This window comes from Maritimibacter alkaliphilus HTCC2654 (assembly GCF_000152805.1).
Taxonomy (GTDB): domain Bacteria; phylum Pseudomonadota; class Alphaproteobacteria; order Rhodobacterales; family Rhodobacteraceae; genus Maritimibacter; species Maritimibacter alkaliphilus.
Genome location: NZ_CH902578.1, coordinates 3,784,206 through 3,838,315 on the forward strand (window position 1 = coordinate 3,784,206; position 54,110 = coordinate 3,838,315).

Annotated in this window: 59 protein-coding genes (2 of these 59 cut by a window edge); 25 read left to right on the top strand and 34 right to left on the bottom strand. The window is 64.6% G+C overall.

The genetic code is table 11. The annotated features are described in order from the left end of the window. The 3 genes in view from RB2654_RS19535 to RB2654_RS19545 are tightly spaced (at most 55 nt apart) and all read right to left on the bottom strand, a layout consistent with a single transcriptional unit that may run on beyond the window. Positions 1–30, bottom strand: partial view of a lipocalin/fatty-acid binding family protein gene (locus RB2654_RS19535; RefSeq protein ID WP_008335027.1) — the start only. 417 nt of this gene lie to the left of the window's left edge; only the first 30 of its 447 coding nucleotides appear in the window; the start codon lies at positions 28–30; the stop codon falls past the left edge of the window. Between the two features lie 21 nt (positions 31–51). Next, complete coding sequence (locus tag RB2654_RS19540) at positions 52–588, bottom strand: lipocalin family protein (RefSeq protein ID WP_040885313.1); 537 nt, start codon at positions 586–588, stop codon at positions 52–54. Between the two features lie 55 nt (positions 589–643). Then, positions 644–1,678, bottom strand: coding sequence for an aldo/keto reductase (locus RB2654_RS19545; protein WP_008335030.1), 1,035 nt, complete (start codon positions 1,676–1,678; stop codon positions 644–646). Between the two features lie 115 nt (positions 1,679–1,793). On the opposite strand from RB2654_RS19545, the gene RB2654_RS19550 reads away from it, so the two are divergent. Beyond that, positions 1,794–2,408: an ImuA family protein gene (locus RB2654_RS19550; RefSeq protein WP_008335032.1), complete on the top strand. Its 615-nt coding sequence runs from the start codon at positions 1,794–1,796 to the stop codon at positions 2,406–2,408. 57 nt (positions 2,409–2,465) lie between these two features. Continuing rightward, entirely contained in the window at positions 2,466–4,865 is a 2,400-nt protein-coding gene (locus tag RB2654_RS22625) for a methyl-accepting chemotaxis protein (protein WP_148912617.1), read from the top strand. Positions 4,866–4,926: 61 nt separating this feature from the next. Here RB2654_RS22625 and RB2654_RS19560 read toward each other — a convergent pair whose 3' ends face one another. The 8 genes from RB2654_RS19560 to RB2654_RS19595 form a co-directional block, all read right to left on the bottom strand. Continuing rightward, positions 4,927–7,113 carry a 3-hydroxyacyl-CoA dehydrogenase NAD-binding domain-containing protein gene (locus RB2654_RS19560; protein ID WP_008335034.1) on the bottom strand — a complete coding sequence of 729 codons (2,187 nt, stop codon included), beginning with the start codon at positions 7,111–7,113 and terminating at the stop codon, positions 4,927–4,929. A gap of 13 nt (positions 7,114–7,126) precedes the next feature. Further along, positions 7,127–8,338, bottom strand: coding sequence for an acetyl-CoA C-acetyltransferase (locus tag RB2654_RS19565; RefSeq protein WP_008335035.1), 1,212 nt, complete (start codon positions 8,336–8,338; stop codon positions 7,127–7,129). A 25-nt stretch (positions 8,339–8,363) separates the two neighbouring features. Beyond that, complete coding sequence (locus tag RB2654_RS19570) at positions 8,364–8,999, bottom strand: glutathione S-transferase family protein (protein WP_008335036.1); 636 nt, start codon at positions 8,997–8,999, stop codon at positions 8,364–8,366. Positions 9,000–9,114: 115 nt separating this feature from the next. Beyond that, positions 9,115–9,621, bottom strand: coding sequence for a hypothetical protein (locus tag RB2654_RS19575; protein ID WP_008335037.1), 507 nt, complete (start codon positions 9,619–9,621; stop codon positions 9,115–9,117). Positions 9,622–9,630: 9 nt separating this feature from the next. Continuing rightward, positions 9,631–9,843, bottom strand: a complete 213-nt coding sequence (locus tag RB2654_RS19580; protein ID WP_008335039.1) for a hypothetical protein — start codon at positions 9,841–9,843, stop codon at positions 9,631–9,633. A 25-nt stretch (positions 9,844–9,868) separates the two neighbouring features. Next, complete coding sequence (locus RB2654_RS19585) at positions 9,869–11,647, bottom strand: acyl-CoA dehydrogenase C-terminal domain-containing protein (protein ID WP_008335041.1); 1,779 nt, start codon at positions 11,645–11,647, stop codon at positions 9,869–9,871. A gap of 52 nt (positions 11,648–11,699) precedes the next feature. Further along, entirely contained in the window at positions 11,700–12,098 is a 399-nt protein-coding gene (locus tag RB2654_RS19590) for a MerR family transcriptional regulator (RefSeq protein WP_040885885.1), read from the bottom strand. A 121-nt stretch (positions 12,099–12,219) separates the two neighbouring features. After that, positions 12,220–12,612, bottom strand: a complete 393-nt coding sequence (locus RB2654_RS19595) for a MerR family transcriptional regulator (protein WP_008335045.1) — start codon at positions 12,610–12,612, stop codon at positions 12,220–12,222. A 186-nt stretch (positions 12,613–12,798) separates the two neighbouring features. On the opposite strand from RB2654_RS19595, the gene RB2654_RS19600 reads away from it, so the two are divergent. The 3 genes from RB2654_RS19600 to RB2654_RS19610 are packed head-to-tail and all read left to right on the top strand — an operon-like array spanning position 12,799 to position 15,066. Beyond that, positions 12,799–13,257: a PaaI family thioesterase gene (locus RB2654_RS19600; RefSeq protein WP_008335046.1), complete on the top strand. Its 459-nt coding sequence runs from the start codon at positions 12,799–12,801 to the stop codon at positions 13,255–13,257. Beyond that, a complete protein-coding gene (locus RB2654_RS19605) occupies positions 13,254–13,757 on the top strand; it encodes a PaaI family thioesterase (protein ID WP_008335048.1) in 504 nt (167 codons plus the stop codon). Before RB2654_RS19600 ends, RB2654_RS19605 begins: the two co-directional genes overlap by 4 nt. After that, the gene (locus RB2654_RS19610) at positions 13,750–15,066 is read left to right on the top strand and encodes an MATE family efflux transporter (protein WP_008335050.1); all 1,317 of its coding nucleotides are present in this window, start codon (positions 13,750–13,752) and stop codon (positions 15,064–15,066) included. Before RB2654_RS19605 ends, RB2654_RS19610 begins: the two co-directional genes overlap by 8 nt. A 92-nt stretch (positions 15,067–15,158) precedes the next feature. Here the strand turns inward: RB2654_RS19610 and arsC are convergent, their stop codons facing one another. From arsC to RB2654_RS19625, 3 genes are read right to left on the bottom strand one after another with little or no spacing between them, the layout of a single operon-like run. Continuing rightward, positions 15,159–15,506 (bottom strand): arsenate reductase (glutaredoxin), encoded by a 348-nt coding sequence (arsC, locus tag RB2654_RS19615; protein WP_008335055.1) that lies wholly within the window; start codon positions 15,504–15,506, stop codon positions 15,159–15,161. Beyond that, positions 15,503–16,567 (bottom strand): quinone-dependent dihydroorotate dehydrogenase, encoded by a 1,065-nt coding sequence (locus RB2654_RS19620; protein ID WP_008335057.1) that lies wholly within the window; start codon positions 16,565–16,567, stop codon positions 15,503–15,505. Before RB2654_RS19620 ends, arsC begins: the two co-directional genes overlap by 4 nt. Further along, entirely contained in the window at positions 16,564–16,902 is a 339-nt protein-coding gene (locus RB2654_RS19625; RefSeq protein ID WP_008335061.1) for a DUF952 domain-containing protein, read from the bottom strand. Before RB2654_RS19625 ends, RB2654_RS19620 begins: the two co-directional genes overlap by 4 nt. A gap of 206 nt (positions 16,903–17,108) precedes the next feature. Here RB2654_RS19625 and RB2654_RS19630 point away from each other — a divergent pair, with 206 nt between their 5' ends. The 3 genes from RB2654_RS19630 to RB2654_RS19640 all read left to right on the top strand — a co-directional run bounded on the left by RB2654_RS19630 (position 17,109) and on the right by RB2654_RS19640 (position 19,738). Beyond that, positions 17,109–18,677 (top strand): bifunctional metallophosphatase/5'-nucleotidase, encoded by a 1,569-nt coding sequence (locus tag RB2654_RS19630; protein ID WP_008335062.1) that lies wholly within the window; start codon positions 17,109–17,111, stop codon positions 18,675–18,677. A 95-nt stretch (positions 18,678–18,772) separates the two neighbouring features. Next, positions 18,773–19,081 carry a DnaJ family domain-containing protein gene (locus RB2654_RS19635; protein WP_008335063.1) on the top strand — a complete coding sequence of 103 codons (309 nt, stop codon included), beginning with the start codon at positions 18,773–18,775 and terminating at the stop codon, positions 19,079–19,081. Between the two features lie 15 nt (positions 19,082–19,096). After that, the gene (locus tag RB2654_RS19640) at positions 19,097–19,738 is read left to right on the top strand and encodes an SOS response-associated peptidase (protein WP_008335064.1); all 642 of its coding nucleotides are present in this window, start codon (positions 19,097–19,099) and stop codon (positions 19,736–19,738) included. Between the two features lie 152 nt (positions 19,739–19,890). Here the strand turns inward: RB2654_RS19640 and RB2654_RS19645 are convergent, their stop codons facing one another. The 6 genes from RB2654_RS19645 to RB2654_RS19670 all read right to left on the bottom strand — a co-directional run bounded on the left by RB2654_RS19645 (position 19,891) and on the right by RB2654_RS19670 (position 26,546). Further along, positions 19,891–21,201, bottom strand: coding sequence for an NAD(P)/FAD-dependent oxidoreductase (locus RB2654_RS19645; RefSeq protein ID WP_008335066.1), 1,311 nt, complete (start codon positions 21,199–21,201; stop codon positions 19,891–19,893). Next, the gene (locus RB2654_RS19650) at positions 21,198–22,553 is read right to left on the bottom strand and encodes a glutamine synthetase family protein (protein ID WP_008335068.1); all 1,356 of its coding nucleotides are present in this window, start codon (positions 22,551–22,553) and stop codon (positions 21,198–21,200) included. The genes RB2654_RS19645 and RB2654_RS19650 overlap by 4 nt, the downstream gene beginning before the upstream one ends. Then, entirely contained in the window at positions 22,553–23,362 is an 810-nt protein-coding gene (locus RB2654_RS19655; protein WP_008335070.1) for an ABC transporter permease, read from the bottom strand. The genes RB2654_RS19650 and RB2654_RS19655 overlap by 1 nt, the downstream gene beginning before the upstream one ends. Then, complete coding sequence (locus RB2654_RS19660; RefSeq protein WP_008335072.1) at positions 23,359–24,249, bottom strand: ABC transporter permease subunit; 891 nt, start codon at positions 24,247–24,249, stop codon at positions 23,359–23,361. Before RB2654_RS19660 ends, RB2654_RS19655 begins: the two co-directional genes overlap by 4 nt. Next, positions 24,246–25,397: an ABC transporter ATP-binding protein gene (locus tag RB2654_RS19665; protein WP_008335074.1), complete on the bottom strand. Its 1,152-nt coding sequence runs from the start codon at positions 25,395–25,397 to the stop codon at positions 24,246–24,248. Before RB2654_RS19665 ends, RB2654_RS19660 begins: the two co-directional genes overlap by 4 nt. A gap of 63 nt (positions 25,398–25,460) precedes the next feature. Continuing rightward, on the bottom strand, positions 25,461–26,546 hold the full coding sequence (locus tag RB2654_RS19670) for a polyamine ABC transporter substrate-binding protein (protein ID WP_008335076.1): 1,086 nt from the start codon (positions 26,544–26,546) through the stop codon (positions 25,461–25,463). Positions 26,547–26,687: 141 nt separating this feature from the next. Between RB2654_RS19670 and RB2654_RS19675 the strand changes: the two genes are divergently transcribed. From RB2654_RS19675 to RB2654_RS19685, 3 genes are all read left to right on the top strand, one after another. Beyond that, positions 26,688–27,368, top strand: coding sequence for a GntR family transcriptional regulator (locus RB2654_RS19675; RefSeq protein WP_050772000.1), 681 nt, complete (start codon positions 26,688–26,690; stop codon positions 27,366–27,368). Between the two features lie 87 nt (positions 27,369–27,455). Beyond that, complete coding sequence (locus tag RB2654_RS19680; RefSeq protein WP_008335078.1) at positions 27,456–28,853, top strand: aspartate aminotransferase family protein; 1,398 nt, start codon at positions 27,456–27,458, stop codon at positions 28,851–28,853. A gap of 109 nt (positions 28,854–28,962) precedes the next feature. Further along, on the top strand, positions 28,963–30,270 hold the full coding sequence (locus RB2654_RS19685; RefSeq protein ID WP_008335081.1) for an NAD(P)/FAD-dependent oxidoreductase: 1,308 nt from the start codon (positions 28,963–28,965) through the stop codon (positions 30,268–30,270). A gap of 15 nt (positions 30,271–30,285) precedes the next feature. Here RB2654_RS19685 and RB2654_RS19690 read toward each other — a convergent pair whose 3' ends face one another. Then, positions 30,286–31,134 carry a helix-turn-helix domain-containing protein gene (locus RB2654_RS19690; RefSeq protein WP_008335083.1) on the bottom strand — a complete coding sequence of 283 codons (849 nt, stop codon included), beginning with the start codon at positions 31,132–31,134 and terminating at the stop codon, positions 30,286–30,288. Positions 31,135–31,223: 89 nt separating this feature from the next. Here RB2654_RS19690 and pobA point away from each other — a divergent pair, with 89 nt between their 5' ends. The 4 genes from pobA (at position 31,224) to RB2654_RS19710 (ending at position 33,781) form a co-directional block, all read left to right on the top strand. Next, a complete protein-coding gene (gene pobA, locus RB2654_RS19695) occupies positions 31,224–32,405 on the top strand; it encodes a 4-hydroxybenzoate 3-monooxygenase (RefSeq protein WP_008335086.1) in 1,182 nt (393 codons plus the stop codon). A gap of 161 nt (positions 32,406–32,566) precedes the next feature. Then, the gene (locus RB2654_RS19700; RefSeq protein WP_008335089.1) at positions 32,567–32,974 is read left to right on the top strand and encodes a universal stress protein; all 408 of its coding nucleotides are present in this window, start codon (positions 32,567–32,569) and stop codon (positions 32,972–32,974) included. Positions 32,975–33,066: 92 nt separating this feature from the next. After that, positions 33,067–33,411 (top strand): TFIIB-type zinc ribbon-containing protein, encoded by a 345-nt coding sequence (locus RB2654_RS19705; RefSeq protein ID WP_008335090.1) that lies wholly within the window; start codon positions 33,067–33,069, stop codon positions 33,409–33,411. Positions 33,412–33,463: 52 nt separating this feature from the next. Beyond that, entirely contained in the window at positions 33,464–33,781 is a 318-nt protein-coding gene (locus RB2654_RS19710; protein WP_008335093.1) for an antibiotic biosynthesis monooxygenase family protein, read from the top strand. Positions 33,782–33,797: 16 nt separating this feature from the next. Here the strand turns inward: RB2654_RS19710 and RB2654_RS19715 are convergent, their stop codons facing one another. Beyond that, entirely contained in the window at positions 33,798–34,568 is a 771-nt protein-coding gene (locus RB2654_RS19715) for a hypothetical protein (RefSeq protein WP_148912616.1), read from the bottom strand. Here RB2654_RS19715 and RB2654_RS23490 point away from each other — a divergent pair. Continuing rightward, positions 34,539–34,778 (top strand): hypothetical protein, encoded by a 240-nt coding sequence (locus tag RB2654_RS23490; RefSeq protein ID WP_008335097.1) that lies wholly within the window; start codon positions 34,539–34,541, stop codon positions 34,776–34,778. The two genes, RB2654_RS19715 and RB2654_RS23490, sit on opposite strands and share 30 nt — an antisense overlap. A gap of 102 nt (positions 34,779–34,880) precedes the next feature. Here RB2654_RS23490 and RB2654_RS19720 read toward each other — a convergent pair whose 3' ends face one another. The 4 genes from RB2654_RS19720 to RB2654_RS19735 all read right to left on the bottom strand — a co-directional run bounded on the left by RB2654_RS19720 (position 34,881) and on the right by RB2654_RS19735 (position 36,686). Next, complete coding sequence (locus RB2654_RS19720; RefSeq protein ID WP_040885325.1) at positions 34,881–35,360, bottom strand: YdcF family protein; 480 nt, start codon at positions 35,358–35,360, stop codon at positions 34,881–34,883. Continuing rightward, positions 35,357–35,731, bottom strand: coding sequence for a hypothetical protein (locus RB2654_RS23240; protein ID WP_040885327.1), 375 nt, complete (start codon positions 35,729–35,731; stop codon positions 35,357–35,359). The genes RB2654_RS19720 and RB2654_RS23240 overlap by 4 nt, the downstream gene beginning before the upstream one ends. Before the next feature lie 8 nt (positions 35,732–35,739). Beyond that, the gene (locus tag RB2654_RS19730; protein WP_008335103.1) at positions 35,740–36,237 is read right to left on the bottom strand and encodes a HugZ family pyridoxamine 5'-phosphate oxidase; all 498 of its coding nucleotides are present in this window, start codon (positions 36,235–36,237) and stop codon (positions 35,740–35,742) included. Positions 36,238–36,353: 116 nt separating this feature from the next. Then, positions 36,354–36,686 carry a hypothetical protein gene (locus tag RB2654_RS19735; RefSeq protein ID WP_040885329.1) on the bottom strand — a complete coding sequence of 111 codons (333 nt, stop codon included), beginning with the start codon at positions 36,684–36,686 and terminating at the stop codon, positions 36,354–36,356. 180 nt (positions 36,687–36,866) lie between these two features. On the opposite strand from RB2654_RS19735, the gene RB2654_RS19740 reads away from it, so the two are divergent. Then, complete coding sequence (locus RB2654_RS19740; RefSeq protein ID WP_008335107.1) at positions 36,867–37,154, top strand: hypothetical protein; 288 nt, start codon at positions 36,867–36,869, stop codon at positions 37,152–37,154. 66 nt (positions 37,155–37,220) lie between these two features. On the opposite strand, the gene RB2654_RS19745 is transcribed toward RB2654_RS19740, so the two are convergent. After that, complete coding sequence (locus tag RB2654_RS19745; protein ID WP_008335109.1) at positions 37,221–37,562, bottom strand: hypothetical protein; 342 nt, start codon at positions 37,560–37,562, stop codon at positions 37,221–37,223. A 180-nt stretch (positions 37,563–37,742) separates the two neighbouring features. Further along, positions 37,743–38,090 (bottom strand): CopM family metallochaperone, encoded by a 348-nt coding sequence (copM, locus tag RB2654_RS19750; protein ID WP_008335111.1) that lies wholly within the window; start codon positions 38,088–38,090, stop codon positions 37,743–37,745. Positions 38,091–38,564: 474 nt separating this feature from the next. On the opposite strand from copM, the gene RB2654_RS19755 reads away from it, so the two are divergent. Then, positions 38,565–39,554, top strand: coding sequence for a COG3904 family protein (locus RB2654_RS19755; protein ID WP_008335112.1), 990 nt, complete (start codon positions 38,565–38,567; stop codon positions 39,552–39,554). 30 nt (positions 39,555–39,584) lie between these two features. On the opposite strand, the gene uvrB is transcribed toward RB2654_RS19755, so the two are convergent. Next, entirely contained in the window at positions 39,585–41,750 is a 2,166-nt protein-coding gene (gene uvrB, locus RB2654_RS19760) for an excinuclease ABC subunit UvrB (RefSeq protein WP_008335115.1), read from the bottom strand. A gap of 219 nt (positions 41,751–41,969) precedes the next feature. Here uvrB and RB2654_RS19765 point away from each other — a divergent pair, with 219 nt between their 5' ends. From RB2654_RS19765 to RB2654_RS19780, 4 genes are all read left to right on the top strand, one after another. Further along, positions 41,970–42,482, top strand: coding sequence for a toxin-activating lysine-acyltransferase (locus tag RB2654_RS19765; protein WP_083783440.1), 513 nt, complete (start codon positions 41,970–41,972; stop codon positions 42,480–42,482). Further along, positions 42,482–43,426, top strand: a complete 945-nt coding sequence (locus RB2654_RS22630) for a Hint domain-containing protein (RefSeq protein WP_008335117.1) — start codon at positions 42,482–42,484, stop codon at positions 43,424–43,426. The genes RB2654_RS19765 and RB2654_RS22630 overlap by 1 nt, the downstream gene beginning before the upstream one ends. A 419-nt stretch (positions 43,427–43,845) precedes the next feature. Continuing rightward, a complete protein-coding gene (locus RB2654_RS19775) occupies positions 43,846–44,157 on the top strand; it encodes an ETC complex I subunit (protein WP_008335118.1) in 312 nt (103 codons plus the stop codon). 67 nt (positions 44,158–44,224) lie between these two features. Beyond that, on the top strand, positions 44,225–45,148 hold the full coding sequence (locus RB2654_RS19780; RefSeq protein ID WP_008335120.1) for an MYG1 family protein: 924 nt from the start codon (positions 44,225–44,227) through the stop codon (positions 45,146–45,148). On the opposite strand, the gene RB2654_RS19785 is transcribed toward RB2654_RS19780, so the two are convergent. Then, positions 45,145–45,903 (bottom strand): alpha/beta fold hydrolase, encoded by a 759-nt coding sequence (locus tag RB2654_RS19785; protein ID WP_008335121.1) that lies wholly within the window; start codon positions 45,901–45,903, stop codon positions 45,145–45,147. The two genes, RB2654_RS19780 and RB2654_RS19785, sit on opposite strands and share 4 nt — an antisense overlap. Before the next feature lie 70 nt (positions 45,904–45,973). On the opposite strand from RB2654_RS19785, the gene RB2654_RS22635 reads away from it, so the two are divergent. Then, positions 45,974–46,336 (top strand): hypothetical protein, encoded by a 363-nt coding sequence (locus tag RB2654_RS22635; RefSeq protein ID WP_008335122.1) that lies wholly within the window; start codon positions 45,974–45,976, stop codon positions 46,334–46,336. Between the two features lie 130 nt (positions 46,337–46,466). On the opposite strand, the gene glyA is transcribed toward RB2654_RS22635, so the two are convergent. Beyond that, on the bottom strand, positions 46,467–47,759 hold the full coding sequence (gene glyA, locus RB2654_RS19795) for a serine hydroxymethyltransferase (protein ID WP_008335123.1): 1,293 nt from the start codon (positions 47,757–47,759) through the stop codon (positions 46,467–46,469). Between the two features lie 180 nt (positions 47,760–47,939). On the opposite strand from glyA, the gene RB2654_RS19800 reads away from it, so the two are divergent. After that, the gene (locus tag RB2654_RS19800) at positions 47,940–48,701 is read left to right on the top strand and encodes an NAD kinase (protein ID WP_008335129.1); all 762 of its coding nucleotides are present in this window, start codon (positions 47,940–47,942) and stop codon (positions 48,699–48,701) included. A gap of 3 nt (positions 48,702–48,704) precedes the next feature. Here RB2654_RS19800 and RB2654_RS19805 read toward each other — a convergent pair whose 3' ends face one another. Both RB2654_RS19805 and RB2654_RS19810 read right to left on the bottom strand, forming a co-directional pair. Continuing rightward, the gene (locus tag RB2654_RS19805; protein ID WP_217515962.1) at positions 48,705–50,102 is read right to left on the bottom strand and encodes a sigma-54-dependent transcriptional regulator; all 1,398 of its coding nucleotides are present in this window, start codon (positions 50,100–50,102) and stop codon (positions 48,705–48,707) included. Positions 50,103–50,290: 188 nt separating this feature from the next. Next, positions 50,291–52,183 carry a propionyl-CoA synthetase gene (locus RB2654_RS19810; protein ID WP_008335133.1) on the bottom strand — a complete coding sequence of 631 codons (1,893 nt, stop codon included), beginning with the start codon at positions 52,181–52,183 and terminating at the stop codon, positions 50,291–50,293. A gap of 295 nt (positions 52,184–52,478) precedes the next feature. On the opposite strand from RB2654_RS19810, the gene RB2654_RS22640 reads away from it, so the two are divergent. Then, positions 52,479–53,399 carry a hypothetical protein gene (locus RB2654_RS22640; RefSeq protein WP_008335134.1) on the top strand — a complete coding sequence of 307 codons (921 nt, stop codon included), beginning with the start codon at positions 52,479–52,481 and terminating at the stop codon, positions 53,397–53,399. On the opposite strand, the gene RB2654_RS19820 is transcribed toward RB2654_RS22640, so the two are convergent. Beyond that, positions 53,396–54,110, bottom strand: partial view of a hypothetical protein gene (locus tag RB2654_RS19820; RefSeq protein ID WP_008335135.1) — the 3' portion only. The gene runs 182 nt beyond the window's last position; the window shows 715 of its 897 coding nt (coding positions 183–897); its start codon lies off the right edge, out of view; its stop codon occupies positions 53,396–53,398. The two genes, RB2654_RS22640 and RB2654_RS19820, sit on opposite strands and share 4 nt — an antisense overlap.

The following is a 54,110-nucleotide window of genomic DNA, read 5'->3' on the forward strand; positions in this document are numbered from 1 at the left end:
AAGAAGGGCTGCAAGAAAGAACGCTCTCATGCAGCCCTTGTAGGGGGCGGGTTACTGGGCGACCAGTTGAATTTTCGACGTGTCGTAGCCGTTCTTGCGCAGCACGTCATAGGCGGTGTCGAGCTGGCTTTGCCGGATCTGCGGCGTGCGCGACAGAACCCAGCCCGTGCTCCCGCTCGGCTCACCCACGACGGCGAGCGAGTAGTCGGGCGCGACGTAGAGCACCCAGTAGTCGCCGACCCCGATGCCGGGGATCATCTGGACGAAATCGACCTTCACCTTGCCGGGGCCAACCGGAGTCGCCTCGGCCTTGCGCGAGCGGGCCGGGCCGTCGGGCGTGCCCTGACGACAGGTGTTGAGCACCTCGAACGTGTCGCCCTGAAGCGTGTATTCGGCGGTGACGCCCGCGCAATTGTTCTCGAACCAGTTGGGGAAGCGGGCGATTTCGTACCACTTGCCCATATAGCGGTCGATATTCACGTTGACCGTCTGCATGGGCACGCTGGTGTCACGGTATTTCGCGGCCGTCGCGGGGGTGGCGAAGGCGACCGTGGTCGCCAGCGCCATGAGTGCTGTTGTGAAACGCATCTGTCTGTCTCCATTTGCTGCACATCTTACGACGCACAGGCGGAAACGGATGACTTCAGTAGGGCATCGGATGCGCTTTGTGCGCGTTCTCGATCTCGGCCAGAACCTCGTCCGACAGGGTCATGTCGGCTGCCCCCAAGGCGCGTTCCAGATGGTCCGGCTTGGTCGCGCCGAAAATCGCCGTGCCCATGAAGGGGCGTGACGTGACGAAGGCCAGCGCCATCTGAACCGGGTCCAGCCCGTGTTTTTCGGCGATGCCCAGATAGGCGTCGATGGCTGGCCAGACCCGATCCGTCGTGCGCCCGCCAAGGTTCGCGACATGCGACATGCGCGACCCTTCCGGCACGGTGGTTCCGCCCTCGTACTTTCCGGTGAGCAGCCCGGCGGCCAGCGGCGAATAGGCGATGCAACGCACGCCTTCATGCATGCACAACTCGGCGAGGTCGGTGTCGAACAGCCGGCATAGGAGCGAATATTCGTTCTGGATCGTGACCACCTCCGGCCCGCCCATCTCACGCGCGATCTGGAGCCACTTGGCCGTGCCCCAGGCCGTGTCGTTCGAGACGCCGAAATGGCGGATCTTGCCCGCGTCACGCAGGTCGGTGAGCGTCTCCATCACGTCGCGCATCAAGTCGTCGGTTTCGACCGGGTCCTGTTCCCACGGGGCGTATTTCCAGTTCTGGCGGAAATGGTACGATCCGCGCTGCGGCCAATGCGTCTGGTAGATGTCTATGTAATCGGTCTGAAGGCGGCGCAGGCTGTCCTCGACCGTCTGGCGGATGATCTCGCCGTCATAGCCCTCTTCGCGGACGGTGGCCGAGGGGCCGGTGACCTTGGTGGCGAGCACCACGTCGTCGCGTCGCCCGGTGCGCGCGAACCAGTTGCCGATGATCCGCTCGGTGGTGCCGTAGTGATCCTTGGACAGCGGGTTGGTCGGATACATCTCGGCGGTGTCGATGAAGTTGATGCCGTGGTCCAGCGCCATGTCGATCTGCGCGTGGCCTTCGGCCTCGGTGTTCTGCGTGCCCCAGGTCATCGAGCCAAGGCAGAGTTCGCTGACGGTCAGCGCGCCGCCTGCGATGGTGTTCATTCTCACGGGATATGTCTCCTGTCCGGTTCGGCGCGAGTGTGCCGCGATGCAGCGGGAATGCAACCCGGAAGCGGAAAAGGCTTGAGAACATAAAGGGAACAATTATCATGGGGCCATGCATCACAACGTCCTGCTCGACCGTCGCCCGCACCGTGCCACCCCCGGCCAGCCCTTTCTCGGGCGGCTGGAACTGGCGCAGGCGCGGGTGCATGAAATCTGCGGCCCGGCCCGTCACACGCTCGCGCTTCTGATCGCTGCGGGGATGCAGGGGCCGGTGATCTGGGTGCGACCGGGGTGGGAGGGGGCGCGGCTGCACGGCCCCGGCATGGCGCAGCTGATGGACCCGGGGCGGGTCGTTTTCGTCGATGCCGCGCGCCCCGTCGATCTGCTCTGGACGCTGGAGGAGGCGCTGCGCTCCGGCGCCGTGCCGCTGGTGGTGGGCGAACTGCCCGATCCGCCGGGGCTGACGCCGATGCGCCGGATGCAACTGGCCTGCGAGGCGGGGGCGGGGCAGGGAACGCGGCCGCTCGGGCTGATCCTCACCCCCGAAGGGGTGGCGCCGGGGGCCGAAAGCCGCTGGCGCATGGCCCCGGCCCACGGGGCGGACGAGGGCTGGCGGCTGACCCGCGAACGCGACCGGCAGGAGCCGCCGCGAAGCTGGCAAGTCGGCGTAAAGGCAGGGGAATTCGTTCTGGGGGCCATGCCGGACCCCGAGCCGCGCCTGCATTAGGGGAATCGTAGGGCTCTGATTCTATGGTGCCGCGATCCGCAATGATTGGAGCGCGCCGTGATCGCCAGTATTCCGTCCCGATTCCGCGACATGAACCTCGTCGTCAAATTGCCGGCCTTCATGGTCGGCCTCGTCGCCGTGGCGATCATCGTCACTTCGGTCGCGGCCTATTTCATGGCCCGTAACGCCATGATGCGGGAGGTCGAAGGGCGTCTGACCGCCGTGTCACAGGCGCCGGCGGCCCGAATGTCGGACCTGCTCGCGACCATCGACGCCGATCTGAACGCGCTTACCCAGGACAGGACCGTGATCGAAGCGATGCGGGCTTTCAGCGGTGCGTTCGCCCACATGGACGCGCCCGAGGCCGAGCTTCAGCGCAACTACATCGAAGACAACCCCAACCCCACGGGCGAAAAACACCTGCTGGACAGCGCCGCCACGGGGTCGAGCTACGACGTGAAGCACGGCACGTATCATCCGGGCTTCCGCGCGCGCCTTGTCGCGATGGACTACTACGACATCTTCCTGATCGATCCGGAAGGCAACATCGTCTACACGGTGTTCAAAGAACTGGACTACGCCACCAACCTTGTCACGGGGCCGTGGAAGGACAGCGACCTGGGCCGGGCGTTCCGCGACGCGCGCGGGCTGGCGCCGGGCGCGGAACCCATCTTCTACGACTTCGCGCCCTATGCGCCGTCGCACGGGGCGGCAGCCGCCTTTATCGCCGCGCCGGTCTTTGACGATCTGGGCACTTCGTTGGGTGTGCTGGCGATCCAGATGCCCGTCAGCCGCATCAATGCGGCGATGAACGCGGCGGTCAGCGCAAAGGGCTCCGTCGCGACCTATCTCGTGGGGCGCGACGGGCTGTTGCGGTCGGACCGGGTCGATACGCCCGAAAACGATATTCTCGCAACGCAGGCGGACAACCCGGCGGTAGCGGCTGCCCTTGCCGGGCAGAAGGGGCTCGAGGTCTACCGCGATGCGTCGGGCCGCACCGTCGAAGCCGCGTTCACCCCGCTGACCTTTCACGGAACGACCTGGGGCGTGGTGACCGAGCAGCCGCGATCGGACCTTGTGGGGCCGATCAACCGCATGGGTCTTGCCTTCGTCGTCATCGGCATCGTCGCGCTCGGCGCAGCGACCCTGATCGCGCTCGGCCTGTCGCGATCCATCGCGGCCCCGATCCGTCTTGTCACGAACGCGCTGTCCAGCATTGCGCAGCGTGATTATCAGGCCGAGATTCCACGCCTGGACCGTGGCGACGAAATCGGACGAATGGCCGACGGGCTGATCGTCATGCGCGACGCGCTCGAAGCGGCCGAGATCGAAGCGCGAGAAGCCGAGGAAGCGCGGCTCGCCAGTGCCGAACGCGACCGCCAGCGCGATCTGGAGGAAGCCGAACGCAAGCGCGTCATGGCCGCCGAAGAGCACGCGCAACAGATGCAGTTCCAGAAAGAACGGGAAGAGGACGCGAAACGCCAGCAGGCCGAGCGCGAGCGCCAGGCCGAAGAGCTTGCCGAGGTCGTGAAGAACCTTGCCCGTTCGCTAAAAGATATGTCCGACGGCGATCTGAACGTGTCCATCGATCAGTTCTTCGCCGAGGAATACAAACCGCTGCGCCTCGACTTCAACGATGCGGTCCGGGGGTTGAAGGAAATCGTGTCGGCGATCTCACTCAGCACCGAGACCATCAATGCCCATGTCGCCGAAATTTCGAACGCGTCGCGCGACCTCGCAAGACGCACCGAAAGCTCCGCCGCGTCCATCGCCGAAACGTCGGAAACGATGCGGCAGATGCGCGGTCAGGTCGACGAGTCGACCCGTGAGATCGGCACCGTGCGCGATGAGGCGGTCGAGGCCGCGGAACAGACCCGCTCGTCGATGAAGGCCGTCGAACATGCCGAAGCGGCGATGCTGGAAATGGAAAGCTCGTCGGACGAGATCGTGAAGATCATCGCGGTCATCGACGACATCGCGTTCCAGACCAATCTGCTCGCCCTCAATGCGGGTGTCGAAGCCGCGCGGGCGGGCGAGGCGGGGCGCGGCTTCGCCGTCGTCGCCTCGGAAGTGCGGGCGCTGGCCCAACGTGCGACGGATTCCGCCGGCGAAATCAACCGCTTGATCTCGACCACCCGAGAACAGGTCAAGACCGGCGTCGGCCTTGTCCGGCAGAACGGCACCGAAATCGCGCAGATCGCGGACCGGGTCGACACCATCGCCCAAAAGATCGACGTTGTCGCGGAACGCGCCCGCGATCAGAAGAACGGGATCGATGAGGTCAATATCGCGATGGATCAACTCGACGGCGTGACGCAACAGAATGCCGCGATGTTCGAGGAAACGACCGCGGCGACCCAGGCGCTCGAGCGGTCGGTTGGCGAGCTTTGGCATCTCGTCGGACGCTTCCGGGGCTGGGACGGCGAAGGCAAGAGCGAAGCGCGCGACGTGGCGTGACGAAAGAAAAACGCCCGGCCAGAGGGCCGGGCGTTTGGTCTTCAAGTCGTGAGCGGAACGATCAGGCGGCCTTCGCGGCCTGCGGTCCGAAGCGACCGTAGAAGGTTTCGCCCTTTTCGGCCATCTCACGCAAGATCTTGGGCGTCGCGAACCGCTCGCCATAGGCCCCGGTCAGGTGATCGCAGATCTCGACCGCCTTCGCCGCGCCGAGCATGTCGAGCCACGAGAACGGGCCGCCCGACCACGGCGCGAAACCCCAGCCGAGGATGGCGCCCACATCGCCTTCGCGAATGTCTTCGAGCACGCCCTCTTCCAGCGCGCGCACGGCTTCGAGCACCTGGCTCATCATCAGGCGATGCTGCACCTCGGTGAGGTCCGGCTGGTCGTCCGAGGCGGGGAAGCGGTCCTTGACCACGTCCGAGAACCCGGCGCGCTTGCCCTTTTCGTCGTAATCGTAAAAGCCCGCGTTGGATATCCGGCCCAGACGCCCTTCGTCATACATCCAGAACATGATCTCGTCGGTCGCATCGTCATAGGCATCGCCCATCGCGGCCTTGGTCGCCTTGGCGATCTTGACGCCGAGGTCGATCGAGGTCTCGTCCACCAATTGCAGCGGACCCACGGGGAAGCCGAGCAGACGTGCGGCGTTGTCGATGAGCGGCATCTCGACGCCCTCCGCCACCATCCGCACACCTTCGTTGATGTAGGGGATGATGCAGCGGTTGGCGTAGAAGAACCGCGCGTCGTTCACCACGATCGGCGTCTTGCGGATCTGGCGCACATAGTCGAGCGCCTTGGCCACCGCCCGGTCACCCGTCTCGGCGCCCTTGATGATCTCGACCAGCAGCATCTTCTCGACCGGCGAGAAGAAGTGGATGCCGATGAACTGATCGGGGCGCGACGACGCCTTGGCCAGATCGGTGATCGGCAGGGTCGAGGTGTTGGTGGCGAAGATGCAGTCATCAGGAATGACGGCTTCCACGTTCTTGGTCACCTCGGCCTTGATGCCCGGATCTTCGAACACCGCTTCGATGATGAGATCGGCGTCCGACAGCGCGGCGTAGTCGGTCGTCGCGGTGATGCGACCCAGCACCTCGTCCTTCTTCTCGGGCGTGGTCTTTTTCTTTTTCACGCCCGCATCGAGGTAGGATTCGGTGTAAGCCTTACCTTTGTCGGCGGCCTCCTGCTTCTGGTCGATCAGCACGACGTCGATGCCGGCCTGCGCCGACACGAGCGCGATGCCCGCGCCCATCATGCCGGCGCCCAGCACGCCGACTTTGCGGACACGCTGGTCCGGCACCCCTTCGGGCCGAACGGCACCCTTTTCAAGGGCCTCTTTCGACAGGAAGAGCGAGCGGATCATGGCCCCCGACGAGGGGTTCATGATGACGTTGGTGAACCAGCGCGCCTCGATCTTCAGCGCGGTATCGAAGGGCACCATGAGCCCCTCGTAGACCGCCGACAGCATCGCCTTGGGCGCCGGGAAAGCGCCCCAGGTGTTGCCCATAATCATGGCGTTGGCGCCCACGAAGGTCTGGAAGCCTGCCGGGTGATAGGGCGCGCCGCCGGGCACTTTATAGCCCTTTGCGTCCCACGGTTTGACCAGATCGGCGTCCGTGGCGGAGAGCACCCATTCTTTCGCGGCGGCGACCGGATCGTCCGCCACCTCGTCGATGATGCCGGCCTTCACCGCGGCCTCGGGCGAGGACATCTTGGCCTGCAACAGGAACGGCGACGCCGCCATCACACCCAGCTTGCGCGCCAGACGCGTGGTGCCGCCCATGCCGGGGAAGATGCCGACCTGAATCTCGGGCAGGCCGATCTTTGCCTTGGGGTTGTTCGCGGCGAAAATGCGGTGTGTCGCCAAAGGCAGTTCCAGCCCGATGCCGAGCGCGGTGCCGGGAAGCGCCGCCGCCACCGGCTTGCCGCCCTTCTTGGTCTTGGGGTCCATGCCCGCAAGCTCCAGCGTGCGCAGCATCTTGTGCCCGCGCATGGTGCCCTCGAACACGCCTTCGGCGCCGTTTTCCTTGAACTGAGCGAGGATGTTCAAATCCATGCCGCCCGCGAAGGTGTCCTTGCCGGAGGTGATGACGATGCCTTTGACGGAGTCGTCCGCCAGCGCGTCCTTGGTCAGCCCCTCAAGCTCTTCAATGCCCTGAAGCGTGAGCACGTTCATCGACTTGCCCGGCAGATCCCAGGTAATCACTGCGACGCCATCGGCGCCTTTTTCCATCGTGAATTCAGCCATTTGTCAGATCTCCTTACACGCGCTCGATGATCGTCGCGGCACCCATGCCGGAGGCGACGCAGAGAGTGGCGAGGCCCGTGCCCTTGCCGGTGCGCTCAAGCTCGTCGAGCAAAGTGCCGATGATGATCGCGCCGGATGCGCCAAGCGGGTGGCCCATCGCGATCGCGCCGCCGTTCACGTTGACCTTGGAATGGTCGACGTCGAAGGCCTGCATGAAGCGCAGCACGACCGCCGAGAAGGCTTCGTTCACCTCGAACAGGTCGATGTCGGAAATCGACATGCCGCTGTCGGCAAGGATCTTTTCGGTCGCGGGCACGGGGCCAGTGAGCATGATGGTCGGATCGGTGCCGATCTTGGCGGTCGCCTTGATCCGGGCGCGGGGTTTCAGCCCGTGCCGCTCGCCGAAGGCCTTGTTGCCGATCAGGATCGCGGCGGAACCGTCGACGATGCCCGACGAGTTGCCCGCGTGGTGCACGTGGTTGATCTTTTCCAGATGCGGGTACTTGAGCCTTGCGACCTTGTCGAAGCCCGGCATCACCTCGCCCAGATCCTTGAACGCGGGCTTGAGGCCGCCAAGGGCCTGCATGTCGGTGCCGCGGCGGATGTATTCGTCGTGGTCGAGGATCGGCAGGCCGTTCACGTCGCGAATGGTGACGAGCGTCTTGGCGAACCGGCCATCGTCCACGGCTTCGGCCGCGCGTTTCTGGCTTTCGACGGCGAGCATGTCGACGTCGTCGCGCGAGAACCCGTATTCGGTCGCGATGATGTCGGCCGAGATGCCCTGCGGGACGAAGTAGCTGTCCATCGCCACCGTCGGATCGACCGCAACGGCGGCCCCGTCGGAGCCCATCGAAACGCGGCTCATCATCTCGACCCCGCCCGCGATATAGGCGTCGCCACCGCCGCCGCGCACCTGATTGGCGGCAAGGTTCACGGCTTCCATACCGCTCGCGCAGAAGCGGTTGATCGACAGGCCCGGAATGCGCTCGTCGAGGTCGGAGGCGAGCACGGTGGTCCGCGCAAGGCAGCCGCCCTGCTCGAACGCCTGCGTGGCGTTGCCCCAGATCACGTCTTCGACCGCATGGCCGTCGAGGTTCGAGCGTTCCTTGATCGCGTTCAGCATCTGCTTGCCGAGCGACACGGCGGTCACTTCGTGCAGGCTGCCGTCGGCACGCCCCTTGCCGCGCGGCGAACGCACGCTGTCGTAAATATAGGCTTCAGACATAGGTCTCCCTTTCGTCCTTTCGGTCTCAGGCCCGGTCGGCTGGCGAGCCGGGCATCAGGTCGTAGGGGTGTTTCCACCCCGGCGTTTCGGAAATGCGGTCGAGCCAGGCCGAGATCGCGGGGTAATCCGCGCGCTCGAACCCGAAGGGCTCGGGGTAGTAGAGGTAGGCGCAGCAGCTTATGTCGGCCATCGTCAGGCGGTCGCCCACCAGCCAGTCGCGGGTGGCGAGTTCCGCTTCGAGCACGCCGAGCGCGGCCTTGCAGCGGCCCTGCATGAAGGCGATGACATCCGCGTTGCGGTGTTTTTCCGGCAGGAAGTTCATCAGGAAGCGGGTGACGCCGAACTGGCTCGACCCCTTGTGGTTGTCCCAGAACTGCCAGCGCAGGATTTCACGCCGCTCGGCGGGGTCGTCCGACCAGAACTTGCCTGTCTGTTCCACGATCCAGTCCTGAATGGCGCCCGACTGCGACAGCTTCATGTCGCCGTCGACCAGCACCGGCGCTTCGCCCATCGGGTTGATGTCCTTGTAGGCATCCGAGCGGGCCTCGCCGTTGAAGAAATCGACGAAGACCGGCTCCCAGTCGATGCCCGCGAGTTCCATCGCCAGCGCGGCCTTGTAGGAATTGCCGCTTTCTCCGAAGCAGTAGAGCTTCACCGTCATGTCCGTTGTCCTCCCGTTCGTTCTTTTTCGCAGGGTCGGACCGGGGGGCCGGCCCCCCGGACCCCCCGAGGTTTTCTGAAACAGAGAAGGGGCGGGCCCTTCCGTAGCGCGCGGCCTAGTTCGGCAGGCGCACGTTCGAGAAGGCGGGGTAGACCGCCTTCACGATGTTGAGCTGCTGTTCCTGTTCGATGCGGATCAGATACCACTTGCCCTCTTCCTGAAGGGCGAGCGTGTAGCTGTTCATCGTCTGGCGGCCTTCCGGCCCCTTCACGGTGGTGCGCGTCGGGATGAAGGCATAGTCCATGCCGCCCGAGGTGGTGCCTGTGGTCATCCGGTTCGTGTTCATGTTGAACCGCTCGACCGTAACGTCTCCCATGAACACCGACATCTGGCGCGCCATGGTGGCGGGCAGTTCGGCGGCCGGAATGCCGATCTGCTGGGCCATGTAGTTCAGCATCTTCGGCGGCATGGCGTTCAGCACGCCTTCGAAGTTCTTGCCGCGGAAATCGGCGTCGAAGCTTGCGATCGCGCTTTCGACGGCGGCTTTGTCGGCAGTGTCAAAGGCGACGGCCGACAGGGGCAGGGCGGTCGCGATGGCGGCGGCGGCGAGTATGCGTTTCATGGGTCCTCCTCAGCGTTTTCGGTCGTCCAGCTCGGCATTGAACAGCCTGAGCCGGTGGGCCAGCGCGTCGCTATCGGTCACGCTGTCGAAATGTTCGAACAGGAAGGACAGCGCCTCGCCCTCGTCGAGCCCCGCGTCGCGCGCGAAGCTCTTGAGTTTCCGATACCCGTCCTCGGTCATGGCGACCGGGAAGCGGCGGGTCAGTCGGAAGCGTTTGGGCATGTGGCTCTGTCCTCCCCAGGTTCGATCAGAACGCCTCGGCTGCCAGTTCCATGACCGGCTCGGCGCCGCTTTCGATGCGCGCGAGGTGCATCTTGGTCGCCGGCAGCTGGCGCTTCATGTAGTAACGGCCCGTGGCGAGCTTCGTTTCATAGAACGCCGCGTCATCGGTGCCCGCGTCAAGCGCCTCGTGCGAGGCTTTGGCCATCGTGGCCCACATGAAGCCCAGAACGACGTGACCGAACATGGTCATGAAGTCGTAGGAGCCGGCGAGCGCGTGGTTCGGGTTTTTCATGCCGTTCTGCATGAAGAACATGGCCGCGCCCTGAAGGTCTTTCGAGGCGTCCTTGAGCGGGTCGAGGAAGTCGGCCTTGAGCGCCTCGTTGCCCTCGTTCTCCTTGATGAACGACTTGATCATCTCGAAGAAGCCCATGACATGCTTGCCGCCGTCCTGCGCGAGCTTGCGGCCCACGAGGTCGAGCGCCTGAATGCCGTTCGCGCCTTCGTAGATCATGGCGATGCGGCTGTCGCGGACGAACTGGGACATGCCCCATTCCTCGATATAGCCGTGGCCGCCGAAGACCTGCTGGGCCTGAACCGCGCTTTCCAGACCCTTGTCGGTGAGGAAGCCCTTGAGCACCGGGATGATGAGCGAGACGAGGCCCTCGGCCTCTTCGTCGCCGTTGCGCTGCGAGCGGTCGATCAGTTCGGCGGACCACAGGACGAACGCGCGGGCGCCTTCGATGAACGACTTCTGATCCAGAAGCGCGCGGCGGATGTCCGGGTGCACGATGATCGGGTCGGCGGGTTTGTCGGGCGCTTCGACGCCGGTCACCGCGCGGCCCTGAAGCCGGTCACGGGCGTATTCCAGCGCGTTCTGGTAGGCGGCGGTCGCCTGACCCAGACCCTGCACGCCGACGCCCAGACGGGCCTCGTTCATCATGGTGAACATGGCGCGCATCCCCTTGTGCTCGGTGCCGAGCAGGTAGCCGGTCGCCTCGTCGTAGTTCATGACGCAGGTGGCATTGCCGTGGATGCCCATCTTCTCCTCCAGAGCGCCGACCGACACGCCGTTGCGTTCGCCGAGCGAGCCGTCTTCCTTCACGAGGAACTTGGGCACGATGAAGAGCGACACGCCCTTGATGCCGTCGGGGCCGCCGGGAATTTTCGCCAGCACGAGGTGGATGACGTTCTCGGACATATCGTGATCGCCGGCGGAGATGAAAATCTTCTGCCCGCTGATCTTGTATGTCCCGTCTTCCTGCGGCTCGGCCTTGGTGCGCATGAGACCCAGATCGGTGCCGGAATGCGGCTCGGTCAGGTTCATGGTCCCGGTCCACTGGCAGGTCACCATGTTGGGGAGGTAGGTCTGCTTCTGCTCGTCCGTGCCGTGGGCATGGATCGCGGAATAGGCACCGTGGGTCAGGCCCTGATACATATTGAACGCCATGTTCGACGCGGTGAGGAATTCACCGACCGCCGAGCCGATCACGTGGGGCAGGCCCTGACCGCCGTATTCCGGGTCGCAGTCGAGACCGGTCCAGCCACCGTCACGCACCTGATCGAAGGCGTCCTTGAAGCCGGTGGGCGTGCGCACGACGCCGTTCTCGAGCTTGCAGCCTTCGAGATCGCCGACGCGGTTCAGCGGCGCCAGCACTTCGGACGAGATTTTGGCGGCCTCTTCCAGAATGGCCGAGGTGAAGCTCGGGTCCAGTTCGTCGTAGCCGGGAACGTCTTTGGTTTCGACCTTCATCACGTCGTGCAGAAGAAAGGCCATATCGCGGGTGTCGGGGGTGTAGCTGGGCATGTTCTCTCCCTTTATCGTCCTGTAAACGATGCCGTTTTTCGTGGAAGGGCGGTTATTCCGCCGCTTCGTCCTGTTCCATCGAGGCAAGCATGTTGCGGCCCCATTCCAGCTGGTCGGCCAGTTCGCGAATGGCCTCGTCCAGCTCCGCGCGCTGTGCCTTGAGCTCGTTCAGATGCGTCTCGGCCAGCGTGATGGTGCGGGTGTATTGCGTCAGTTGCTGATCGCCCACGTCGTAGAGGTCGAGAAGCTGACGGATTTCTTCGAGCGGAAAGCCGAAACGCTTGCCACGAAGGATCAGCTTCAGCCGTGCACGGTCGCGGCGGGTGAACAGGCGTTTCTGACCTTCGCGGATCGGCGACAGCAGTTCCTTCTGCTCGTAAAACCGGAGCGTCCGGGCCGTCACGCCGAAATGGTCACACATCTCGCGAATGGTCATGAGATCGTCGGTCATGCCAAACTCCAAAAGTTGTTCGTGGACGTCACATAGGACGCCGCACATCGGAATTCAGCAAAAGATTACGTTTACGTCAACGTAACGTGGCGTAACAACGTGGTGAGGTCCGCCGGACCGCTTATTTCATGGCTCGCGCGACCTGATCGCGCATGTCCTGAAGCTCTTCGCGCGCGGTCCGAAGCTCGCGAATCTGCTCGTCCAGCACGCCGAGCTGGCGGTCGGCCATCTCGACCCAGACCTTGTTCTGCGCCTCGGTGCCCTCTTCATCGTAGATCAAAAGGAACTGGCGGCATTCTTCCAGCGAGAAACCCCAACGGCGGCCGCGGATGATAAGCGTCATGCGCGCGACCTCACGCGGGCTGTACCAGCGCGTGCGCCCTTCTTTCTCGGGTTCGAGCAGTTCGATATATTCGTAATAGCGCAGCGTGCGCGGCGTCACGTCGAACTTCTCGCACATCTCCTTGAACGACAGGAGGTCGCCTTTCGCCTCGGGCGTGTCTTTCATCTTCATGGCCGTCGCTGGATTGTCCTCACTCTGACGCAGGGTAACGCCGGATTCGGGGAACGTCTAGTCATTTCGCTTTGCGGAATTGTATTTCATTAATGGCGCATCCGTCCGACCCGATGCACGAAATTCCCCGCTCGGCCCTTGTAAGTGCGACCGCCTGCGCGAATAAACGAGAAAAACGGAGACACGATGGACCGCAAGAAAAAAGCCCAGCTTGTCCGCCATTTCACCGAGGCGATTCCCTATTCCAAGGCGTTGTCGATGTATCTCGAGGAACTGGGCGAGGGGGATGCCGTCATTTCGATGCCTTATGACGCGCGGTTCGTCGGTGATCCGACCACGGGTGTCATCCACGGCGGCGCGGTGTCGGCGCTGATGGATACGACGGGCGGGGCGGCGGTCATGAGCCACCCGGACGCCCCTCTCGTCACCGCGACACTCGACCTGAGGATCGACTACATGCGCGCGGCGACGCCGGGCCAGCGGATCGTGTGCCGGGCCGAATGCTATCACGTGACGCGCTCGGTCGCCTTCATGCGCGCCGTGGCGCATGACGACGATGCCGACAACCCGATCGCGACCGCCACGGGCGCCTTTACGGCGGACGGCGGGAAACCCTCGGTCGCGACGCCGGGAGCGCCGACATGAAGCGCCCCGAACCGGTTCAAGTCGTGAAGGAACGTCGCGATGCGGCCCTGTCCGCGCTGGTGGAGCAGGTGCCCTATATCGGGTTTCTGGGGATTCACTTCGACCGGCGCGGCGACGAATTGACCGCCGTGCTGCCCTATACCGAAACCCTGATCGGCAATCCCGCCCTTCCGGCGATCCACGGCGGCGTGACGGCATCGTTTCTGGAGGTGACCTCGATCATAGAGCTGGGCTGGGCGCTTATGTGGGAAGAGATCGAGAGCGGCGAACGCACCATCGAAGACCTCACGCCCAGTTCCATGCCCCGCCTGCCCAAGACCATCGACTTCACCGTCGATTACCTCAGGTCGGGCCTGCCGCGCGACGCCTATGCCCGCGCGCGCATCAACCGCTCGGGGCGTCGCTATGCCAGCGTCCATGTCGAGGCATGGCAGGACAATCGCTCGCGCCTGTTCGCGCAGGCGACCGGGCACTTCCTGATGCCCGCACGGGATGGTTGAGACCGCTCAGGCGATCACGCATCGGCGGGTTCTGAAAATCGCAGTGCCCGTGGTGGCGGCGAACGTCACGGTGCCGATCCTCGGCGCCGTCGACACGGGGGTTGTCGGGCAATTGGGCGAGGCCGCGCCGATCGGGGCCGTCGGGATCGGGGCGATCATCCTGACCGCGATCTACTGGGTCTTCGGTTTCCTCAGGATGGGGACGGCGGGGCTGGCAAGTCAGGCACTGGGGGCCGGCGACCGGAGAGAGCTCGCCGCGATCCTGACCCGCGTGCTGATGATCGGCTTCGCGGGCGGTGCTGCCGTCATCCTGTTGCAGATCCCGCTGTTCTGGGCGTCGTTCCAGATCGCGCCCGCCTCGGATCAGGTCGAGGCGCTCGCCCGCGATTACATGGGCATCCGCGTCTGGTCGGCCCCTGCCATGATCGCGCTGTATGGCGTCATGGGCTGGCTCATCGCACAGGAGCGGACGGCGTCGGTGCTGGTGGTGCAACTGACCATGAACGGCATCAACATCGTGTTCGACCTGCTGTTCGTCCTCGGCTTCGACTGGGGCGTGCAGGGGGTGGCGGTGGCGACCCTGATCTCGGAATGGTCGGGTCTGGCGCTGGGGCTCTGGCTGTGCCGAGCCGCCTTTCGGGTGCCGGACTGGCGCGACTGGGCGCGGGTGCTGGACCGGGCGCGGCTCGTGCGCATGGCACGGGTCAACACCGACATCCTGATCCGGTCCCTGCTGCTCGAAGTGATGATCGTGAGTTTCATGTTCATGGGCGCGCGGTTCGGTGACGTGGCCCTGGCGGCGAACCAGGTGCTACTCCAGTTCCTGCACGTGACGGCCTATGCGATGGATGGCTTCGCCTTCGGGGCCGAGGCGCTGGTCGGGCAGGCGCTGGGCGCACGCAATCGCGCGGCACTCAGACGGGCGGCCGTGGTGTCGTCGATCTGGGGGGCGGTGATCGTCGTGCTGCTGGCGGGGGTGTTCCTTGTGGCCGGGGGCGTCGCCATCGACATCATGGCGACGGACGAAGGCGTGCGGCAGGCGGCGCGCGATTACCTGCCGTGGATGGTGCTGGCGCCGATCATCGGCTGGCTGCCGTGGATGATGGACGGCATTTTCATCGGCGCGACGCGGACGGCGGACATGCGCAACATGATGGTGGTGTCGCTGGCCGTCTACGGGCTCGCGGCGGTGCTGCTGGTCCCGGCCTTCGGCAACCATGGCCTGTGGGCCGCCTACATTATCTCATATGCTGCGCGCGGCGTGACGCTGGCGGCGCGCTATCCGGCGTTGGAAAGAAGTGCGGGCTGACGCCCGCGCAGGGTTAGCGGCGACCTGCCTGCGGCCGGTCGACGCGATGCGGGGCCAGCCCCGCACCCCGAGGTTTCTGGAAACAGAGAAGATCAGAGGATGTCGAGCACCTGTTCCGGCGGGCGGCCGAGCCGCGCTTTGCCGTTCGCGAAGACGATGGGGCGTTCGATGAGTTTCGGCGTGGCGGCCATGGCGGCGATCAGGCTGGCCTCGTCGCTGTCTTTCGACAGGCCTTGCGCCTTGAATTCCGGCTCCTTGGTGCGCATCGCCTGAAGCGCGGTGAGGCCGAGGGCGGCGAGGGCCGCGCGGATCTCGTCCTCGGTCGGGGCGTCTTCGAGGTACTTGCGCACGTTGGGCGCGATCCCGCGTTCTTCGATCAGGGCCAGCGTTTCGCGCGACTTGGTGCAGCGCGGGTTGTGCCAGATGGTGACGTCGCTCATAGCCAGTTCTCCGTTTCCGTGCCGATGGCGGTCGAGATGTGGTCGTGTCCGTCGGCGGCGAGCATCCGGTCGAGCCCGCGCGCGATGTCGTCCACGAGGCTCAGGCCCTGATAGGCCAGCGCCGAATAAAGCTGGATCGCATGGGCGCCGGCCTTGATCTTGGCATAGGCGTCTTCTGGCGACGAGATGCCGCCGACGCCGATAAGCGGCAGGTGGCCGCCGGTCAGCTTGGCGAGGCGGGCCAGCGTACGCGTGGACTTTTCGAACAATGGAGCGCCGGAAAGGCCGCCTTTTTCGTCCCGGCTTGCACTTTTCAGACCTTCGCGGTCGAGCGTGGTGTTGGTGGCGATGATCGCATCGAGCTTTACCTCCTGCGCCACCTGCGCGATTTCCGCGATCTCGGCTTCGGTCAGATCGGGCGCGATCTTGAGGAAGACCGGGATGATCTTGTCCATCCCCTGCCGGGCGTCCATCACGCCCGACAGAAGCGCGCGGAGCGCCTCGGCCCCTTGCAGGTCGCGCAGCTTCTCGGTGTTGGGCGACGAGACATTGACGGTCACGAAATCCACCACCGGGCCGCAGCGTTTCAGCACTTCGACGTAATCGCGGGCCCGATCCGCGCTGTCCTTGTTGGCGCCGAGGTTCAGGCCCACCGGGACGCGCGTCTTGCGGTTTCGCTTGGTCAGACGTGCGAAGGCCGCGTCCATCCCGTCGTTGTTGAAGCCGAAGCGATTGATGACCGCGCGATCTTCGGACAGGCGGAACATGCGCGGTTTCGGTTTTCCGGGCTGGGGGCGCGGCGTGATCGCGCCGACCTCGACGAACCCGAACCCGGCCTGCGTCAGGGCATCGACCACCTCGGCGTTCTTGTCGTAGCCCGCCGCGAGCCCCACGGGGTTGGTAAGGTCCAGCCCCGCGACGTGGCAGGCGATGCGGGGCGAGGTGAAGGTACCGGGCAGGGGCACCACCCCCGCTTTCATCGCCGTCAGCGCCAGCCGATGTGCGCGCTCGGGGTCGACCCGGTGCAGGGCGAACAACCCGACCCGTTCGACGAGGTTCATCGCACGTCCGCCGGAAGTTCGTGGCCGGTTTCGCCGAGCGGATAGGGTTTGGCCCAGACCACGTCGGTCGCGTCCAGCTTGCGGTAAAGATGCGGGAACAGGGCGCCGCCGCGCGACGGCTCCCACCTGAGCGTGTCGCCAAGCGCCTCGGTGTCGAAGGCGACGATCATCAGCCCGTCCTCGTTCGCGAAATGCTTCGCCGCCGTCTCGGCCACCTGATCGGCGGTCGAGAAATGAATATAGCCGTCGGTGACGTCGATCGGCGCACCGTCGGTTTCGCCGGCGTCCTGATAGGACTGCCATTCATCTGCGCGGAATATCTTGTAGATCAGCATGACCGTCCCTTGCCGCGCGGGCGAGGTCTGGTCAAGGGGGGCCGATGCGCGGGGGCAGGCCGATGCCTGCGACGAGGGCAGATGCGCCTTTTACACGGGCGTCATGCAGATTTGGCAAGTGAGACGGGCGCTTGCCTTTGACAGGGGGCGCGACTCGTCACAATCTGACCGGATAGTCAAAACATAACGATACAGGGAGACACCCCATGAAACGCGTCCTCGGCTCTGCCGCCGTGCTCGCTCTGTCCTCCGGCATGGCCTGGGCGGATTTCAACCTCACCATTCTGCACACCAACGACTTCCACGCCCGGTTCGAGCCGGTCAGCAAGTACGACAGCGGCTGTTCGGCGGAAGACAACGACGCGGGCGAATGCTTCGGCGGCTCCGCGCGGCTCGTCACGGCCATCGAAGAGGCCAAGGGCCGGGCCGAGAACTGGCTGCTCGTCGATGGTGGCGACCAGTTTCAGGGCACGCTGTTCTACACCTATTACAAGGGTGCGCTGGCGGCCGAGATGATGAACAAGATGGGCTATGACGGGATGACCGTCGGCAACCACGAGTTCGACGACGGCCCCGAAGTGCTGGCCGGGTTCATGGATGCGGTGAATTTCCCCGTGCTCATGTCCAACGCGGATGTGTCGGGCGAGGAACTGCTGGCCGACAAGCTGATGAAATCGACGGTGATCGAGAAGGGCGGCGAAAAGATCGGCCTGATCGGCCTCACCCCGATCGACACCGACGAGTTGTCGTCGCCGGGCAAGAACATCATCTTCACCGATCCGTCCGACGCGGTGCAGGGCGAAGTGGACCGGCTGAGCGAAGAGGGCGTGAACAAGATCATCGTTCTCAGCCACTCGGGCTATGGCGTCGATCAGACGGTGGCCGAGAACACCACCGGCGTCGACGTGATCGTGGGCGGCCACACCAACACGCTGCTGGGCGACATGGACGGGGCGGCTGGCCCCTATCCGACCGTGGTGAACGGGGTTCAGATCGTATCGGCCTATGCCTATGGCAAGTTTCTGGGCGAGCTCAACGTGACCTTCGATGACGAGGGCAACGTGACGGCGGCGTCCGGTGCTCCGCTGGTCATGGACGCGGCCGTGACCGAGGACGAGGCGACCAAGAGCCGGATCGCTGAAGCCGCCGCGCCGCTGGACGAGATCCGCAACAAGGTCGTGGCCGAAGCCTCGGCCGCCATCGACGGGTCGCGCGACACCTGCCGGGCGGGCGAATGCCAGATGGGCAACCTCGTCGCCGAGGCGATGCTCGACCGGGTCGCCGATCAGGGCGTGACCATCGCGATCACCAACGGCGGCGGCTTGCGCGCATCCATCGACGCGGGCGAGGTGACGATGGGCGAGGTTCTGACGGTGCTGCCGTTCCAGAACACGCTGTCGACCTTCGAGACGACGGGGGCGAACATCGTCGCCGCGCTCGAGAACGGTGTGAGTCAGGTCGAAGAGGGCGCGGGCCGTTTCCCGCAGGTCGCGGGCCTTCAGTTCACCTGGGATCCCGAGGCCGAGCCGGGCAGCCGGATCGTCGACGTCTATGTCGCCTCCGGCATGGACTGGGAGCCGATCGACCCCGAGGAGACATATCTCGCCGTGACGAACAACTACGTGCGCAACGGCGGGGACGGCTATTCGGTGTTCGAAGGGGCGGCCAATGCCTATGACTTCGGGCCGGATCTGGCCGACGTGACGGCGGAATACCTCGCCGCGATGGGGCCCTACGAGCCCTTCACCGACGGACGGATCAAGACCGCCGAATAAGGCGCGTGACGTGACGGGAGCCCCTGCCGGGAGACCAGCGGGGGCTTTCTTTTTGCGCGCCTGCGCCTATCTTTGTCATCGAAAGGATCACGCGCATGGATCACCCCCTCATGGACCTCATCTCGGCCAAGATCGCCGAGGCCGAGAAGAACGGCGAGTTCGACAACCTGCCGGGTGCGGGCAAACCGCTGCCGCCCGAGGACGACCCGGAGAACGCGCTCCTGCGCCGTGTGATGCAGGAGAACAACGCGGTGCCGCCCTTCATCGCGCTGGGCCGCGAGTTGGAAAAGCTGCGCGAGGAGTTGCGCCAGACCACGGATGCCGTGTCGCGCAAGGACATCATGAAAGAGATGTCGATGATGGAGGCGCGGATCGCCATCGCCCGCAAGGGCTGGACCGGCTGATCCATGTGCGGGCGCATGGCCAACACGTTGCCGCATGACGCGGTGGCCAAGCTTTTCGACGCCGTGCCGGCGAACGCGCTGCCGCAACTGCCCGATTACAACATCTGCCCGACGCAGGACGTGGCCGTGGTCACGCAGGAGGAGGGCCGGCGCTATCGCCCGATGCGCTGGGGCTTCGTGCCGGTCTGGTACAAGAAGCTGAACGATGGGCCGCTTCTCATCAACGCGCGGTCCGAGACGGTGGCGGAGAAACCCGCGTTTCGCAAAGCGGTGCGGGAGCGGCGCTGTCTGGTGCCGGTCTCGGGGTTCTACGAATGGTATCGCGAGGGCGACGAGAAGCTGCCGCATTACTTCCACCGCGCGGATGGCGAACCGCTCGTCATGGCCGGGATCTGGCAGGAGTGGGGGGAGGACGGTCTGCCCACGCTCGCCGTGCTCACCACAGAGGCGAACGCGCTGATGGCGCCGATCCACAATCGGATTCCGGTGGTGATCGAACGGGACGACTGGGGCAAGTGGCTGGGCGAAGAGGGGCACGGGGCCGCGACGCTCATGCAGGCGCCGGGCGAGGATGTGCTGACCTATCACCGCGTGGACAAGGCCGTGAACTCGAACCGCGCCTCGGGGCCCGCGCTGATCGAACCACTGGCCGCGTGACCTGACGGAGCGGGCTTGCCCCCGCGCTCTTAGATATGAGGGGTGAACCCCTCAAACACCCCGTTTATCGTTGAGGGGTAAACCCCTCAAACACCCCGTGCGAGAGGGCCAGCCCTCTCGCGCTCTCCCGAGGTTTTCTGAAACAGAGAAGATTAGAGCGCGTCGCGGATCGCGGCGAACGGGTAGCCGAGGCGCAGGATGTTGCGGCGCAGGGGGGCGAGCGGGAAGGGGGTGAGGTGCGTGCGCATCGGTGCCGGGCGGATGTCGTCGCCCAGCATGAGGCGCGCGGCGGCGTGGCCGGACCATGTGCCCATCGCGACGCCGTTGCCGTGGTAGGCCATCGCGGCAATGGCGCTGGGATCGCCGCCGATTTCGGTGACGTGGGGCAGAAGATCGCGGGAATAGGCGAGGAGGCCGGACCACGTATAGGGAATGTCGACATGGCGCCAAGCGGGGAACATGGCGTGGAAATGGGCGAGCAGGCGGCGGGTGGTGCGGGCCTCGGCGCGGGCTGTGGCGCGGATGCCGCCGCGCATTCCGAACAGAAAGCGCCCGTCGGGCATCAGCCGGAAATAGTGGAGCAGACTGCGCGCGTCATAGGCCATCAGGTCCGAGGTCCAACCCTGCGCCGCCTGTTCGTCGTGGGTAAGGGGGCGTGTGACGAGGACGTTGGACTGGATCGGCAGGACGGGGGCGCGCAGCGGGCCGAGCCGTTCCGGCGTGTAGCCGTTGGTCGCGACGAGGATACGATTGGCGGTGAGGGTGCCGGCGGGCGTGCTCAGACGCCAGCGGTCCCCGGACTTGTCGAGGTTCTGGACCGGGCTTTGGCCGTAAATCCGTGCCCCCGCCGCGCGGGCGGCGTGGGCGAGGCCGGTGACATAGGCCCCGGCGTCGAGGCCGAAGCCCTTGCGCAGGTGAAGGCCCGCGTGAAAGCCGGGGCCGCCGAGACCGCGCGCGTCGAGGTCCGCTTTCGAAAGCACTTGGGCGGGCAGACCCTGCGCCTCGCAGGCGCGGGCCTCGTCCGCGAAGGACTTGGCCGCGCGGGCGGAGTGGGCCAGCAGCACCTCGCCATCCGAATGGCGCTGGACGTCGAGGGCGTGCCGTTCGATCAGGGCCGAGACGTGGTCGATGGCCGCGGGTTGCGTCTCGAGAAACCTTTGGGCGCCATCGGTCCCGAACCGTTTCGTCAGCATCGCGTCGGGCAGGGCCGTGCCGCCGATGCAGCAGAACCCGCCGTTGCGCCCCGACGCGCCCCAACCGGGCACCTGTGCTTCGAGGACCGTGACGCAAACGCCCGCCTCGGCCAGCGTGAGGGCGGCCGACAGGCCCGTGAAGCCCGCGCCGATGATCGCCACATCCGCCGCGCCCTCGCCCGAGAAACCCGGCCAGTCGCGGTCGATCCCCCATGCGCACTTCGCGCGGGGCGCTTCGGTATAGGCCCGCGCTTCGTAGAGGTGGCTCACAACCGCCCGAGATAGGTGCGGTATTCGATCTGGCTGATCGCGGTGGTGAGCTGCGAAATCTCGTCCCGGCGCACGGCGGCGTAGATGTCGCGGTAACCCGGCAGAAACATCTCGTCCGCCACATCGCTTTCCGCGAAGCATTCGACGGCAGTGTACCAGTCCGATGTCAGCGGGTCCGAGAACTGGCCGTTCTGTTCGTCGAGCGGGGCGGGGAGCGGCAGGTCCGGGTGGTCGAGACCGTAGAGCATCCCGCCGAGCACGCCCGCGACGACGAGATAGGGGTTCGCATCCGCGCCCGCGATCCTGTGTTCGAGCCGCGCGCCGGGGCCTTCGACCTCGGGCAGGCGGACGGCGGCGGCGCGGTTGTCCATGCCCCAGTCGGGCGTGTGCGGCGCGAAGCTGCCGGGCTGGAAGCGGCGGTAGCTGTTCATATGCGGCGCGAAAATCGCCTGAAGGTCGTCCATCGTGTCGAGCACGCCGGCGACGGCCTGTTTCAATAGCGGCGAGGGGTCTTCGGTGCCCGCGTCGAAGATGTTCTTGCCGTCCGTGTCCACGACCGAGACGTGCACGTGCATCCCGTTGCCGGGGTAGTCGGCATAGGGTTTCGCCATGAAGGTGGCCGACATGCCGTGCTTGCGGGCCACCCCGCGCACGAGGCGGCGGAAATAGAGCGCGTCGTCGGCGGCGGCCATGACGTTGTCGGTGTGGTGGAAGTTCACCTCGAACTGGCCGGGGCCGTATTCCGCGATGAGCGTATCCGGGGTCATCCCCTGATCCCACGCCGCGTCGAGAATGTCGTCGAGGATCGCCTGCGTCCGGTCGAGCACGTCGAGGTCGAAGTTCTGCGCGGTGGGCGAACGGTCCGGCGGGATCGGCGCGTCGTTCATGTCTTCGCGCGGCTTGTAGAGGTAGAATTCAAGTTCGGTCGCGACCACGGGCTTCAGACCACGCGCGGCGTAGCGTTCCAGCACGTTTTCAAGCTGACGGCGCGGGGAATAGGGCGCGACCTCATCGTTCTCGTCATGCATTTCGCACAGCACCTGCGCCACGCTGCCGCCCGAGGCCGAGGCCCACGGGACCGGGCGCAGCGACCCGGGAACCGGGAAGAGGTGCCCGTCGGGGTCGCCGATGGCGATGCCGAGGCCGGTGTCCTCAACCTCTTCGCCCAGAATGTTGGGCGCATAGGTCGACAGCGGCATCCGCACGCCGCCCTTGGCCAGCTTTTCCTCGTCGTCGCCGGGCAGCCATTTGCCACGCAGGATCGCGTTGATGTCGCACATCATCAGTTCGACGCGTTCAGGGCGCCCGTGCTCGGCGCAGAAGGCCGCGTATTCGTCGAGGAAGTCTTTCATCACATCACTGCGTTTTCTTCGCGCTTGCGGCGGACCACCGCGCGTTTGGTCGAGATCGAGAAGGTGATCACGCCGATTGTTACGAACCCGATCAGGATCGAGGAGAGCGCGTTGATCTCCGGGCTGACGCCCAGCCGCACGGCCGAGAAAATCTTGATCGGAAGGGTCGTGGAGGACGGACCCGAGGTGAACGAGGCGATCACGAGGTCGTCCAGAGACAGGGTGAAGCCAAGCAGCCAACCGGATACCACCGCCGGTGCGATGATCGGAAGCGTTACGCTGCGGAAGGCGTCCCATGGCGTACAGCCGAGGTCGAGCGCGGCCTCCTCCAGCGAGCGGTCGAAGCTGACGAGGCGGGAGGATACGACGACGGCCACGTAACACATGGCGAAGGTCGTGTGGGCGAGGATGATGGTGAGCATCCCCCGGTCGAGCCCGACGGCGATGAAGAGCAGCAGGAGCGACAGGCCCAAGATCACGTCGGGCATGACGAGCGGGGCATAGATCATGCCGGAGAACAGCGTCTTGCCGAAGAACTTGCCGCCGCGCACCAGCACGTAAGCCGCCGCCGTGCCGAGGATCGTGGCCAACGTCGACGAAAACACCGCGACGCGCAGGGTCACCCATGCCGCGTCGAGGAAGGCCTCGTTGCGGAACAACTCGCCGTACCACTTGGTCGAGAAGCCCGCCCAGACCGTCACCAGTTTGGACTCGTTGAACGAATAGACCACGAGGATGATCATGGGCATGTAGAGGAACGCGAAGCCGATGGTCAGGGAGGTCGCGTTGAACCAGCTCAGACGTCTCATCCCTCGGCCTCCCGCTGTTTCTCCTCGTTGCGCTGGAACAGCACGATGGGGATCACGAGGATGGCGAGCAGGATCACCGCCACCGCCGAGGCCACGGGCCAGTCGCGGTTTGAGAAGAACTCCTCCCACAGCACCTTGCCGATCATCAGGGTCTGCGAGCCGCCCAGCAGCGCCGGGATCACGAATTCGCCCATGACCGGGATGAAGACGAGGAAACAGCCCGCGATGATGCCATTGCGCGACAGCGGGAAGGTGACGAGCCAGAAGGCCTGAAACCGGGTGCAGCCAAGGTCTTCGGCGGCTTCCAGAAGCGATCCGTCGAGCTTTTCCAGCGCCGAATACAGCGGGAGCACCATGAAAGGCAGGTATGTATAGACGATGCCGATATAGACCGCGGTGGGCGTGTTCAGGATCGTGAGTGGTTCGTCGATCACCCGGATCAGCATCAGGAACTGATTCAGCAGCCCCTCGTTGGCGAGGATCGCTTTCCACGAATAGACGCGGATCAGGAAGGACGACCAGAACGGCAGGATGACCAGCATCATCAGCGTCGGGCGCCATTCGTCGGGCGCGCGGGCCATGCCGTAGGCCAGCGGGTAGGCGACGCAGAGCGTGAGGAAGGTCGACAGGAGCGCGATGCGCAAGGACGACAGGTAGGCTTTCCAGTAAAGGTCGTCGGTCGTCAGGAACTTGAAATTGTCGAGGTCGAGTTGCGACAGGAAATCCTTGATCCCCGCCCATCCCTGACTGAGGTCGAGGTTCGGGGTATAGGGCGGGATCGCAAGGGCGATATCAGACAGGCTGATCTTGATGACGATCAGGAACGGCACCAGAAACAGCGCGATCAGCCACGAATAGGGCAGGAGGATGAGCGCAGCGCGTCTCATTCCGACAGCACCACGCCCGCCGACGACCGAAAGCCGAGCCAGACCGTATCTTCCCACGTGTAGTCGCGACGCGATATGCGGCTGGCGTTGGTCATGGTCGCCTTGACCATCTGACCCCCCGGCAATTCCACGTGATAGGTCGACAGGTTGCCCAGATAGCCGATGTCGATGATCTTGCCCTGCATCGCGTTGGCGCGGTCTTCGGGCGGGTCTTGTGTCACGACGATCTTCTCGGGCCGGATCGCGAAGGTGACCTTGGCCCCCTCGGCAATCTCATGTTCGCATTCCGTCACTTTGATCGGGTCGACGCCCTCGGCATAGGTGATTTCGTAAGCATGCTCACCTGTTTTGGCGGCCGTGCCTTCGATCAGGTTCACGTCACCGATAAAGTCGGCGACATAGACCGAATTCGGGGTTTCATAGATCGCGGGCGGCGTATCAACCTGCTTGATGACGCCCGCGTCCATCACGGCCACGCGGGAGGCGACCGTCATCGCCTCTTCCTGATCGTGGGTCACGATGACGAAGGTGGTGCCGGTCTTTTCCTGAATATCCATAAGCTCGAACTGCGTCTCTTCGCGCAGCTTCTTGTCGAGCGCACCCAAGGGCTCGTCGAGGAGCAGAAGCTTGGGCGCTTTGGCGAGCGAGCGGGCCAGCGCCACGCGTTGCCGTTGACCGCCGGAAATCTGGTGCGGCTTGCGCTTGGCGAAGCGTTCAAGCCGGGTAAGTCGCAGCATCTCGTTTACGCGGTCCGGGATCTGCTCTTTCGGCATGTCCGATCGTTTCAGGCCGAAGGCGATATTGTCGTAAACGGACAAGTGCGGGAACAGCGCGTAGCTTTGGAACATCATGTTCACGGCGCGCAGGTTCGGGGGCACGTTCGCCATGTCCTGACCGCCGATCTCGATCCTGCCTTCGGTCGGGTTCTCGAAGCCCGCGAGCATCCGCATCATCGTGGTCTTGCCGCAGCCCGAGGGTCCGAGCAGCGCGAAGAACTCACGCTCGTAGATGTCGAGTGTCAGGTCGTCGATCGCGGTGAAGTCGCCGAAGCGTTTCGTGACGTTCCTGAACCGGATCAGCGGCACGGCGTCCGGGTCGGTCCACGGCGCGAACACGGTCGTGTTCGGCTTGCTGTTAGGTTCGGCCATCTGTCCCCCGAGGCAGAAAGGAAAACCCCCCGCGCTCTTGGTGGCGCGGGGGGCAGGTCAGGCTCAGGTGCCCGACTTGATCTTGGTCCAGAGGCGCGTCACGACCCGCTGCACATCCGCCGGATAGGGCGTCGTGGTGAACAGGTTGTCCAGCGTCTCTTCGCTCGGGTAGATCGCCGGATCGCCGATCACGTCTTCGAGCAGGAACTCCTGCGACGCCTTGTTGCCGTTGGCGTAGTAGACGTAGTTCGACGCGGCGGCCATGTTCTGCGCGTCCATGATGAAGTTCAGGAACTTGTGCGCGCCTTCCGGGTTCGGGGCGTCGACCGGAATGGCCATCTGGTCGAACCACATCTGGGCGCCTTCCTTCGGCACGACGTATTCGATCACGTTGCCATTGTCGGCTTCGGCGGCGCGGTCGCGAGCCTGAAGGATATCGCCCGACCAGCCGACGGCCACGCAGATGTCACCGTTGGCCAACGCTTCGATGTACTCGGACGAATGGAACTTCTGGATGTAGGGCGCGATGCCCGAATAGACCTCTTCGACCTTGGCGATCACGTCGGGGTCGTGGCTGTCGGGGTCTTCGCCGATGTAGTTCAAGGCCGCCGGGATCATTTCGGCGGGCGCGTCGAGGAAGTGAACGCCGCATTCGGCGAGTTTTTCCATGTTCGCGGGGTCGAAGACGAGCGCCCAGCTATCGGTCGGGGCGTCGTCGCCCAGAACCTCGGCCACCTTGCCGGTGTTGATGCCGATGCCGGTGGTGCCCCACATGTAGTTGATCGCGTATTCGCCGCCGGGGTCGTACTTGTCGGTCCGGGTCGAAACCACGTCCCACATGTTCTCGATGTTGGGCAGTTGTGCCTTGTCAAGCTTCTGGAACGCGCCGGCGCTGATCTGGCGTTGAAGGAAGGTGCCGGTCGGCACCACCACGTCATAGCCGGACCCGCCCGCGAGCATCTTGGTCTCGAGCACTTCGTTCGAGTCGAACACGTCGTAGATCAGGTCGATGCCCGTCTCTTCTTCGAACTTGGTCAGAAGCTCTTCGTCGATATAGTCCGACCAGTTGTAGACCCGCACCTCTTCGGCCATCGCGCTCCCTGCGATCAGCGCGAAGCTGGCGGTCATGGTCACCCATGTGGTTTTCATTTTCGTCTCCCTTGTTGGACTCTGGTCCGATTTTCGCGTTATTTGATCAAAAGTGACTGTTGTCGGCAAGCCGGTCAAGCGCAAGCCCTTCCGGTGATCGGGGTTGAGACTATCGGCCAAGCCGCCAAACGCAATGGCCAGATGCCTGGCGCCAGAGGAATTGATGTGAACGCTTCGACCGAGAAATTGCCCGACCACGAACGCGCTTACCGGGCGCTGCGCGACATGATCCTTCATGGCGAACTGGCGCCGGGGCAGGCGGTCACGATTCAGGGTCTGGTCGAAACGCTTGGTCTTGGCATGACCCCGGTGCGCGAGGCGATCCGGCGGCTGACCTCACGCGGGGCGCTGGAGTTCAAGGGCAACCGCCGCGTTTCGGTGCCGGAGATGGACGCGGCCACCTATGACGAGCTTGCCTTCGTGCGCCTGTCGGTGGAGCCGGAACTGGCGCGCCGTGCCGTTGAAAATCTGGACGACACCGCGATCCGCGAGCTTGAGGCGCTGGATGCGCGGGTCGACTATGCCATCGAACGCGGCGACGTGCGCGATTACCTCGAGGCCAATCGTTTGTTCCATACGCGGCTGTATCAAGCGTCGGGGGCGGACGTTCTGCTTCAGATATCCGAGATGCTTTGGCTGCGCTCCGGCCCGTCCTTGCGCGTCATGCTGGGGCGCGCGGGCACAGCCAACCTCCCCGATAAGCACCGCGAGGCGCTGGCGGCGATGCGGGCGGGCGATGCCGATGCCTGTGCCGAGGCGATCCGGGGCGACATCTTGCAGGGGATCAAGCAGGTGACCTCGACCCTCAGCGATGCCGGATGATGACGCGGCCTTCGCGTTGACAGTCCAAAATTTGATCATATTGTGAACGCGACTTTTCCGACCCCCGTTCGCGAACCGGAGCACCCCATGAACAAAATCACGAATCACATGCCCACCGCCGAGCTTCAGGCGATCGACGCGGCGCACCACATGCACCCGTTCACGGCCAACCACGAACTGGCCGCCAAGGGCGCGCGCGTGATCACTCGCGCCTCGGGCGTCACGCTGACCGACAGCGAGGGCGAGCAGATCCTCGACGCCATGGCGGGGCTGTGGTGCGTGAACATCGGCTACGGGCGCGACGAACTGGCCGAAGTGGCGGCCCGGCAGATGAAAGAACTGCCCTATTACAACACCTTCTTCATGTCGACGCATGTGCCCGCCATCGCGCTGGCGCAGAAGCTGGCCGAGCTTGCGCCGGGCGATCTGAACCACGTCTTTTTCGCCTCGGGCGGGTCGGAGGCGAACGACACCAACATCCGCATGGTGCGCCGCTACTGGGACCAGATGGGCAAACCGAACAAACACGTCATCATCAGCCGCAAGAACGCCTATCACGGCACCTCGGTCGGCTCCGGCAGCCTTGGCGGCATGGCCGGGATGCACGCGCAGGGTGGGATGCCGATCCCCGATATCGTGCATATCGGCCAGCCCTACTGGTATCTCGAAGGCGGCGACATGAGCCCGGAAGACTTCGGCCTGATGCGCGCCCGCGAGCTGGAAGCGAAGATCGAGGAACTGGGCGAGGATCGCGTCGCGGCCTTCATCGCCGAACCGATCCAGGGTGCGGGCGGCGTCATCATCCCGCCCGATAGTTATTGGCCCGAGATCAAGCGCATCTGTGCCGCGCATGACATCCTGCTGATCGCGGACGAGGTCATCACCGGCTTCGGGCGCACCGGCGAATGGTTCGGCTCGCAGTATTACGACATTCAGCCCGACATCATGACCGTGGCCAAGGGCCTGTCCTCGGGCTACGCCCCCATCGGTGCCTCGCTGGTGTCCGACAAGGTGGCCAAGGTCATCGATTCGGGCGAGTTCGCACACGGCTACACCTATTCCGGCCACCCGGTCGCGGCCGCCGTGGCGCTCGAGAACCTCAGGATCATGGAAGAAGAGAAGATCGTCGACCATGTTCAGAACGAAGCCGCGCCCTATCTCGCCGAGAAATGGCATTCGCTGGCCGATCACCCCTTCGTGGGCGAGACGACCATCGTGGGCATGATGGCCTCGCTCGCGCTGACCGCCGACAAATCCGTGCGCAAACCGTTCAAGGCGCCCGCCGGGACGGTCGGCTACAAGACCCGCGAACGGTGCTTTGCCAACAACCTCATCATGCGCCATGTCGGTGACCGGATGATCGTGGCCCCGCCGCTGGTCATGCAGAAGTCAGACATCGACACGCTTTACGAGCGGGCGGTGAAATCGCTCGACGAGGCCTATAAGAACGTCAAGGACGCGGGCCTGATGGAAACCGCCGACTGATTTGAGCCAGACGGATCGCCGCTTGGGGCGATCCGGATCGCGCCCGACCCGCCCCCAGGGCGGGCGCGAACGCCCACCCTCGGGCCGGGCGCAATCCGGAGGGCGTTTCTTGACCCGTCTCGACATTCTCACCACCAACGACCGGCCGGGCGAATACCCGGCGTCTTACTATGCGGCCAGCACCCCGGCGCTGGACCCGATGCCGCCTGCCGAGGGCGACATTCGCGCGGACGTCTGCATCATCGGCGGCGGGTTCACCGGGTTGTCGGCGGCGCTTCACATGGCCCAAGCGGGGCTTCGGGTGGTGGTGCTGGAGGCGCAGCGCGTGGGCTTCGGCGCCTCGGGCCGGAATGGCGGGCAGGTGAACACCGGGCAGCGGCAGGATCAGGACGTGCTGGAGGAGATGGTCGGCCGTGAGCGCGCCCGTGCGCTGTGGGATCTGGCCTGCGAGGCGGTCGACCTGACCAAAAGCTATGCGGCGCGTTACGCCCCGAATGCGGGCTTCGCGCCGGGTGTGATCCATGCCGACCACCGAGTGCGTTACGTAGCCGAAAGCCATGCCTATGTGCGCAAGCTGAACGGGGATTACGGCTACGACTCCATCCGCACGCTCGACCGGGACGAGCTGCGGGCGTTTTGCGCCTCGGATGCCTATTACGGCGGCTCCATCGACATGAACGCGGGCCATCTGCACCCCTTGGCCTATGCGCTGGGCCTTGCCCGTGCGGCGCGGGATGCCGGCGCGGTGCTCCATGAGCGAAGCCGCGTGCTCCGGGTGCGCGAGGGCGACCCGGCTGTGGTCGAGACAGGGGCGGCGCGTGTGACCGCCGATCATGTGCTCTGGGCGACCAACGGTTACATGGGCCTGGCCGAGCCGCGCGTGGCGGACAAGGTCATGCCGATCAACAACTTCATCGTCGCGACCGAACCCTTAGGCGATCTGGCGGACGACTTGTTGCCGGGGAACCACGCAGTCGCGGACAGCAAGTTCGTCATCAACTATTTCCGGCTGTCTCAGGACAAGCGGATGCTGTTCGGCGGGGGGGAGAGCTACAGCTACCGCTTCCCCGACGATATCGCGGCCAAGGCGGGCAAGCCGATGCGCGAGATTTTCCCGCAACTCGCTGACGCCCGGATCGACTATGCTTGGGGCGGGACGCTGGGGATCACGATGAACCGGATGCCGCATTTCGCGCGCCTCGCGCCCAACATCTATTCCGCCACGGGCTATTCCGGGCAGGGCGTGGCCATCGCGACGCTGGCGGGCAAGCTGGTGGCCGAGATGGTCGCGGGGCAGGCGGGGCGGTTCGATCTGATGGCCGAGGTGCCGACGCAGCGATTTCCGGGTGGGGCGGCGTTGCGCACGCCGCTCTTAGTGGCTGCGATGCTCTGGTTCTCGCTTCGCGACAGGCTTTAGCGGAGAATTTGCCGATCAGCCCCGCGCCTCGATCTGCTGACGGAACGCGCGGGGCGACAGGCCCGTGGCGCGGGAAAAGACCCGGCTGAAATGCGACGGGTCTTGGTAGCCCAATGCATAAGCCACTTCGGACACCGACAGGTTGGAATAGGCGAGGTTGCGCCGCGCCTCGCGGATGATGCGATCCGTGACCACGCCGGAAGCGGGGCGGCCCGTGGCCTGCCGCATCACCCGGCTCAGATGCGTGGGCGTGACGGCGAGACGGTCGGCATAGTCGGACACCGCCAGATGCTCGGTGAAATGGGCTTCCACCAGCGCCTCGAACCGGCGCTGGAGTGTTGTGTCCGACGACAGCGCGGCGGGCGCGTCGCCCGCTATGGCGCGCGCCACCAGACCGGCGAGCAAAGCGATCCGCGCGCGCAACACATGGGCGCGCCCGAAATCGCGCGTTTCGTATTCGTCGAAGATCGCCGTGATCGTGTCGCGGATGTCCAAGTTTCCCGGCACCTGCGCCGGGTTCGACAGGACAGGGCGCAGGCCCTCACCTTCGGCCAGCCATTCGTCCAGAACCTCGCTCGCCACCGTGACGACCCAGCCCTCGGTGCCCGGTTCGAAGCTGTAGGAATGCACGCAGCCGGTGGGCACGTTCACCACCGTATTGTCAGATAGGTCCACCTCCGCGTCATCGAAACGGCCCCGCGCGGCGCCGCGATGCAGCATGAGAAACTGGTGAAGCCGCCCGTGCCGATGCGGCGTCAATTCCCAATCATGCAAGGCCGAACGCACCTCGATCGTCTCGCAATGGACGACATCGGGAAGGTCCGAAAGCTCTCCGAACAGGTTGAAGTTGTCAATGCGGCTCATGTTCGATCCGTACCTGTTTCGGACGGGTCGGTCCATTCAAAACGCCGCAGCGCGCGGGCATCTATCGCACAGATACGAGGAGGAAACGCATGACCACCATCAAAACGAAAGTCGGCATCATCGGCGGCGGCCCGTCCGGGCTGCTCCTGAGCCAGCTTCTGGACCTCAAGGGCATCGACAGCGTCGTGCTGGAACGCAAGTCGCGCGAATATGTGCTGAGCCGCATCCGCGCGGGCGTGCTGGAGCAGGGGTTCACCGATCTCATGCGCGAAGCGGGCGTGGGCGAGCGGATGGACCGTGAGGGCGAGATTCATGACGGTGTCGTCATTTCGGACAACGGCGTCGAACATCGGATCGACCTCAAGGGTCTGACCGGCGGCGACACGGTGATGGTCTACGGCCAGACCGAGGTGACGCGCGATCTGTATGATGCCCGCGAAGCCCGCGGCGGCAAGGTCATCCACGACGCGGACAACGTGCAGCCGCACGACCTGACCACCGACGCGCCTTATCTGACCTACGAGAAGGACGGGGAAACGCACCGGGTGGACTGCGATTTCATCGTGGGCGCCGATGGCTTCCACGGCGTCAGCCGCAAGTCGATCCCGGCCGATCAGATCCGCGAATACGAAAAGGTCTATCCCTTCGGCTGGCTCGGCATCCTGTCGGAAACCAAGCCGGTGAACGACGAGCTGATCTATGCGCGATCAGACCGGGGCTTTGCGCTCTGTTCGCTGCGCAGTCAGGTTCTCAGCCGCTACTACGTGCAGGTGCCGCTGGACGACAAGGTCGAGGATTGGTCGGACGAGCGGTTCTGGGACGAGCTCAAGGCCCGACTGCCCGAGGATGTGGCGGCGCGGCTGGAGACCGGCCCGTCGATCGAGAAATCCATCGCGCCGCTCCGGTCCTTCGTGTGTGAGCCGATGCGCTATGGCAACTTGTTCCTCGCAGGTGACGCGGCGCATATCGTGCCGCCGACCGGGGCCAAGGGGCTGAACTCGGCCGCGAGCGACATCTACTACCTCTATCACGCCATGATCGCCTATTACGACGAAGGCGACGCTTCGGGGCTGGACAGCTATTCCGAAACCGCGCTGCGCCGGGTGTGGAAGGCTCAGCGGTTCAGCTGGTGGATGACCTCGATGCTGCACCAGTTCCCGGATCACCCGGAGTTCGAGCAGAAGATGCAAGAAACCGAGCTGGACTATTTCCTCGGCTCGGAAGCGGCCCGGATCACGCTGGCCGAAAACTACGTCGGCCTGCCGTTCTAACGCGCCGCGCCACGCACGCGGATCAGCGCCCCCGGCATCGTCCGGGGGCGTTTTCGTTTGGGGGAGAGGGGACCATGCGCTAGCGTTTTTCTTGACCTATGTCATGGCGACGCACGTCTGAGCGCAGGTATCAGAAGATAACCGCAACAGGAGACCCAGTCATGTACAAGAACATCCTTGTGCCCATCACCTTCGACGAAACGCGCGACAGCAAGACCGCGCTCGAAATCGCCCACGCGATCTCGGAAGACGGCGCCAAGATCACCGCGCTGCATGTGGTCGAGGAAATTCCGTCCTATGTCGCGCAGTATCTGCCCGAGGGTCAGATGGCCCATAACGTGCAGGACATCGAAGCCACGCTGGCCGAGAAGATCAAGGACGAGGTCGGGGTCGACGTGGTGGTGATCGAGGGTCACGCAGGCCACACGATCGTCGACTATGCTGCCAAGAACGGCGTGGATTGCATCGTTGTGGCCTCACACCGGCCGGGCTTTCAGGATTATTTCCTGGGCAGCACCGCTGCGCGCGTCGTACGCCACGCGCCATGCTCGGTCCACGTGGTGCGCTGAGGGGGCTCTGAGCACCACGGGAGGAGAGGCGGGTCGCTTGCGGCCCGCCTTTTTCGTCCCCACATGCAGCACTCCAGCGAAGGAGGAGCCGCATGATCTGCCCGAACTGTGCCCGCGAGATGGAGCATGTGAACCGTCACGGCGTGACGCTCGACAGATGCGAGGTCTGCGGTGGCATCTGGCTCGATCGCGGCGAGTTGGAGACGTTGATCGAAGCGGTCCGCCCGCCCGTGGTCCTGCCCGACCCGGACCCGCGGCCCGAGCCGCGCCCGGTCAAGACCAAGGCCCCCAAGCCCACGCGCCAGCCGCAGGCATCGACGCGCGACCAGCGCCGCCCGGAAAAGCCCGAGCGGAAGAAATCGAAGGGCAGGCGATACCGGAAAAAGTATTCGACCACCGACAAGGTGAAATACTTGCTCAAGGAAATCCTCGACTGAGTTTGACGGGTGTCCGGTCGGTGCTAGGCTTGCCTCAGCCAAGGAGGATTTCATGCCCACCATCGCCATGTCGCAGGATCGCCAGACCGTCCTGACCACGTTCGAAACGACGCCCGGCACGTGTCAGGACCTCGTCGACCTGCTGACCGACGCCTACGAGTCGTTCATCTCGAAACAGCCGGGTTTCATCGCGGCGGGCCTGCATGTGAACGACGCGCAGACCCGGATCGCGAATTATTCGCAGTGGGAAAAGCGCGAGGATTTTCAGGCGATGCTGCGCACGGACGAGATGCGCAAGCGCAACCGCGTCATCAACGACCTGTGCCGCAGCTTCGAGCCGGTGATGTATGACGTGGCGGCGGTGTTCTGACCCGAAAGACCCGGACCTAGCCCGCGCGGCGTTTCGGGGCGGTGCGCCGACCCGTTCGCAGGGCCGGGCGGTCGACGACGCGACGGTGCCGGTCCATCGTGGTCTGAACCGACGTGCGAAGCGGCTGCCCCTGTGCGGTCTGCGGCGGCGTTCCGCGCGGTGCCGTCAGGCGGCGGATCGACCGGAAGGCCCGCGTCATCCATGTGTCGAGCGTGCCGGAGCCGGGACGGGGTCCGGGGCGGCCGGGCCGCGCGCGCAGGCCGAAGAAAGCCCCGAGACGGTGAAGCCTCATGTGCCCCTGTCTCGTCTCGCGGCGACGCTCCAGCACGGCCTTCAGAATCCACGAGATCGAGAAGGCCCAGACCCCAAGGCTTTCGTCCCAGTAGACGATGTTGTTGTTCTGGATGAACTGGGCGAGCCAGCCGTCACCGCCGTTCTTGATGTTGGACAGGATCATGACGCCCCAACCCGTGCACCAGATGATCGCGCCGGAGACCAGGTAGAACCGTTTTTCCCATCTCTCGCCCGCGTCGGGCGCGTAGACGAAGAAACAGGTGAACGACATCATCAGGTAAAGCAGGACCGCCGACAGATAGTGAAAGGCGGGCGATACATCCAACCCGAGCGCGTGCTGGGTGAAGGTGGTGACCGTGTCGCTTTCGTTCGGGAAGAAGGCGACGCCGATCGCGGCCAGTCCCGCGACGATGGCGATCAGGTCGGGCGAAATCCAACGCCCCCGGTAACGCTTGATCCCGCGATGCACGGCAAGGAAGGTACCGATAGCCACCAGACCCCCGACCAAAAGGTCACGTTGAGTCGTGTGGAAAAAGTCGGATATTGTCGGCTGAACGCGACCGTCAGCGATCAATCCGGCTGCGGCGAGCAGCAGGGGCAGCAGGACACCGAGAAGCCCGAACGCGATCCGAAGTCGGAAAAAGGCGCGGGCGTCGTCCTGAACGTGTATTCGAGGCCATATGTTGGTCATGTCGGTAAATGAGTGGCAGCACTGCCAGTGTATCCTGACCCTGTGTCCGATCAAGGCTTGCAGGCGAAGGACCGGGTAAGGATTCCCTTACCGGTTGTAGTGTTTTCGACAGGTTCAGGACAAAATGTCGCCCGGAATTGGCCGTATTCCGTACCAGATCAGCGCCGGCACCTCACGTAAAGCAGCCCGGATGATTCGCCAAGGATTTGCGCCGCTTAGCGATGTCGACTCGCCGGATGCGGCTAGTCCGAGCCGGCGAGCCGTCAGGACGGATCGTGGCAAATGGAAGGCATCCGAGACGACGACAACCGTTTCGCCGGCTTGCAACATGCGGCGGGCCTCGACGAGGTTCTCGAAGGTGGTGGTCGACCGCGTATCGCGCAGGACGAGGTCTGCCGGCACCTCCATGTCGGCGAGGATACCTGCCGCAACGTCAGCCTCGGCCGGAGGGATGTCACCGACACCGCCCGTGACGATGATCTGCTGCACCTGACCGTCGAGAAGCAGACGCCCCGCGCGTTCCGTGCGCCGTCTCAGCGCGGGCGAGGCCACGCCGCCGGGCCAGACCGCCGCCCCCATGACAATCGCCGTCACTCGGGGTAAAGCTGGGCGCACTGAGACCGGGCGAGGCTGGCTTTTTCCTGAAGCGCGGGAAGCTGCGACCGCAGCGCCGCGAGTTGCGCGCGCTGGTCCGCGATGTCGATGGACACGGGTTTCTCGACCGTGCGGAAATCCGTCTTGGTGCATTCATAGGGCTTGCCGTCCTTGTCGCGACATACCCCGGTATAGGTATAGGGCTCGGTCGTGCGGTGAATGGCGTAACCCCGCGCGACATTGCCTTCGAGTTCCTGAATGCGGCTTTCCGCGGCGCGCAGATCCTGCGTGTTGCGGTAGATGCACATATCCTGCTCGGTGCAGGCGGACAGCACGACAAGGGCGGCGAGAGCGGCGAGAACTGGTTTCATGGGGCCGATCATGCGCCCGGCGCGGGGGGCTGTCCAGTGGGGGCAAGGTCGGCGGCCGTCAGGCGAAACGCTTTGCCGAAACCGCCGTTCAGATGGCCGGCCTCCACCTCGAACCCGACAAAGTTGAAGTCCGCGAAATCGATGTAGAGTTTCGCCTTGGGGTGGGTGGCCAGATAATGCGTGCGCAGGGCGTCGTCCTTGGCCAGAAACCGCGCGGTGCAGTCGAGCGTCAGGCGGGGATGGGTCAGCGGATCGCCCTTGTCGCCCGGCTCTCCGACAAGGAGCGAGGCCTGCGGTGCAGCACGCAGCGCCCGCGTGTGTGCCGAAAGGTCTGAGACGAGGGTCAGGGGCGCGCCGTCCGGGGTCGTGCCAAGGGCTACGCGGGTCACGAAGGGGCGAGCGTCTACGAGCACGGCGAGGGCCGCGAAACGGGCGCTGTCGATCAGCTCGCGCGCCAGCCTGCGGGCCTCGTCATCGGTCGGGCGGATGGGATCGGTCTTGGTCATCAGGTCCTCGCGCGTGGATGCACGCGGGCGGGCGCGTCAGATCGACGTGCACTGGCTGGCGCACCAATGGTGTAGCGCGCAAGCCCCTGAAAGGAAAGCCGAAGGGTTGGTGGTGCCTACTGGCAGGACGAGATGGCGTCTTCGTGCTTTTCGCCCACGCTCGCCATGTCGAGCAGCAGATCCTCGGTGGTCATGTTGTTCTGCGCGGCGACCGTCGAGAATGCGGTTTCCCAGGCCTCCGACACGTCGGACCCGCCGGATTTGGCGGACAGGAACGTGTCGCCCACCGAGTCGTAGAGCGCGCGTTCTTCCAGCGTGATGTTGCTGTTGAGCGTGGTGGTGGCACAGGAGCATTTGGACGAGCTTGCGCCCATGTCCATGCAGAGTTCCGTCGATCCGGCCTGCGCGGCGGCGGGCAGAAGAGCGATCAGGGCGATAGCGTATTTCATGGCAGCGAGACCTGTTTTCTGAGTGTCGGCGACAAGATTTGCACGGGAATCGGGTTTTTTTGTGGCGCGGGCCAGTGCGGGCGCGGCGGGGCTTTCGGCGAAGTTGGAACCTTTCAGCGGGGGATTTGGTTTGTGGGGCAGAACCATAGCAATGGAACAGAGACTGGAAGGATACGAACAATGGGTAAAGCAGGTGGAGTCATCCTGGGCCTCGTGGCCCTGGTCGCCATCGCATTCGCGGTGTTCATGGTGGATTTCGACGTGACCGAAGACGGCGCTCTGCCGGATGTCGACGTCTCGGTCGACGGCGGTGAACTGCCGGAAGTCGACGCCGAGGTGGGCGAGGTCGAAGTCGGCACCGCCACGGAAGAGGTCGAAGTGCCGGATGTCGACGTTGACGTCGACACGGAAAGCGCCGAGGTCGAAGTGCCGACCATCGACGTCAATCCGCCGGAAGACGACTCGTAAGACCGATTACGGCGATTTCAGAGGCGAACCCCCGTGCCGGTCGGTGCGGGGGTTTTCCGTTTTACGTTACTTGCAGCTGTCGCCGAGCGCGCGGTGCAGATCGCCGATCCTGTCGAGCTGGCGTTTGAACGCGGTGAGTTCGATCCCGTTCTGCGCCGCGACCGACTTGACCGATGCGCGCCAGGCCGTAAGCCACGCCTGACCCGTCGAGCGGTTCCTGAGGTACCCCGTCGCGACCGCATCGTAGAGCGCGAAGTCCGAGGCCGAGGCCTGTGCCCTGAGCTTCTCGGTCGCGCAGGCGCATTGGTTGGCGTTGGTGCCGGGCAGCACCCGGCAGAACGCCGTGATGTCGGCGCGGGCGGTGAGCGGGGCGAAGGCGATGAGGGCGGCGAGCAGAAGTCGGGTCATTCCGATACGCTAGAAAAAGCGCGCCCGCGACACCAGTCACATTCGGTAGACCGCGCGCGCTGCACAGGCGGGCTTTGGGCGGGTTTTCGCCGGGTCAGGTGGCGGGGAGAGCGCGGGGGCGTGCGCCCTTGCGCGCCGGGTTCCCGTGGTTCGAAGAGATCTGGGGCGCGGGCGCGAGGCTCAACCACCGTTGGCGGCGAGCCAGTCGCGCATCCATTGGATTTCCGCTTCCTGTGCGGCGATGACGGCTTCGGCCAGTTTGCGGACCTCGGGATCGGTGCCGTGGGCGAGCACGGCCTGCGCCATCGCCACCGCACCCTGATGATGCGGGATCATGCCCCGGATGAAATCGACATCGGCGTTGTCGGTGAAATCGATGGCCATGTCCCGGTGCATGGCGTCGTTCGCGGCCATATAGGCCGCCGTGGCGGGGTCGTCGGACCCGTGGGACATATGCGCGGAATGGTCCTGAGCGAAGGCCGGGACAGCGGCAAGGACGAAGGCGAGGGGGGCGATCCGTGAGATCATCTGGCGGCTCGTTGAATGGGTTGAAACTGCGCCATTGGTGGTCGCGGCGGGGCGGCTGGCAAATCACGAATGCGTTTCGGGGGAGGGGAGGCGCGAGCGGCGCCTGTCCGTCGCACCAGAGGTGCGCATCAAAAATACGTGCTGCTTTCTGACGGTCTTTCCAAGGGCCGAGTCGTGCGCGCGCCTGTCCGTGGGATGGCGCTTTTGGCGGTTGAGCGGGGCGCTTTATGGGGCCGTGTCATTGCCGGAGTCGGCGTGGGCGCTGGTGGACGAGAAGCGCCAGCCCGCCGGGACAGGCAGGCGCTCGCACGGCGGCCTGCGGCCTTGATTCCGTGCGAGGTTGGACTCTCGGTGTTTGACAATGAGTAGGGCAGGTTTGAATGCGCCGATTGCCTTGCGGCGTTGGAATAACGCCCAACTCTACGGTTTCTGGAGAAACATTCCATTTTTTCCTCGCCCTCGCTCAGAAAACTAATGCAAGCTGATATTGAGGGCTCCATGCGAATTACCTACCTGACGACACTTTGTCTCTACCTGCTCGCGTCAACTGGCTTTGCGCAGCCTGATCTTAAGTATGCGCCAATCGTCTATGACTCCCGCTATCCAGGAATATTGGCGCTGTGGGGCGACATAGACGAGCGAACCACGCTGAATTTTGAACGGGCGATGGAGGAGTTCGGCACTCCTAGCCTTGTAATGTTGAACAGTGATGGTGGTTTAGTGACGAGCGCATTGTTAATGGCTCGGCGTGTGCGATCGATTGGTGCCGATACGTTCATTCCCAAGGACGCTGGCTGCTATTCTGCATGTGCATTTGTCTTTTTTGCTGGCGTCGTTCGAGATGCGCAAGGTGAGTTGGGCGTGCATCAGATTAGCTCTGACAGCGGTGACCTCGAAAGTGGGCAGGTTTCCGTATCCGATATCATAGACACACTTTCCGACTTCGATGTCCCAAATGACTTGTTGGTCGCAATGTTTAGGACGCCAAAGGACGAGATGTATATCCTGTCAAGAGATGAGAAAGTTGAGTATTCGATGGTGGCGGGTGCGGTCGCAACGCCGGAAGCGAAGCCCTCCCCTGAGGCACTCGCTTTTCATTTCGTAGACAACTTTTTTCGTGCGTGGTCCAAACCGAACGCGACCGCTCTCCCAGAAACTCTACGAATGTACAATGAGAGCGTAAGTTTCTATGGTCAAACGTACACGTTAGGCCAAGTTGCTGAGGACAAAGCGGAATTCGCCGCGCGTTGGCCGAAACGCCGCTACAGGTTAATTGGCGACACTGTCGCTGTGTCGTGTAACCTGACCTATTGTTTCGTGCGGGGTAACTACGATTACACTTCTTCGAGCGGTATAGTCGGAGACGCTTCAGCTGGTACCGCGTTTATTGAGGTCACTTTGCTACGACGAGGGGACAGCTTTTTAATCGTCCGAGAACACGGTCGGGTCGTGACGAGACGGTAGCCGCGATCGAACTTGGCACCAGTTCTAAGGCTACCGCCTCTTCCCCCGCCCAGCCCGCTGCCCCGGCTTCCCAGCCGTCGACCGCCCCTTCACCGCCTTGTCGCCAGCGGCCTCCACCGCCGCCTGACGCGCCATCGGGTCGTCGGCGACGGCGAGGTCCACGGCTTCCAGACGTTTGACCTCGTCCCTCAGCCTTGCCGCTTCCTCGAACTCCAGGTTCTCCGCCGCCTTGCGCATGTCTTCCTTCAGGCCCTCCAGATGCGCCTGAAGGTTCTGGCCGATGCCGACCTTGTCGACCGTGGCCGTGACCCGGTTCATGTCGGTGTCGCCCGCGTAAAGCCCGGCGAGCACGTCTTCGACGTTCTTGCGGACCGTGGCGGGGGTAATACCGTGTTCCTCGTTATAGGCGATCTGGCGGGCGCGGCGGCGGTCGGTTTCGGCCAGCGCGCGTTCCATCGAGCCGGTGATGCGGTCGGCGTACATGATGACGCGGCCATCGGCGTTGCGCGCGGCGCGGCCGATGGTCTGGATGAGGGAGGTTTCCGAGCGCAGGAAGCCCTCCTTATCCGCATCGAGGATCGCGACCAGCCCGCATTCGGGAATATCCAGCCCCTCGCGCAAGAGGTTGATGCCGATCAGCACGTCGAAGGCGCCCAGCCGCAGGTCGCGCAGGATTTCGATCCGTTCGATCGTGTCGATGTCCGAGTGCATGTATCGCACGCGGATGCCCTGTTCGTGCATGTATTCGGTCAGATCCTCGGCCATGCGCTTGGTCAGGGTCGTGACCAACGTGCGGTAACCGGCCTGCGCCACCTTGCGCACTTCGTCCAACAGGTCGTCGACCTGCATCTCGACGGGGCGGATTTCGACCTGCGGGTCCAGAAGCCCGGTGGGGCGGATGACCTGTTCGGTGAAGACGCCGCCGGTGCGCTCCAACTCCCAGTTCCCCGGGGTGGCCGAGACGAAGACGGATTGCGGGCGCATGGCGTCCCATTCCTCGAACTTCAGCGGGCGGTTGTCCATGCAGGACGGCAGGCGGAACCCGTGCTCGGCCAGCGTGAACTTGCGCCGGTAGTCGCCCCGGTACATGCCGCCGATCTGGGGGACCGAGACGTGGCTTTCATCCGCAAAGACGATGGCGTTGTCGGGGATGTATTCAAAAAGGGTGGGGGGCGGCTCACCCGGCGCGCGGCCCGTAAGGTAGCGGGAGTAGTTTTCGATCCCGTTGCAGAACCCGGACGCTTCGAGCATTTCGAGGTCGAAACGGGTGCGTTGTTCAAGCCGCTGCGCCTCAAGCAGCTTCCCGTCCTTCTCGAATTCGGCGAGGCGGAGGGTGAGCTCCTTCTTGATGCCTTCGATGGCCTGACGGAGCGTGGGCGTCGGGGTCACGTAGTGGGAATTGGCATAGACCCGGACTTTTTCGAGGCTGTCGGTCTTGGCCCCGGTCAGGGTGTCGAATTCGGTGATCGATTCCAGTTCCTCACCGAAGAACGACAGCCGCCAGCCGCGATCCTCGAGGTGTGAGGGCCAGATTTCCAGGCTATCGCCGCGCACGCGGAAGCTGCCCCGGTCGAAGGCGTTGTCGTTGCGGCGGTATTGCTGGGCCACGAGGTCTTTCATCATGGCGCGCTGGTCGTATTCTTCGCCCACCGTGATGTCCTGCGTCATGGCGGTGTAGGTCTCGGGCGAGCCGATGCCGTAGATGCAGGAGACCGAGGCGATGATGATGACGTCGTCGCGTTCGAGGAGCGAGCGGGTGGCGGAGTGGCGCATCCGATCGATCTGTTCATTGATCTGGCTTTCCTTCTCGATGAAGGTGTCCGACCGGGGCACGTAGGCCTCCGGCTGGTAGTAGTCGTAGTAAGAGACGAAATATTCGACCGCGTTGTCGGGGAAGAAGCCTTTGAACTCGCCATAAAGCTGCGCCGCGAGCGTCTTGTTCGGGGCGAGGATGATGGCGGGGCGCTGGGTCTCTTCGATGATCTTGGCCATCGTATAGGTCTTGCCGGTGCCGGTCGCACCCAGAAGCACCTGATCCTGCTCGCCGTTCTTGATGCCGTCCGACAGCTCCGCGATGGCCGTGGGCTGGTCGCCCGCCGGCTTGAACTCGGTGTTCATGCGGAACCGGATGCCACCTTCGAGCTTGGGTCGGGCGGTCGGGGCGACGGTGGGCGAGGTGAGGGGGCTGTCGGGCATGGGAGACTCCTTCGGCCCACACAGTTGTTCTCTTTTTGCCCTCATTCAAGGGCCAAGGGGGCACGGAGCTGCGCCCTGCTGACGTGTTTTGTCGGGAGCGGCGTGCGCGAAAGTCACAAATCGAACAATCGGGCCGAGCAAATGAGACTGAACGGAACGGTCCGTTGACACAATACAGCCTTTGGGCGAGTCTGGGCCAAACAAAAGAGGCATCAGAAGATGTCGAGCAGACAGGCACACTCCGCGACGGCGGCCCGGACGGGTCCGCCACCGCCCAGCAATGAACAGATGCTCACCTTGGGCAAGCTGTCTTTCCTTGCGTCCTACTGCCCGCTTCATCGGACCTATCCCGGCCATGTGCTTGCGTCGATCTTCATTCCGGCGGTGAACAACGGCTGCGTGCGGTTGTTCGAGAACGAAGACGGCGCGACGGCGGCGGCGCTGATCTGGGCCCGTCTGAGCGACGAGGTTTCGGCGCGGATGCTGCGGGACGGTATCGCTCCCACGACCGCCGAATGGGCGGCGGGCGATACGCTTTGGTTCATCGATCTGCTCGCGCCGTTCGGGCATGGCCGCGTCATCGCGCGCGAGATTGCGCGCAAGCCGCCCGACGTGCCGTTCTATTTCGCGCGGCTCGACCGGCAGGGCCGGGTGAAGAAGGTGGTCGAAGGCGACCGAAACCGGGGCAAACGCGGGCTCGTGCGCGCGCATTTCATGGATGAGGCCGCCTGATGGGTTTCCCGCGCCCTTCGACCGGATCGGTGACCGAGGATACCGGAGTCGTCGGTGGCAACCTCGTTGCGAACGGGGACATCAATTACCTCGCGGGCAGCGATGCGGGGGCGTGGACGCCCGGCACCCTGACCGGCAGCTACGGCACGCTCGTCATCAATTCGGACGGTGTCTGGACCTACACCGCCGACAATTCGCAGCCCGCCATTCAGGCCCTCGATAGCGGCGACACGCTGACCGAGGTGTTCAACGTCACCTCCACCGGCGGCAATTCGACCGTCACGATCACGATCAACGGTCTGGACGAGCCGCCCTGTTTCACGCGCGGCACTCTGATCGACACGCCCCACGGGCCGCGCCCCGTCGAGGAACTGCGGGCAGGGGACGAGGTTCTGACGGTCGACATGGGGGTGCAGCGCATCCTCTGGGCCGGGTCCAAGCGGATCGACCTGACCGGGGCCGCCTCCGACGCACGGTTGCGCCCGATCCGTGTGACCGCCGGGTCCATCGCGCCGGGTGTGCCCGAACGCGACCTGCTGGTGTCGCCGATGCACCGCATCCTGATCGACGGGCCGGAGGCGCAGCTTTACTTCGGCCAGTCCGAGGTTCTGGCAGCGGCCAAGCACCTTGTGAACGGCGACACGATCTACGTCGATCCGCAGGACGAGGTCGAATACATCCACCTGTTGTTCGCGCGGCACCAGATCCTGACCTCGGAAGGGCTGGTGAGCGAAAGCTTCTATCCCGGCGGTGTCGGATTGTCGGCCTTCGACATCGAGGCGCGCGAAGAGGTGCTGTCGCTGTTTCCCGAGTTGCGGACCCTTTCGGGCAGCTACGGAAAGACCGCGCGCGACGTGCTCAAGCGGCATGAGGCCGATCTTCTGGGCCGCTGTCTGGTGCCGCAGCCGATCCTGCATCCCGTCCTCAGCCCGCGCGCGGCCTGAAACCGAATCATCTCCCCCGATCTGGTGAGTGGTCCGACCCCCGGAAAGTCCCGTATTTTTCACATGACCCGATTGAAATGTGACCCGTTCGCCCCGTCTGGCGAACGGCCCGAGAGCGATCGTTTTCCCAACTCCAAAAGTTAAGGAACCATTACCACCTTAGGGAGAGTTTTATGAGAATTTTGTCGCTTAGGTTGTAGATTTTCATTGCGTCCCTCTCCTCCGGGTTGTTACCTTGATCTTGCAAGCAGCAGACCGGCTGTCGGCCTCGACGAACACCCACCCCACCCCTCGCTCCCTCGTCGGGGCCGGCAGTCAACTTTCAGTTTCCCTCCCAAGGCGGGTGCCTTTGCCCTTGCGAAGGCCCCGCCTTTTGTTCGATAAAACAGGCGTTCCGATAGCCAATCCGTGAGGCAGACATGCGCGCCCGCATCTACAAACCCGCCCGCAACGCGATGACATCCGGTCAGGCCCGCACGAAGCAGTGGGTTCTGGATTTCGCACAGGACGAGGCGCGCGAGATCGACCCGCTGATGGGCTGGACGAGTTCGTCGGACACGCAAAGTCAGGTGCGCATCCGCTTCGCCACGAAAGAGGCGGCGGTGGAGTATGCCAAGGAAAAGGGCATCGACGCCGTGGTGATGGAACCGCACAAGCGCAAGGCCAACATCCGCCCCGGCGGCTATGGCGACAACTTCGCCACCAATCGTCGGCAGGTCTGGACGCACTGAGCGCGGACAGCTCCGGGCAAGGCAGGGCGGCCGGTTCGGTCGCCCGTTTCATTTTCGGGATCACCACATGACCATCACGCACCTCGTCACCCATTCGGGCGGCTTCCATGCCGATGAACTTCTGGCTTCCGTCGTGCTGACACGCCTGTTTCCCGAGGCGGCACTGGTGCGTTCGCGCGATGCGGCTTGGATCACGCCGATGGCGGGCCGGATCATCTACGACGTCGGGCGCGCGTATGATGCCGAGGCGGGGATTTTCGACCACCACCAGCGCCCGGCGCCGCTGCGCCCGGACGGTCGGCCCTATTCCTCGTCCGGGCTGATCTGGGCGCGGTTCGGGGCCGACTATCTTGCCGCGCTCGGGGTGCCGGAGGCGGACCGCGCGGGTGTTTTCGCAGGCATGGACGAGGGTTTCGTTCTGCCCGTCGATCTCTTGGACAACGGGGCCATCGCGCCCTCGGTAGCCGGGCCGTTGGCCGGGCTGACGCTTCCGGTCCTGCTCGAAAGCCTGAAACCCGCCTTCGACGACCGCTCGCCCGAGGCCGACGATGCGGCGTTCCATGCCGCGCTTCCCGTCGCGCGGGCCTTCGTCGAGGCCGAGGTCCGGCGGCTGGCCGCCAAGGCGCGGGCCGAGGGCATGGTGCTTGCCGCCATTGCTAAGGCGGGGGCGTCACGGGTGCTGGAGCTGCCGATGGGGATGCCGTTCCGTTCGGCCGTGGAAAAGGCGGGCGCGGATCACATGCTGTTCGTCATCCATCCGCGCGACGGCGACTGGGCCCTGAACACGATCCGGGTGGGGGCGGACACGTTCGAAAGCCGCGCCGATCTGCCGGAAAGCTGGGCCGGGCTGACCGATGCGGCGCTCGAGGCGGCCTGTGGCGTGCCGGGCGCGAAATTCTGCCACAACGCACGCTTCATCGCGGTGGCCGAGACGCGCGACGCGGTGCTCGCGATGGCCGCGATCGCGGTGGCCGAAGCGACGCGGGCCTAGATTTCGAAGAACGCGCGCACCGCGGCTTCGAACTCGCGCGGCTTTTCGGCGTGGAGCCAATGGCCCGCACCGGGGATCTTGGCCTGTCTGGCTTCGGGAAACAGTGCCTTGATCCGTGCGCGATGCTCAGAACGCACGTAATCGCTGTCGGCCCCCGCAAGGAACAGCACCGGGCCGTCATAGGTGCCCGAGACCTCGGGAAACCCGGTGATCTTCTTCATCTCGCGTTCCAGAACGTCGAGATTGAGCTTCCACGCCTTGCCCCGCACATCGAGCGACTGAAGCAGAAAGGCGCGCACCGATTTCTCTTCGACCGTGTCGGCCAGTGCCGCATCGGCATCCGACCGGGTGTCGAGCGCGTCAAGGTCGAGCGCCTGCATCGCCTCGATCAGGTGCGACTGGGTGTGCGCATAGGCGACCGGCGCGATGTCGGCCACGATTATCCGCGCGACCTTGTCCGGGTGGGCGAGAGCCAGCACCATCGACGCCTTGCCGCCCATCGAATGCCCGATCACCTGCGCCGTGCCGCCGATCTCGTCGATCACGCGGGCCAGATCATCGGCCATCGCGGGGTAATCCTGCGTCTCTTCGCGCGGGCTGTCGCCGTGGTTGCGCATGTCGACCGTCACCACGCGCCGGTCTTTGGCCAGACGCTTTGCGATCACGCCCCAGTTACGGCCCGAGCCGAACAGGCCGTGGACGATCAGGATCGGCGGGTGGGAGCTGTCCTCCCCGAATGTTTCCATCGCGAGCATGTCTTCCCTTACCGCGCGGGCGTTGTGGCCGAAAGACCCTTCGCATAGTGTCGCGCGGAAAGGCGGGGACATGGACCTACACGAACGCGCAGAGCGGCTGGCAAAGCTGATGGAAGAGCGGCTCGACATCCGGGGCGAGGGGCTTGCGACCAAGACCCGCCGGGCCGGGCGGCGTATCCCGCGCTGGGTGCGCCGGGAACTCGACGTGCTGGTCGAGGCACTGGAGCGCGTCGATCACCCCAAGCTCGCCCAACAGGTCGATTACGCGCGGATCGAGACCGGGACCAGGCGCGCCGAGGGCTGGCTGGAAAATGTCGATGCCTGGGATCGGCGCAAGAGCGTTCTGATCCACTGGCTCGCAGGCAACGCGATGAACATCCTGATCGTCATCGCCATCGCGCTCGCCCTCATGGGATGGCGCGGCCTGATCTGACGGTCCGTCTTCTCTGTTTTCCAAATACTTCGGGGTGCTCGAGGGGCTGGCCCCTCGATCCGCCGCGACCCGCCGGCGGCGGGGCGTGGCTGAAAATGCGCGGGCGGCCTTGGCCGCCCGCACCGCTTGATTACAGGTTCGGATAGATCGGGAAGGCGTCGCAGAGGGCGGCGACCTTGGCTTTCACCGTCGCTTCGACCTCGCCATTCCCGTCCTCGCCATTGGCGGCGAGCCCGTCGACCACTTCCACGATCAGATCCGCGATCTGGCGGAACTCGTCCTCACCGAAGCCGCGGGTGGTGCCCGCCGGGGTGCCGAGACGAATGCCCGAGGTCACCATCGGTTTTTCGGGGTCGAACGGAATGCCGTTCTTGTTGCAGGTGATATGCGCGCGGCCCAGTGCCTTTTCGGTCGCGTTGCCCTTGACGCCCTTGGGGCGCAGGTCGACGAGCATCACGTGGGTGTCGGTGCCGCCCGTCACGATGTCCAGACCGCCCTTCATCAGTTGATCGGCCAGCGCCACCGCGTTGGCGCGCACGGCTTTCTGGTAGGTCTTGAACTCCGGCTGAAGCGCCTCGCCGAACGCCACGGCCTTGGCGGCGATCACGTGCATCAGGGGGCCGCCCTGAATGCCGGGGAAAATGGCCGAGTTCACCTTCTTGGCGATCTCTTCGTCGTTGGTCAGGATCATCCCGCCGCGCGGCCCACGCAGGGTTTTGTGGGTCGTGGTGGTTGCGACATCGGCATAGGGGAAGGGCGAGGGGTGCTCGCCCGCCGCCACGAGACCGGCGAAGTGGGCCATGTCGACCATGAGGTAGGCGCCGACCATATCGGCGATCTCGCGGAACTTGGCGAAGTCGATCTGACGCGGAATGGCCGAACCGCCGGCGATGATGAGCTTGGGCTGGTGCTCTTTCGCCAGCGCCTCGATCTCGTCGTAGTCGATCAGGTTGTCCTGCTTGCGCACGCCGTACTGGATCGCGTTGAACCACTTGCCCGACTGGTTCGGCGGGGCGCCGTGGGTCAGGTGACCACCGGAGGCGAGGTTCATGCCGAGGATCGTGTCGCCCGGTTTGATGAGCGCGTTGAACGCGCCCTGGTTGGCCTGAGAGCCGGAATTCGGCTGGACGTTCGCGAAATCGCAGCCGAACAACTCGCAGGCCCGCTTGATCGCCAGGTCTTCGGCCACGTCGACGTATTGGCAGCCGCCGTAATACCGTTTGCCGGGGTAGCCCTCGGCATATTTGTTGGTCATCACGCTGCCCTGCGCTTCCATTACGGCGGCGGACACGATGTTCTCGGATGCGATCAGTTCGATCTCGTCGCGCTGGCGACCAAGCTCGCCTGTGATCGAGGCCCAGATCTCGGGGTCGCGGGAGGAAAGCGGCTCGGAAAAGAAGCCGGGGGAGCGGATGTCCTTCATGGCATGTCTCCTTGGGACTGTCATCTGCCGGTCACATACGTCGATTCCGGACATGCGGAAAGGTCTCGGGCGACATGAAGGGTCAAATTCGCGGCAAATCTGGCGCTGACCGGAAACTTGTGTTTCTTTCGGAAGCAAAGCGGCACCCGAGGAAACGGGCCGGGACAGGAAGGGCAGGAGATGGGACCGAAACTCGCCTTTACGGCATCGGACGGGCCGAGTGCGCAAAAGGCGCTCGCCGATCTGTCCTCGCGCTACGGCAACGCCGCGCCTGCCGAGGCCGATGTGATCGTCGCGCTGGGCGGTGACGGGTTCATGCTCCACACCTTGCATACGACGCAGGAACTGGACGTGCCGGTCTATGGCATGAACCGGGGAACGGTCGGCTTCCTGATGAATGAATTCGCGCTCGAAGGGCTGGAAGAGCGGCTGGGGGATGCCGAGCTGGAGGTTATAAACCCCCTCAGGATGCGCGCGACCACGACGGCGGGTGAGGTGGTCGAGAAGCTCGCCATCAACGAGGTGTCGATGCTGCGTGCCGGGCCGCAGGCGGCGAAGATCGCGATTTCGGTCGATGGGCGGCAGCGGCTGGCGGAACTGGTCTGCGACGGGTGCCTGATCGCGACGCCCGCCGGATCGACCGCTTACAATTACTCCGCGCACGGCCCGATCCTGCCGATCGGGGCGGACGTTCTGGCGCTGACCGCCATCGCGGCGTTCCGGCCCCGACGCTGGCGCGGGGCGCTCTTGCCCAAGGATGCGGCGGTGCGCTTCGACGTGATCGACCCCGAGAAGCGCCCGGTCATGGCGGATGCCGACAGCCGGACCGCCGGGGTGGTCACCTCGGTCGAGGTGACGAGCGCCTCGGACATCCGTCACAAGGTACTGTTCGATCCCGGTCACGGCCTTGAAGAACGGCTGATCCGCGAACAGTTCGTCTGAGGCTCAGGTCGGGTTCGTCCAGCTTTCGCGCTTGCGGTAGATCGTCGAGGGCGACACGTCGAGCACCTTCGCCGCGCGGGGGACCGAACCGCCCTCGGCGGCGATCGTCGCCTCGATCACCGCGCGTTCCACGTCCGCCAGCCGCTTGCCGACGAGCGAGCCCAGACCGTTGATCGCGGGCACGTCGCTGGCGCGGCCCGGCACACGGCGGGTGTTGCCGACATGGTGCCAGATCAGTTCCTGCGGCAGGTCGCGCCGCCCGATCACATCGCCCGCCGTCAGCAGAACGCCGCGCAGGGTCGAGACCAGCTCGCTCAGGTTGCCGGGCCAGGGATAGGTCGACAGGACCGCCATCGCCTCGCCATCCACGCGGGGGGGCGTGCGGCCGAGTTCGCCGGAAATCTCGTCGATCTTGGCCATCAGGACGCGCCCCAGATCGCCCTCGCGTTGCCGCAGCGGGGGGAGTGGGAAGGTGATGACGTTGAGGCTGTAGAGCAGATCCTCGCGCAGCCGGTTCTCGGCCAGTGCCTGCGTCGGTGATCGGGTGAGCGTGACGATGACGCGCACGTCATGGGTGCGTTCGTCGGCATCGCGCGACACGATGGGAAGGAGCCGTCCCTGAAGGCCGCGGTCGAGTTCGTCCAGCCGGTCTACGATCAGCGTGCCGCCTTTCGCCCGGTTGAGCGCGCCGGTGCTGCCGCGCGCGAACATCGCCTCGACGAACTGGCCGCCGTCGAGCGCGGAGCAGTTGACCGTGATGCAGGGGCCCTCGGCGCGATGGGAGCCGGCGTGGATCGCCTGTGCGAAACGGGTCTTTCCCGTGCCCACCTCGCCGTGGATCAGGACCGGATCGCAGGCCTTGGCGACCGCTTCGATCTTGCGAAACAGACGGCGCATATCGGGGCTGTTTCCGATCAGCCCGTGCGGCGGCGTCACCGTCGCCTGAGCCTCGGGCGGGGCGGCGACCGTCGCAGGGGCCCTCGCCGGAACCGGGTCGGGCATCAGGTCTTCGGTCACGTCGAAGACGCGGTCGGACAGGCGCGGGTTCAGGGCCGCGCGCACCGTTCGGGTGAGCCGGGCCGAGGAAAACGGGTGGAACAGGCAGTCGTCCGCACCGGCGCGCATGGCTTCCGCGGCATCGTTGATCTCTTCGTTTTCCGCGATCACCACGATCCCCGGCGCGTGTTGCGCCTTGCATTGGCCGAGATAGGGGATCAGCGACTGGTTCGACAGGCGAAGCGGAAGAACGACGAGTTCAGGCTTGTGTTCGATGCATTTGGACTGCGCCTCGTCCAGCGAATGGGCGCGCACCACCCTGCATCCGGCGCGTGCGAAAGCCTCCTCGCCAAAGAACATCGCGGATTCCGGTGTGCTCAGAACGAGGGCCAGAGCCAACGGCACCCGCCCCATTGCCGACCGCGAAGGGTCGAGCGCATTATCTGCACTTTCTTCCAAAATCGCCCTCAAATCCGCGCGCTAAATATGCGAAATGCGTCGCGCCATATGCAATCTGGCAAGAATCCGCAGCGGAATCCACCCTAACTAAGGCGTTAGGATGGTTAATATCGCGCTGTTTTTCCGTTGTTGGGTTATACTTTCGCGTATCCCAGCGTCTCCAGCGCCTCGCGGATTTCATCGAGGATGGCAGGATCGTCGATGGTGGCGGGCATCTTGAATTCCTTGTTGTCCGCGATGGACACCATGGTCGCGCGCAGGATCTTGCCCGAACGGGTCTTGGGCAGGCGATCCACGACCACCGCCGATTTGAACGCCGCCACGGGTCCGATCTTGTCGCGCACCAGCTTGACGCATTCGGCCACGACCTCTTTCGGGTCGCGGTTGCAGCCCGCGTTGAGGCAGAGGAACCCGAGCGGCAACTGGCCCTTGAGTTCGTCCGTCACCCCGATGACCGCGCATTCGGCCACGTCGGGGTGGGAGGCCAGAACCTCCTCCATCCCGCCGGTCGAAAGCCGGTGGCCCGCCACGTTGATGACGTCATCGGTGCGCGCCATGATGTAGAGGTATCCGTCCTCGTCCATGTAGCCCGCATCGCCCGTCTCGTAATAGCCGGGGTAGGTGTTGAGATAGCTTTTGCGGAACCGTTCCTCGGCATTCCACAGGGTCGGCAGTGTGCCCGGCGGCAGCGGCAGTTTCGCGACGATGGCGCCAAGCTGGCCGGGGGGCAGTTCGTTGCCGCCTTCGTCCAGGATCTTCATGTCGTAGCCGGGCATCGGCACGGCGGGAGAGCCGAGTTTGGTTTCGAGGAGTTCGATACCCACGGGGTTCGCGACAGCGGGGTAGCCGAGCTCGGTCTGCCACCAATGGTCGATCACCGGAACGCCAAGCTGATCCTGCGTCCAGACGATGGTGTCGGGGTCCGCACGCTCGCCCGCCAGATAGACGGTCTTGAGGCAGGACAGGTCGTATTTCTTGACGTATTCGCCTTTGGGGTCTTCGCGTTTCACGGCGCGGAAGGCGGTCGGCGCGGTGAAGAACGACTTCACGTTGTGTTCCGAGATCACGCGCCAGAAGGTGCCTGCGTCGGGGGTGCCGACCGGCTTGCCCTCGAACACGATGGTGGTGTTGCCGTGGATCAGCGGCGCGTAACAGATATAGCTGTGGCCCACGACCCAGCCCACGTCCGAGGCCGCCCAGAACACGTCGCCAGGGTCCACGTTGTAAACGTTTTTCATCGTCCAGTTCAGCGCGACGAGGTGCCCGCCGGTGTGGCGGATCACGCCCTTGGGCTGGCCGGTGGTGCCGGAGGTATAAAGCACGTAAGCCGGGTGGTTGCCCTCGACCGGGACACAATCGACCGGATCGGCGGCGCAGATGTCGTTCCAGTCGAAGTCGTAGCCGTCCTTCATCTCGGCGGCGAGCGCATCGCGCTGGAGGATCACGGTGAAGTCCGGCTTGTGGGTCGAAAGCTCGATGGCGCCGTCGAGGAGGGGTTTGTACGGCACCGTGCGGTTCGGCTCCAGCCCGCATGACCCGGCGATGATCGCCTTGGGCTGCGCGTCGTTGATCCGGGTGGCCAGCTCATTGGACGCGAACCCGCCGAACACGACCGAGTGGACCGCGCCGATGCGGACGGTGGCGAGCATGGCGACGATCGCCTCGGGCACCATCGGCATGTAGATGATGACGCGGTCGCCCTTGGTCACGCCCTTGGCGGCGAGGCCGCCCGCGAGGCGTGCGACTTTGTCCTGCAATTCGGCGAAGGTGATCTTGTCCTTCGCGCCGGTGATCGGGCTGTCGTAGATGATGGCGACCTGATCGCCTTTGCCCGCCTCGACGTGCCGGTCCACCGCGTTGTAGCAGGTGTTCACCATGCCGTCCGAGAACCATTCGTAAAGGTTGTTCCCGAGATCGAAGAGCGCCTTGGAGGGGGTCTTGTCCCAGTCGATCGCCTTGGCCGCGTTCATCCAGAACCCTTCCGGGTCGGATTGCCACTGTGCGTAGACTTCCTGATAGGTCGACATGAAAACCTCCTCCGCAAACTGTCTGTCGAGGTGGTAGTGACGTCACGTCGCCGTCGCAAGCCTGTTGGCGGTAACCTGCGACCATATGGCGGGAGAATTTGCAGAAATCAGCGCAAGGGCCCTGCAAATTTTTGCAAAGACGCGGCGGTTTCGCAGTTCCGGGGCCTATGTGGCGTGAGTTTGCAAAGTCGGACTTCGCAACCGGAGAATCGCGCCCGCTTGACAGGGGCGAGACGGCGCGGCTCACATCCCCGCATTGCACCATCGCATTTCAGGCAGTCATTCGGGGGATCACATGCAACGTCTGATCGTATTTCTGGGGGCTCTTTTCGCCATGTTCGCCGGTCCGGCGCAGGCCGACTGGGTCTCGGGCAAGGGGCAGGGGATCGAGGGGTATTATGCCACCGAGTGCCCGATGAACCATCACAAGGGCACGGGCGATCCGTTTTCCGTCTGCTTCTCGTTGTCCTGCGAGGGTGGGGACGAGCTTGTCGCCAATATCTATGTCGAGAAATGGGATGCGCTTTCGCAACTCGACCGGTTCGAGGTTCTCATGATCCCCGATGGCGGGCGGGTCGGGCAGTTCGACATGACGCTCAGAGATGAACGGGTCTGGTCGGCACCGTTCGAGTTTCGCCATGTCGACTGGCTCGAGGACATGAAGCGCGGGTCCGCCGCGACCCTGTCGATGATGCTCGCGCCGGATCAGGAGGATCGGAAGTTCCCGGTGACGCTGCGCGGGTCGACCAAGGCGCTGACCTACGTGGTCGAACAATGCGGGTTGCCGGATTTCGCGGCCCAAAGCGTGCGCCTGCGCACCTTCGACGATCCTGAGGCGGCGGTGCGCGACGAGATCGAGCGCGATTGTCACCGCCAGCGGGGCACCGTGACCTATCATGAGGGGTTCCGGACGGACCGTGATCTGAACGACGACGGGCTGATGGATGTCGAATTCAACTATGGCGCGGCGGTCTGCGACACCGCGCCGTCCTATTATTGCGGATCGGCGGGGTGCACGGGGGCGCTGTTCGTGTCGCATCCCGACGGGCGCAAGATCCGCGTGCTTCGGACCAACTATTTCGAGGTGACCAAGGGCGAACCGGGGGCGATCCAGATCAGCTACCACGGCAGCGCCTGCGGCAAGGCCGGGGTTGAGCCGTGCTTCAAGCATTATCAGGTCGACTACTTCGACCTGATGCCCATCGACCTTGACTAAAGCGGGGGCCACTCGACTTCGCCCGCGCGGGTCAGCCCCTCGCGGGTGAAGCGGTAGAAGACGGCGCAGGGGCCTTCGCTTTCCGGGGCGCATTCGCTGGCGTGGCGGCGAAACACCATCCCGCCTTCGACGGTGCGGAACCCCTCGGCGATGCCGCGAAAGGCCTGCACGAAGCCGCCGCCTCGGGCAAGGTGAACCGCCACCTCGCACCCGGCCCAGCCGCACCAGGCCGACCCGATGGGGCCGCAGTTGGCGGTGCCGTAGTTCACGACCCAATCCATCTGGCCGTCGCCGTCGAAGTCTTCCTGCCGGGTGAAGCCGTCGTTCATCACGGCGGCGCGGCTGTGGGTGTCGATGCAATAGGCCGTCACTTCGTCGCGGGCGGCGCGGTCGGGGTCGCGGGCCGGGGCGATCTCGGCCTGCCAGCAGGAGGCGAGCGCGTGGTCGATGGCCTCGCGGCTGCCCTTGAGGGACAGGTGGTCGTGCCAGAGGTAGGTGTCGGTGAAAAAGGTCAGCGCCCCGGACGTGCCCGCTTGCAGGGCTTCGATCCCCGCCCGCCACGCGGGGCCGGAGAGCCCCTTGACGTAACGCCCGTCGCCCGCCGCCGTGAGCCGCAGATCCCAGATCTGGCGCCCGTCCACATCGACGGCAAGGCCGATGTCGCCCGGTTCGTCGAACCCTGCGATGGAGGCCGCGATCAAAAGCGGTTCG

Excerpts from the sequence above, each read along its gene's own strand:
- RB2654_RS19540 (WP_040885313.1), bottom strand. The coding sequence starts at position 588 with ATGCGTTTCACAACAGCACTCATGGCGCTGGCGACCACGGTCGCCTTC.
- RB2654_RS19545 (WP_008335030.1), bottom strand. The coding sequence starts at position 1,678 with ATGAACACCATCGCAGGCGGCGCGCTGACCGTCAGCGAACTCTGCCTT.
- RB2654_RS19550 (WP_008335032.1), top strand. The coding sequence starts at position 1,794 with ATGCATCACAACGTCCTGCTCGACCGTCGCCCGCACCGTGCCACCCCC.
- RB2654_RS19560 (WP_008335034.1), bottom strand. The coding sequence starts at position 7,113 with ATGGCTGAATTCACGATGGAAAAAGGCGCCGATGGCGTCGCAGTGATT.
- RB2654_RS19565 (WP_008335035.1), bottom strand. The coding sequence starts at position 8,338 with ATGTCTGAAGCCTATATTTACGACAGCGTGCGTTCGCCGCGCGGCAAG.
- RB2654_RS19570 (WP_008335036.1), bottom strand. The coding sequence starts at position 8,999 with ATGACGGTGAAGCTCTACTGCTTCGGAGAAAGCGGCAATTCCTACAAG.
- RB2654_RS19575 (WP_008335037.1), bottom strand. The coding sequence starts at position 9,621 with ATGAAACGCATACTCGCCGCCGCCGCCATCGCGACCGCCCTGCCCCTG.
- RB2654_RS19580 (WP_008335039.1), bottom strand. The coding sequence starts at position 9,843 with ATGCCCAAACGCTTCCGACTGACCCGCCGCTTCCCGGTCGCCATGACC.
- RB2654_RS19585 (WP_008335041.1), bottom strand. The coding sequence starts at position 11,647 with ATGCCCAGCTACACCCCCGACACCCGCGATATGGCCTTTCTTCTGCAC.
- RB2654_RS19590 (WP_040885885.1), bottom strand. The coding sequence starts at position 12,098 with ATGACCGACGATCTCATGACCATTCGCGAGATGTGTGACCATTTCGGC.
- RB2654_RS19595 (WP_008335045.1), bottom strand. The coding sequence starts at position 12,612 with ATGAAGATGAAAGACACGCCCGAGGCGAAAGGCGACCTCCTGTCGTTC.
- RB2654_RS19600 (WP_008335046.1), top strand. The coding sequence starts at position 12,799 with ATGGACCGCAAGAAAAAAGCCCAGCTTGTCCGCCATTTCACCGAGGCG.
- RB2654_RS19605 (WP_008335048.1), top strand. The coding sequence starts at position 13,254 with ATGAAGCGCCCCGAACCGGTTCAAGTCGTGAAGGAACGTCGCGATGCG.
- RB2654_RS19610 (WP_008335050.1), top strand. The coding sequence starts at position 13,750 with ATGGTTGAGACCGCTCAGGCGATCACGCATCGGCGGGTTCTGAAAATC.
- arsC (WP_008335055.1), bottom strand. The coding sequence starts at position 15,506 with ATGAGCGACGTCACCATCTGGCACAACCCGCGCTGCACCAAGTCGCGC.
- RB2654_RS19620 (WP_008335057.1), bottom strand. The coding sequence starts at position 16,567 with ATGAACCTCGTCGAACGGGTCGGGTTGTTCGCCCTGCACCGGGTCGAC.
- RB2654_RS19625 (WP_008335061.1), bottom strand. The coding sequence starts at position 16,902 with ATGCTGATCTACAAGATATTCCGCGCAGATGAATGGCAGTCCTATCAG.
- RB2654_RS19630 (WP_008335062.1), top strand. The coding sequence starts at position 17,109 with ATGAAACGCGTCCTCGGCTCTGCCGCCGTGCTCGCTCTGTCCTCCGGC.
- RB2654_RS19635 (WP_008335063.1), top strand. The coding sequence starts at position 18,773 with ATGGATCACCCCCTCATGGACCTCATCTCGGCCAAGATCGCCGAGGCC.
- RB2654_RS19640 (WP_008335064.1), top strand. The coding sequence starts at position 19,097 with ATGGCCAACACGTTGCCGCATGACGCGGTGGCCAAGCTTTTCGACGCC.
- RB2654_RS19650 (WP_008335068.1), bottom strand. The coding sequence starts at position 22,553 with ATGAAAGACTTCCTCGACGAATACGCGGCCTTCTGCGCCGAGCACGGG.
- RB2654_RS19655 (WP_008335070.1), bottom strand. The coding sequence starts at position 23,362 with ATGAGACGTCTGAGCTGGTTCAACGCGACCTCCCTGACCATCGGCTTC.
- RB2654_RS19660 (WP_008335072.1), bottom strand. The coding sequence starts at position 24,249 with ATGAGACGCGCTGCGCTCATCCTCCTGCCCTATTCGTGGCTGATCGCG.
- RB2654_RS19665 (WP_008335074.1), bottom strand. The coding sequence starts at position 25,397 with ATGGCCGAACCTAACAGCAAGCCGAACACGACCGTGTTCGCGCCGTGG.
- RB2654_RS19670 (WP_008335076.1), bottom strand. The coding sequence starts at position 26,546 with ATGAAAACCACATGGGTGACCATGACCGCCAGCTTCGCGCTGATCGCA.
- RB2654_RS19675 (WP_050772000.1), top strand. The coding sequence starts at position 26,688 with ATGCCTGGCGCCAGAGGAATTGATGTGAACGCTTCGACCGAGAAATTG.
- RB2654_RS19680 (WP_008335078.1), top strand. The coding sequence starts at position 27,456 with ATGAACAAAATCACGAATCACATGCCCACCGCCGAGCTTCAGGCGATC.
- RB2654_RS19690 (WP_008335083.1), bottom strand. The coding sequence starts at position 31,134 with ATGAGCCGCATTGACAACTTCAACCTGTTCGGAGAGCTTTCGGACCTT.
- pobA (WP_008335086.1), top strand. The coding sequence starts at position 31,224 with ATGACCACCATCAAAACGAAAGTCGGCATCATCGGCGGCGGCCCGTCC.
- RB2654_RS19700 (WP_008335089.1), top strand. The coding sequence starts at position 32,567 with ATGTACAAGAACATCCTTGTGCCCATCACCTTCGACGAAACGCGCGAC.
- RB2654_RS19705 (WP_008335090.1), top strand. The coding sequence starts at position 33,067 with ATGATCTGCCCGAACTGTGCCCGCGAGATGGAGCATGTGAACCGTCAC.
- RB2654_RS19710 (WP_008335093.1), top strand. The coding sequence starts at position 33,464 with ATGCCCACCATCGCCATGTCGCAGGATCGCCAGACCGTCCTGACCACG.
- RB2654_RS23490 (WP_008335097.1), top strand. The coding sequence starts at position 34,539 with ATGCACGGCAAGGAAGGTACCGATAGCCACCAGACCCCCGACCAAAAG.
- RB2654_RS23240 (WP_040885327.1), bottom strand. The coding sequence starts at position 35,731 with ATGAAACCAGTTCTCGCCGCTCTCGCCGCCCTTGTCGTGCTGTCCGCC.
- RB2654_RS19730 (WP_008335103.1), bottom strand. The coding sequence starts at position 36,237 with ATGACCAAGACCGATCCCATCCGCCCGACCGATGACGAGGCCCGCAGG.
- RB2654_RS19735 (WP_040885329.1), bottom strand. The coding sequence starts at position 36,686 with ATGAAATACGCTATCGCCCTGATCGCTCTTCTGCCCGCCGCCGCGCAG.
- RB2654_RS19740 (WP_008335107.1), top strand. The coding sequence starts at position 36,867 with ATGGGTAAAGCAGGTGGAGTCATCCTGGGCCTCGTGGCCCTGGTCGCC.
- RB2654_RS19745 (WP_008335109.1), bottom strand. The coding sequence starts at position 37,562 with ATGACCCGACTTCTGCTCGCCGCCCTCATCGCCTTCGCCCCGCTCACC.
- copM (WP_008335111.1), bottom strand. The coding sequence starts at position 38,090 with ATGATCTCACGGATCGCCCCCCTCGCCTTCGTCCTTGCCGCTGTCCCG.
- RB2654_RS19755 (WP_008335112.1), top strand. The coding sequence starts at position 38,565 with ATGCAAGCTGATATTGAGGGCTCCATGCGAATTACCTACCTGACGACA.
- uvrB (WP_008335115.1), bottom strand. The coding sequence starts at position 41,750 with ATGCCCGACAGCCCCCTCACCTCGCCCACCGTCGCCCCGACCGCCCGA.
- RB2654_RS19765 (WP_083783440.1), top strand. The coding sequence starts at position 41,970 with ATGTCGAGCAGACAGGCACACTCCGCGACGGCGGCCCGGACGGGTCCG.
- RB2654_RS22630 (WP_008335117.1), top strand. The coding sequence starts at position 42,482 with ATGGGTTTCCCGCGCCCTTCGACCGGATCGGTGACCGAGGATACCGGA.
- RB2654_RS19775 (WP_008335118.1), top strand. The coding sequence starts at position 43,846 with ATGCGCGCCCGCATCTACAAACCCGCCCGCAACGCGATGACATCCGGT.
- RB2654_RS19780 (WP_008335120.1), top strand. The coding sequence starts at position 44,225 with ATGACCATCACGCACCTCGTCACCCATTCGGGCGGCTTCCATGCCGAT.
- RB2654_RS19785 (WP_008335121.1), bottom strand. The coding sequence starts at position 45,903 with ATGCTCGCGATGGAAACATTCGGGGAGGACAGCTCCCACCCGCCGATC.
- RB2654_RS22635 (WP_008335122.1), top strand. The coding sequence starts at position 45,974 with ATGGACCTACACGAACGCGCAGAGCGGCTGGCAAAGCTGATGGAAGAG.
- glyA (WP_008335123.1), bottom strand. The coding sequence starts at position 47,759 with ATGAAGGACATCCGCTCCCCCGGCTTCTTTTCCGAGCCGCTTTCCTCC.
- RB2654_RS19800 (WP_008335129.1), top strand. The coding sequence starts at position 47,940 with ATGGGACCGAAACTCGCCTTTACGGCATCGGACGGGCCGAGTGCGCAA.
- RB2654_RS19810 (WP_008335133.1), bottom strand. The coding sequence starts at position 52,183 with ATGTCGACCTATCAGGAAGTCTACGCACAGTGGCAATCCGACCCGGAA.
- RB2654_RS22640 (WP_008335134.1), top strand. The coding sequence starts at position 52,479 with ATGCAACGTCTGATCGTATTTCTGGGGGCTCTTTTCGCCATGTTCGCC.